This window comes from Buttiauxella sp. (genome assembly GCF_049686335.1).
Classification (GTDB): Bacteria; Pseudomonadota; Gammaproteobacteria; order Enterobacterales; family Enterobacteriaceae; genus Buttiauxella.
Genome location: NZ_JBAVHX010000009.1, coordinates 230,686 through 288,356 on the forward strand (window position 1 = coordinate 230,686; position 57,671 = coordinate 288,356).

A 57,671-nucleotide genomic window follows, 5' to 3' on the forward strand; every position below is an offset into this window, starting at 1 on the left:
CGTTCATGGGAAAGAATGGCTTTATCATTCGCGTAAACACCAGACCAGTCTGGGCCGCGGTGACGCATCAGGCGAGATAACTCGAGCGCTTTCTTGCGCAGTTCGACCGCGTCGGTCTTGATATCCAGAACACCAAAAATAGAACACATAGAACACTCTCCGTAATGCTTCTTTGAGCCATTAAATTGTTTAGTTGCATTGCATGACTATGAAAATGCGCAATCATTGATGGGAATGCAAGACCTTTAGTCTTTTAGCGGGAAATAGTTCAGTTGTGATTGTTGATTATTGAAAAATGATGAGGGAATAGACGGAATAATTATCGGATCGGCAATGACAGGGATATATCGTTAAATGAAGAGTGCGGATTGGTCGGGTGGATTAGCGAAAGCGTCATCCACCGTTTTCAGTATTAATTAAATGATATCGATTTCAGCAACCGACGGGTAAATCCACGAAGGGCGGAATGGCATCGCATCGATGTCATTAAGTGTGGAAACTCCGGATAGCACCAGAATAGTTTCTAAACCTGCCTGGAATCCGGCAAGGATATCGGTACGCAGGTTATCACCAACAATGACAGTATGCTCGGAATGCGCCTGCATCTTGTTCAGCGCGGCACGGATAATCCACGGGCTTGGCTTGCCGACACAGAAAGGTTTGCGACCGGAAATTTTCTCAATCCCTGCACAAAGCGCACCGCAAGCAGGATAGTAACCGCGACCGTGCGTGTCAGGATTGGTGGCAATAAAGCGTGCACCGTTAGCCACGAAATAGGCGGCTTTGTGCATCATTTCCCAGTTATAAGAACGTGTTTCGCCAACGATAACAAAGTCAGGATTAATGTCGGTAATGGTGAAACCAGCTTTGTAGAGCTCATGAATCAACGCACCTTCACCGACAACATAGGCTTTTTTCCCTTCCTGGCGACGCAGGAAATCGGCAGTTGCCATTGCTGAGGTATAAAAAACACTGTCAGGGACATCGATACCCGCAGACGCAAAACGGTTAGCCAAATCCTGGCCTGTTTGCGACGGGTAATTGGTCAGCAGGACCAGCGGAAGGCCCTTTTCCATGATGCGGGCTAAGAATTCATTAGCACCTGGTACGGCGACGTTGTCGTGCATTAGCACGCCGTCGATATCACAAATTACATTCTGAATGGTCATTGACTACTCTGGCTCACATTTCAGGAAGGCGTAACTATAGCGTAAAAAGGTATGCGGCTGGATTAACTTTCCAGCAAACGCTGCAGCAGAACACCATTTAGCATCGAGCGTTTGACTAAGGCAAAGGCGCCAATGGCTGAACGATCATCAAGTTTAGAGCGTACGACAGGCAGGTTTTTGCGAAACGCTTTCAATACCTGAGTGTTGATACAGCCTTCAATAGCGGGAAGAAGGATTTTCTCAGCTTCAATGATTTCGCCAGCAATCACCACTTTTTGCGGGTTGAAAAGGTTAATCGCGATAGCAATCGCTTTGCCTAAATGACGTCCCACATGTTCAATCACTTCACAGGCCAGTGGATCGCCTTTGTTAGCCGCTTTGCAGATAGCGGTAATATCGCAATCTTCAAGCGTCAGGCGGCTGTTGTAACCCTGTTCTAGCAGGTGGCGCACACGATGTTCGATAGCGGCGTTAGCGGCAATCGTTTCCAGGCAACCGAAGTTGCCGCAGTGGCAGCGTTCGCCTAAAGGATCAACTTGAATATGGCCAATCTCACCCACGTTACCGTTACGGCCGATAAAAATTCGTCCGTTCGATAAAATTCCTGCACCCGTACCACGGTGAACACGCACCAAAATGGAGTCATCACAATCATGTGTTGCACCAAAGTAGTGCTCGGCAAGCGCGAGGCTACGGATATCGTGACCAACGTAACAAGTCACTTTGAACTGTTTTTCAAGGCTATCGACCAGCGACCAGTCATTAACCTGGATATGTGGCATATAGCGAATCACGCCGCTTTCAGGATCGACCAGACCCGGCAGGATCACTGAGATAGCGATAAGCTCGCGCATTTTGCGCAGGTTTTGTTCGATAAATTGAGCAATAGCCGCGAGCAACGCATGTTCCAGCGTTTCCTGGGTACGTTCAGGAAGGGCGTAATGTTCTTCGGCAATAGGTTTTGCGCTGAGATCAAATAGCGTGATGGTGGCGTCATGGCGACCCAGACGAACACCAATAGCGTGGAAATTTCGCGTTTCAGTAATAATGGAGATAGCGCGGCGGCCTCCGGTGGAGGCCTGTTGATCGACTTCTTTGATCAGTCCGCGCTCAATGAGCTGGCGAGTGATTTTCGTGACGCTGGCTGGTGCAAGCTGGCTTTGCTCGGCAATCTGAATGCGAGAGATTGGCCCATGTTGGTCAATCAGGCGATATACCGCCGCGCTATTCAGCTGTTTTACCAGATCGACATTACCAATTTGAGCCTGTCCGCCAGTCGTCATGCCTTAATTACTCAGTTACGACCTCGTTACCATTAACAAAGGTCTTGGTGATTTTAAAATCGCGGGTAAAGGCCGTCAGGTTGGCGACTTTCCCTGCTTCGATAGTACCTAATTGCTGCTCAACACCCATCGCACGGGCAGGGTAGAGAGTCGCCATACGCAAGACTTCATCTAAGGCGATGCCAGCATGCTCGACCAGGTTACGCACCCCTTCAATCATCGTCAGGGCAGAACCACTCAGCGTACCATTCTCATCTACACATAAACCGTCGCGGTAGTATATTGTTTTTCCTGCGAAAATGAACTCATCGATATTTGCGCCCGCCGGAGCGGTGGCATCGGTGACCAGGCAAAGCTTATCGCCCTTAACCTTTTTCGCGGTACGAATATTGGCATAGTCCACATGTAAACCATCGGCAATGATACCGCAGTAAACATCTGGCTCATCAAAAATTGCACCTGCAAGACCCGGTTCGCGGCCAGTAATGTATGGCATCGCGTTGAAAAGATGGGTTGCGAAGGTGATACCAGCGCGGAAACCAATCTTGGCTTCTTTTACGGTGGCATTGGAGTGGCCGGCAGAAACAATAATGCCAGCAGCGACCAGTTTGCTAATCACCTCAGGCTCAACCATTTCTGGTGCCAGCGTGACTTTGGTGATCACATCTGCGTTCTGGCAAAGGAAATCCACCAGTTCGGCGTCAGGTTTACGCACGTAATTCGGGTTGTGCGTCCCTTTTTTCACCATGTTTAACCATGGGCCTTCAAGATGCAGACCGAGCGCCTGGTGCTGATACTTCTCCAGGTATTCGCGCATCACTTTCACGCCCTGCTTCATCAGCTCATCGTCGCTGGTGATAAGCGTCGGCAGATAGCTGGTGCAGCCAGAACGCTCATTGGCTTTCTGCATGATTTCCAGCGTTTCAACAGTGACCGCATCGGCGGAATCGTTGAACTGCACACCGCCACAGCCATTGAGCTGCACATCAATAAAACCGGGGGCGATGATTGCTCCGCCCACATCGCGAGTCTCAATACCCGCTGGGAGATCTGAACGTGGACAAACACGTTCAATCAGGCCGTCCGCGATAATAACCGCGTGATCATCAAGAATTTCATGGCCGGTATAAATCCGCCCGTGAGTTAGTGCAAACATAGTTACCCCCGGTAATGACGATTACTTAAAGATCTTTGATATTTTCTGCTTCGAGCTCATTGAAGTACTTCAGCGTCTTCACTTTGAGCTCCATGGTGGATGGCTCATCACAAACCACGACTGCTTTAGGATGCAGTTGCAGACAACTAATGGTCCACATGTGATTCACGTTACCTTCCACAGCCGCTTGCAGCGCTTGCGCTTTCAAATGGCCGAGCACCAAAATCATCACTTCTTCTGCATCGAGCAGGGTGCCAACGCCAACAGTCAACGCGTATTTTGGCACTTGAGACACATCGCCATCAAAGAAACGGGAGTTTGCAACACGGGTGTCATGAGTCAGCGTTTTGATACGAGTACGAGAAGCCAGTGAAGAGGCTGGTTCGTTGAACGCGATATGACCATCGTTGCCTACGCCACCCATAAACAGGTGAATTTTGCCGTATGAACGAATTTTCTCTTCATAACGACGGCACTCTGCGTCAACATCCTCGGCGTTACCATTCAGCAGGTTAATGTTTTCTGCTGGGATATCAACATGATCAAAGAAATTGCGGTGCATGAACGTATGATAGCTTTCCGGATGCTCTTTTGGCAGGCCAACGTATTCATCCATATTAAAGGTGACGACGTTTTTAAAGCTAACCTGGCCCGCTTTGTGCATCTCTACCAGCGCTTTATACGCTTCAAGAGGAGTGCCGCCGGTTGGCAGGCCCAGCACGAACGGGCGATCCGCTGTCGGATTAAACGCATTGATACGCTTAACGATATGGCGTGCTGCCCATTTGCCTACTTGGGCTGGGGTAGCCAGGGGAATCAGTCTCATCATTCACCTCATAAGTTAATAGAAAATTACTTTAGCCAGATTGATAGTCCGAACCCTTTAAGGGTAACCCAGTTTCAAACCGGCCATCACGGGATCAATTTGTCTTGATTTTTCGGATGATAAAATAAGTTTTAGTCGATAGCTAGCCAGAGGGGAGTGCAATAACAATATTTGGTGATTCTAATCACAAAAAAAGGGTGTTTAATTTGCGATACGAATTAATTTTTCACACACTCAGAAGGTTGGTGAATCATCACCATGCTTTCAAGGTTGTTACACAATAATAAAACTGCTTTGAACGAGCCTTAACGGGGTCTCATAGGGGGAAGTAACGTGAGTATTCTAGGTTATATGCAAAAGGTTGGCCGTGCGCTTATGGTGCCGGTCGCCACACTACCAGCCGCAGCCATTTTAATGGGTGTTGGTTACTGGATTGACCCAGTTAGCTGGGGTGGTGATAGCGCATTAGCTGCGTTGTTCATCAAATCTGGTGCTGCAATTATTGACCACATGGGGGTTCTGTTTGCCATTGGTGTGGCTTATGGGATGTCCAAAGATAAAGATGGTGCTGCTGCACTAACCGGTTTTGTCGGTTTCCTGGTGTTGACGACGCTTTGTTCGCCAGCCGCTGTTTCAATGATCAAGCATATTCCGCTGGATCAGGTCCCGATGGCTTTCAGCAAAATTGAAAACCAATTCGTGGGCATCATGGTCGGTATTATTTCCGCAGAGTTGTACAACCGTTTCAGCAGTGTCGAACTGCCAAAAGCGTTGTCCTTCTTCAGCGGTCGTCGCCTGGTTCCGATTATTACCTCCTTTGTGATGATTGCTGTTGCCTTCATCATGATGTTCATCTGGCCAATCGTATTTAGTGGTCTGGTGAACTTCGGTGAGCACATTCAGAAAATGGGTTCTATCGGCGCAGGTGTGTATGCGTTCTTTAACCGTTTGCTGATTCCAGTCGGTCTGCACCACGCGCTGAACTCCGTGTTCTGGTTCGATGTTGCCGGTATTAACGACATTCCTAAGTTCCTGGGCGGTGCTAAATCAATCGCTGAAGGTACCGGTATTGTTGGTATCACGGGCCGTTACCAGGCTGGCTTCTTCCCAATTATGATGTTCGGTCTTCCAGGTGCTGCACTGGCAATCTACCATTGCGCGCGTCCTGAAAATAAAGCCAAAGTACTGGGTATCATGATGGCGGGTGCATTTGCTGCCTTCTTTACTGGTATCACCGAACCGTTGGAATTCTCCTTCATGTTCGTGGCTCCAGTTCTGTATCTGATTCACGCAGTGCTGACGGGTATCTCCGTATTCATCGCGGCAAGCATGCATTGGATTGCTGGTTTCGGCTTCAGTGCTGGTCTTGTGGACCTGGTGCTTTCCACTAAAAACCCACTGGCGACTCACTGGTACATGTTGATCCCACAAGGTCTCGTGTTCTTCGTGATTTACTACGTTGTGTTCCGTTTCACTATCAATAAATTCAACCTGTTAACTCCGGGTCGTGAACTGGCGGTTGCTGGTGATGAAACTGATGGTCAGGACGTAAATGTAAGCGGCGATACCAACCAGGACGTTTCTGCGCTGGCTCGTCAATACATTGCAGCAGTAGGCGGTTCAGCGAACTTGACCGGTATTGATGCATGTATCACTCGTCTGCGTCTGAATGTGAAAGACTCTTCACTGGTTAATGAAGCGTTGGCAAAACGTCTGGGTGCAACCGGTGTTATCCGTCTGAACAAAACCAGCGTGCAAATCATCGTAGGCTTCGTGGCTGAGAAAATTGCTAACTCAATGAAAACGGTTGGTGATGTGCCAGCTGCCGCGCCTGTTGCTAGTGCTGCTGCGCCAGCGGCTGTTGCTGCGACCAAACCACAGGCTGTACCAAATGCAGTGACTATCGCCGCGCTGGTTTCCCCAGTCACCGGTGATGTTGTTGCCCTGGAACAGGTTCCTGATGAAGCCTTTGCCAGCAAAGCGGTAGGTGATGGTGTTGCTGTTAAGCCAACTGAGAAAACAGTTGTCGCGCCAGCTGCCGGTACTATCGTAAAAATCTTTAATACCAACCACGCGTTCTGTCTGGAAACCGAAAAGGGTGCCGAGATCGTTGTCCACATGGGCATTGATACCGTCGCACTGAACGGCCAGGGCTTTACCCGTCTGGTAGAAGAGGGGGCTGAAGTGGTTGCAGGCCAGCCGATTCTGGAAATGGATCTTGATTTCCTGAACGCTAATGCTCGCTCCATGATTAGCCCGGTAGTTTGCAGCAACATTGACGACTACAGCGGTCTGGTTATCCAGGCACAAGGTTCAGTGGTCGCAGGGCAAACTCCTCTGTACGAAATTAAAGGCAAATAATCGCTCCTGAGTCATAGATTGTGCCTTTAGCGGCTGGTGAGTTATTCTCCAGCCGCTTTTTTATTGCCGCCTTTCCCGCATTCCTCACTCGCAGCGCACCTGTAAGCCCCTTATTTATGCAACTAAAGGTTGTTTCCGACGCCTGCTTATTAGATCATATGCCGTTAACGAAAGTTTATGCACTGAGGAACCCGCGATGAGTGAGGCTGAAGCCCGCCCAACTAACTTTATTCGCCAGATTATTGATGAAGATTTGGCCAATGGTAAGCACAACAGCATTTGCACCCGTTTCCCGCCAGAGCCAAACGGCTATCTGCATATCGGTCATGCAAAATCTATCTGCCTGAACTTTGGTATCGCTCAAGATTATCAAGGCCAGTGCAACCTGCGTTTCGATGACACTAACCCGGTAAAAGAAGACATCGAATACGTAGAGTCAATTAAGCAAGATGTTGAATGGCTTGGTTTTCATTGGTCTGGCAACGTTCGTTACTCTTCCGACTATTTTGATCAACTGTTCAACTATGCGGTTGAGCTGATCAATAAAGGTCTGGCGTATGTTGATGAACTGACTCCAGAGCAGATCCGTGAATATCGTGGCTCATTGACCGCACCTGGGAAAAACAGCCCATTCCGTGATCGTACCGTTGAAGAAAACCTCGCGCTGTTCGAGAAAATGCGTAACGGTGAATTTGCCGAAGGCACCGCGTGCCTGCGTGCGAAAATCGACATGGCATCGCCGTTTATCGTCATGCGCGATCCGGTTATTTATCGCATCAAGTTTGCCGAACATCACCAGACCGGCAACAAGTGGTGCATCTACCCGATGTACGACTTCACGCACTGCATTTCCGATGCGCTGGAAGGCATTACGCATTCGTTGTGTACGCTGGAATTCCAGGACAACCGTCGTCTGTACGACTGGGTGTTGGATAACATCACCATTCCTGCGCATCCGCGTCAGTACGAGTTCTCACGCCTGAATCTCGAATACTCCATCATGTCCAAGCGTAAGCTGAACCTGCTGGTGACTGAGAAGGTTGTAGAAGGCTGGGATGACCCACGTATGCCGACCATTTCTGGTCTGCGTCGTCGTGGTTACACTGCGGCGTCCATTCGTGAGTTCTGTAAGCGTATTGGTGTGACCAAGCAAGATAACACCGTCGAAATGGCGTCTTTGGAATCTTGTATTCGTGATGATCTGAACGAGAACGCCCCGCGTGCGATGGCTGTACTCGATCCGGTAAAAGTTATCATTGAAAACTTCCCGCAGGGCGAAGTTGAAATGGTGACCATGCCGAACCATCCGAACAAGCCAGAGATGGGTAGCCGTCAGGTACCGTTCAGCCGTGAGATATATATCGATCGTGCTGATTTCCGCGAAGAAGCGAATAAACAGTACAAGCGTCTGGTGCTCGGCAAAGAAGTGCGTCTGCGTAATGCTTATGTGATTAAAGCCGACCGCGTTGAGAAAGATGAAGCCGGGAATATCACCGTGCTGCATTGCTCCTACGATCCGGAAACCTTAAGCAAAGACCCAGCTGATGGCCGTAAAGTGAAAGGCGTTATTCATTGGGTTAGCGCAGAACACGCTTTACCTGTTGAGATTCGTCTTTATGACCGTCTGTTCAGCGTAGCGAACCCTGGTAGCGCGGAAGATTTCTTTGCCACGATTAACCTAGAGTCTCTGGTTATTAAGCAAGGTTTCGTGGAACCGAGTCTGCAAAATGCGGAAAAAGGTAAAGCGTATCAGTTCGAGCGTGAAGGTTATTTCTGCCTCGATAGCCGTTATGCAACTGCTGAAAAACTGGTATTTAACCGTACCGTTGGCTTGCGTGACACCTGGGCTAAAATAGGCGAATAACAAAAAATCGTCTTATATAAACGCCGCTATCAGCGGCGTTTTTTTTCGCCTGATCATTATCTGTTAATCCCTTTCATCATATTCGCGATGCGAATTAATGCTATTTAGCGCCCGTCCTGTATTCTTTCTTTTGGTCAACCTGAGAGCATAATAAATTCTTCATTTAATTATGTGAGCGCTCTCATATAGAGCTTTGTGTAAAAATAGTCGTCATTATCAGCACAAACAACTTTGCCTGCCATTTGTTACAAATGCTCATAAATTATGTGCTCTCTGTCATAATATCGGAATGAACTCTTACAAAAGCATTGATAATTCGCGTCGCGAAAAATAGTCTTGTGGGGAGCAGTAATGCGGGAAAATATTGATAACCGCTTTAGCCGTTAGGCATTTTTACTTTTTTTCGCGATGTGACGTCTTTTAACGTCCAGCGACTATTTATACGTCAAAGAGGAATATTATATGCGTACGTTTAGTGGCAAACGTAGTGCGCTGGCGCTTGCAATCGCTGGTGTCACGGCTCTTTCAGGACTGATTGTCATCCCTCAGGCAAGTGCAGCAGGTTTTATTGATGACTCAACTCTGACCGGTGGTGTTTATTACTGGCAGCGTGAGCGTGACCGTAAAGACGTCAACACCAATAAATACGAAACGAACCTTGCGCACGCAACCTGGAACGCAAACCTGGACTTCCAGTCTGGTTATGCCGCAGACATGTTTGGTCTGGATGTCGCAGCCTTTACTGCTATTGAAATGGCAGAAAATGGCAACAGCGGCCACCCTAACGAAATCGCATTTTCCTCTTCGAATAAAGCTTACGATGAAGATTATTCCGGCGATAAGAGTGGGATTAGTCTTTATAAAGCTGCAGCTAAATTCAAATACGGCCCTGTCTGGGCTCGCGCTGGTTACATTCAGCCAACGGGACAATCTCTGCTAGCACCACACTGGAGCTTCATGCCTGGTACGTATCAGGGTGCTGAAGCCGGTGCAAACTTTGATTATGGCGATTCCGGTGCTCTGAGCTTCTCGTACATGTGGACCAACGAGTACAAAGCGCCATGGCATCTGGAAATGGACAAGTTCTATCAGAATGATAAGAACACCAACGTCGATTATCTGCACTCACTGGGCGCGAAATATGACTTCAAAAATGATCTGATCCTCGAAGCGGCATTCGGTCAGGCGGAAGGGTATATCGACCAGTACTTCACTAAAGCGAGCTACAAATTTGATATTGCTGGTAGCCCACTGAGTACCAGCTACCAGTTCTACGGTTCACGCGATAAAGTCTCTGACGGCAGCGTCAACGATCTTTATGACGGCACAGCGTGGTTACAAGCACTGACCTTCGGCTACAAAGTGGGTCAGGTTGACCTGCGTCTTGAAGGAACCATGGTTAAAGCAGATGGACAGCAGGGTTACTTCCTGCAACGTATGACCCCAACTTACGCATCCTCAAACGGTCGTCTTGATGTGTGGTGGGACAACCGTTCTGACTTCAACGCCAACGGCGAGAAAGCAGTCTTCGCCGGTGCCATGTATGACCTGAGCAACTGGGATCTTGCTGGCTGGGCGGTAGGGGCATCTTATGTTTATGCATGGGATGCTAAACCAAGCTCTAAACCAACGACTGACGGTTACTACGATGCCGACAGCCGCCTGAAAGAATCTGCGTACAGCCTTGATGCGTTGTACACCATTCAGGATGGCCGTGCGAAAGGTACGCTCTTCAAACTGCACTTCACTCAGTACGACAACCACTCCGATATCCCAAGCTGGGGCGGTGGTTACGGCAACATCTTCCAGGATGAGTATGACGTGAAATTTATCGTCATCGCACCGTTCACTATTTTCTGATTTGATTCCGGGCGGTAACACGCCCGGTTTTGTTAAGGATATCGAGCATGAAAAAAATCATTTTGGTCACATTGATGGCTCTAGGTTTGAGCGCCTGCGCACAGCCAAAAGCGGCACCAGAAGATTCAAAACTAAAACAGGCTTATAGCGCCTGTATCAATACCGCTGAAGGGAATCCGGATAAAATTCAGGCCTGTCAGAGCGTGCTGAATGTGTTGGCTCAGGAGAAAGAACACCACGAGTTCGCACAGAAAGAGACCGTTCGCACCCTGGATTACCAGAATTGCATCCAGGCAACGCGCACCGGTAATGACCAGGCCGTCAAAGCGAAATGCGATAAAATCTGGCAAGAGATTCGCGCTAACAATAAGTAATGGTCGAATTCAGCCAATAAAAAAACCGGTGAGTTTCTTCACCGGTTTTTTTATATCTGACCACCAGGTTAGCGTGGCCAAATGTGCGGATTATTTTTCGCTGATTTCGTGTGCATTTTCGTCGGTACGGCAATCACCTTCAGCGCAGTGACCATACAGATACAGGCTGTGGTTGGTCAGACGAATACCATGGCGTGATGCGATTTCACGCTGACGAGATTCGATTGAATCATCGCTGAATTCAATAACTTTGCCGCAATCCAGGCAAATCAGATGGTCGTGGTGATGCTGCTGTGTCAGCTCGAATACGGATTTGCCGCCTTCGAAGTTATGACGAGTGACAATGCCTGCATCATCAAACTGGTTTAGTACACGATAAACTGTGGCGAGACCAATCTCTTCGCCCATATCAATCAGACGTTTATATAAGTCTTCCGCACTGACATGGTGGTTCACCGGACCCTGCAACACTTCAAGGATTTTTAATCGCGGAAGCGTGACTTTCAGGCCGGCCTTCTTCAATGCGGTATTATTGTCAGTCATGCGGAAATTGTCCTGTTGCTTAACGGATCGCTCGGACTCAGGGTGAGCGTTAAGATGAATGCGTCTCATTATAGAACTGCCAATTCTAAATGGAAACCGCAAGTATTATGCATAATCAAGCTAAAAAATGGCGTCTGAGTCGCGATTTATTTGCCTTGTTAGCTATTTAGTCAGGAGGTCATTGTACAGGGACAAACTGAAAAGTTAAAAATTTGTAGCGATTATTTTAATCGGAATAATCTATCAATGTGACGCAACCCAATGGTTGCGTCACATGTAGCATCAAGCGTTGAGGATATCAGCCAGGTTCAGTTCTTCAGAAACCTGTTTTACCCACTGTTGCACACGTTGTGCAGTCAGTTCAGGTTGACGGTCTTCATCGATAGCCAGACCCACAAAGTGATCGTCATCAGCAAGACCCTTAGACGCCTCAAAATGGTAGCCAGCAGTTGGCCAGTGACCCACAATTGCAGCACCGCGCGGCTCAATAATGTCGCGGATAGTGCCTAATGCGTCACAGAAGTATTCTGCGTAGTCTTCCTGGTCGCCACAGCCGAACAGGGCTACCAGTTTGCCATTGAAATCAACTTCTTCCAGAGTCGGGAAGAAATCATCCCAGTCGCATTGCGCTTCACCGTAATACCACGTTGGAATGCCGAGAAGCAGAATATCGAAGCCTTCCAGGTCTTCTTTGCTGCTCTTAGCAATGTCATGCACCTCAGCAACGTCTTTACCGAGCTGTTTTTGAATCATCTTCGCGATATTTTCGGTGTTACCAGTGTCGCTGCCGAAAAAAATGCCTACGATTGCCATGAGTAAAATAACCTCTTGAAACTTAATGGTATGGTGGCTGCTATTTGGCCACAGATAGGGCAATCATAGCAGAACACATTGCGGGGCGGAAACTGCTATCACCCTGATGTGCACAGACTGCAACATCGTCAGCCGGGCAACAGCATTAAAACTAACTGAGATGCTGCTTCAGTTGCGCGAGAAGAATCTCTTCAATCAACTCACTACGACTGATATTGCGTGCTTCAGCCAGATGATTAAGTGCATCAACTGCATCGTTATTGAGCTTCAACTCCACTCGCTTCAGGCCGCGTACTTTGTCGCGCTTGAGCTGGTTGCGTTTGTTGATACGCAATTGCTCATCACGCGTCAGCGGATTGGTTTTTGGTCGCCCGGGGCGACGCTCGTCCGCGAACAGATCTAATGTAGTACGGTCCGTTTGTTCTTTTGCCATGATTAAACTACTGACAGGGAATTCAGGTGGCACGGAGCGGGGTGCTCTGGCGCATTTTAGCGCGCAATCATACATCAGCATGGCTTGCGCGCCAACGCGTTAGCCGTATCTAATGGCCAGTCGGTCTGTTTTTAATCAGTTTGCCGCTGTTGGATCGATAAAACGATGGATTGCGCGCAAAACAGCATCAGGTTTTTCGGCATGAACCCAGTGTCCTGCACCGGCAACCACATGAGCGCGAGCTTGCGGAAACTGTGCAAGCAGGGTTTCGCGGTGCGATTCGTCAACATAAGGAGACGCGCCACCCCGGATAAACAGAGCGGGCTCGTTCCATGTCGGGATAGTTTGCCAGCCGACAATATTCTCGTACTGCTCCCACAAAACCGGAACATTAAACTTCCATTCACCGTCGGCAAACGATTTCAGCAAGAAGTGGATAACGCCCTCTTCATTAAGGTACTCACGCATGACGGTTGCCGCCTGCTGGCGAGTTTTCACTTCTGCGGCGCTCACGGCATTAATAGCCGCAAAAATCTCATCATGGCGACGAACCTGATAATCCACCGGCGCGATGTCAATCAGCACCAATTTATCAATACGCTCAGGCGCAATAGCGGTTAACGCCATCGCCACTTTTCCGCCCATGGAATGGCCGATAATTATCGCTTTCTCAAAGCCATATTCATCGAGCGTTTCAACCACATCCTTGGCCATCGCGGCATAGTTCATCTCAGGACTGCGTGGGGATAATCCATGATTGCGAAGATCAATTTGCAGCAAGTCATGATCTTGCCCAAGGTCGCGGGCCAGCACGCCCAGATTATCAAGGCTACCAAAAAGACCGTGGATCAGGACGATGGGGGAATTACTAGTCGATTGTTGCGCAGTTTGCAGGCGAGCATTCAATTTCATGGCAAAGTTCTTTTTTTTTACTTCGTTTGGTTAGGGTATCATAACGGCATTCTGCCGCAGAGCCGCAAACATTCAGTCTAGTCTGACTTTGTGGTGTGACAAAAGTTTGGCGCTACCCGAGGTTGGGATTTGTGCGAATATGTACTTATAATTCCAACAACTTGAATTCAGAAAAGATACCGCACCGGATTAAGATGAAAACAATTGAAGTTGATGACGAGCTCTATCGCTACATTGCCAGCCACACGCAGCACATTGGTGAAAGCGCGTCCGATATTTTACGGCGCATGCTGAAATTTAGCGCCGGTCAAACTCCTGCTACACCAGTAACTACCGGCCAGACAGCATCTGTTGCTGCTACCCCGGAAGCCAAACCCGTAAACAAATCACGCGATCGTGTTCGTGCGGTTCGTGAATTGTTGCTTTCCGATGAATATGCGGAGCAAAAGAAAGCGGTTAATCGTTTCATGATGGTGCTTTCTACTCTGTATACCCTCGATGCACATGCCTTTGGTGAAGCGACCGAGTCGCTGCATGGTCGTACGCGTGTCTATTTTGCAGGTAACGAGCAAACGCTGCTGCAAAATGGCAACCAGACCAAACCAAAACATGTTCCAGGCACACCGTACTGGGTCATTACCAACACCAATACAGGCCGTAAATGCAGCATGATCGAACACATCATGCAGTCAATGCAGTTCCCGGCGGAATTGATTGAAAAGGTTTGCGGCACAATCTAACACCTCGCGTCAGAAGGAAAGGCTAATGGCTAACCACCCTCGTGCAGGACAACCGGCACAACAGAGCGATTTGATTAACGTAGCCCAACTGACGGCCCAGTATTACGTGCTGAAGCCAGAAGTAGGGAATAGCGAACACGCGGTGAAGTTCGGAACCTCCGGTCACCGTGGGAGTGCGGCACGTCATAGCTTTAACGAACCTCACATTCTGGCCATTGCTCAGGCGATTGCCGAAGATCGTGCAAAAAACGGAATTACCGGGCCGTGCTACGTTGGTAAAGACACCCACGCGTTGTCCGAACCGGCGTTTATCTCGGTGCTGGAAGTGCTGGCTGCGAACGGTGTGGACGTCATTGTGCAGCAGGCAAATGGCTACACGCCAACGCCTGCAATTTCGCATGCCATTCTGACGCATAACAAAAATGGTGGCGCACAGGCAGATGGTATCGTCATCACGCCTTCGCACAACCCGCCTGATGATGGTGGTATCAAATACAACCCGCCAAATGGTGGCCCGGCTGATACCAACGTCACCAAAGTCGTCGAAGACCGCGCTAACGCATTGTTAGCCGCTGGCCTGAAAGACGTGAAACGCATTTCTCTTGATCAGGCGTGGAAAAGCGGCCACGTGCAAGAACAAGATCTGGTGCAGCCATTTATCGAAGGGCTGGTGGATATCGTCGATATGGCCGCCATCCAAAAAGCTGGCCTCAAACTGGGTGTTGATCCACTCGGTGGTTCCGGTATCGAATACTGGCAGCGCATCGCAAAACACTACAATCTGGATCTGACAATTGTTAACGATCATGTCGATCAAACTTTCCGCTTTATGCATCTCGATAAAGACGGCGCTATCCGTATGGATTGCTCGTCTGAATGCGCGATGGAAGGTTTGCTGGCACTGCGTGACAAATTCGACCTGGCTTTCGCCAATGACCCGGATTACGACCGCCACGGTATCGTCACGCCAGCAGGCCTGATGAACCCGAACCATTATCTGGCCGTTGCGATCAACTACCTGTTCCAGCATCGCCCGCAGTGGGGCAAAGATGTGGCAGTCGGTAAAACGCTGGTGTCATCGGCAATGATTGACCGTGTCGTCAATGATTTGGGCCGTAAACTGGTAGAAGTACCCGTCGGTTTCAAATGGTTTGTTGATGGCTTGTTCGATGGCAGCTTCGGTTTTGGTGGCGAAGAGAGTGCAGGGGCATCGTTCCTGCGTTTCGACGGCACGCCGTGGTCCACGGATAAAGACGGCATCATCATGTGCCTGCTGGCGGCGGAAATTACTGCCGTAACCGGCAAAAACCCGCAGCAGCATTATGACGAACTGGCTGCCCGTTTCGGTGCGCCAAGCTACAACCGTCTGCAAGCGTCCGCGACGTCTGCGCAGAAAGCCGCCTTGTCTAAACTTTCTCCGGAAATGGTAAGCGCCAGCACTCTGGCAGGCGACCCGATTACCGCACGCTTAACGGCAGCTCCGGGTAACGGTGCTTCTATCGGCGGCCTGAAAGTGATGACCGACAACGGCTGGTTTGCGGCACGTCCTTCCGGTACGGAAGATGCGTACAAGATTTACTGTGAAAGTTTCTTAGGTGCAGAGCATCGCCTGCAAATTGAAAAAGAAGCGGTAGAAATTGTCAGCGAAGTGCTGAAAAACGCGAAGTAAGCAATTGATTTAAAAAGGGCGCCGCAAGGCGCCTTTTTTGTATCCTGGATCTACAACATAAACCGATACCCAATCCCGGTTTCGGTCAACAAATGCGTCGGGCGTGCCGGATCGTTTTCTAGCTTCTGACGTAAATGCCCCATATAAATGCGCAAATAGTGACTGTGTTCCACAGCATTTGGCCCCCAAACCTGATTGAGTAACTGGCGTTGGGTCAGCACTTTCCCGTGGTTATTCAAAAGCGTTGCGAGCAGGCGAAACTCGATCGGCGTGAGATGGATTTCAGCGCCATCGCGGGTAATGCGGCGGGTGGCGAGGTCAATGGTGATGTTTGAAAACTGATAAACCGGATCCGGCTGCGCAAGGCTTGCATGGCGACGTAAGACCACACGCAGTCGCGCCTGCAACTCACCAATGCCAAACGGTTTGCTGAGATAGTCGTCAGCACCCGCATCAAGGGCGTCGATCTTCACTTGTTCATCACTACGCGCCGAGAGCACCACAATCGGCGTCTGGCTCCACTGGCGGAAGTCGCGAATAAAATCAATGCCATCACCGTCGGGTAATCCGAGGTCGAGGATCACCAAATCGGGTTTTCGCGTGGCGGCTTCCAGCAAACCTCGCTGCAAGGTTTCGGCTTCGTGGACGCGTAACGACTCAGCCTCCAGCGCAGTGCGCAGGAAGCGGCGGATCTCTTTTTCATCTTCAACAATCAAAACTGATATCACAACGCCTCGTTCATCTCAGCCAGCTCAGGCGGTGGCGGTAGGGGTAAAATAACATGGAAACTCGCGCCACCTTCCGGGCGATTAACCGCAAAAATCTTCCCATCGTGCACTTCGACAATCGCCTGGCAAATTGCCAGACCCAGACCCACGCCCGGGATCGCCGACTCTTTATTGCCGCGGGAAAACTTATCAAAGATTAGCTGCTCTTTGCCAGCCGGAATACCCGGCCCATCATCCCACACTTCAAGATCCAGTTTATCAGCCAATGCTTGCGCACGAATGCCGATGTTTGACTGGAAGCCTGCATATTTCCCGGCATTTTCCAGCAAATTGATCAACACGCGCTCAAACAGCGGGCCATCAACATGAATAAGCATTAACGGATCAGGCAAAGAAAGCGCGATATGCCGCCCGCCTAAACCCGGCTCCAGCATCTTCAAAGCACTACCCACCACTTCCTCAAGCGTTAACCACTCTTTGCGCAGATTGAACCCGCCAGACTGAATACGCGCCATATCCAGTAAATTGTTCACCAGACGCGTGGTATTGAGAACGTGCTGGCGAATATCGTTGGCTTGTGGCGCGTGTTTCGACCCTTCAGATGCCAAATCCAGCGTCAGGATTTCTGCCTGGCCAAACAGCACGGTCAACGGGGTACGCAAATCGTGTGACAGCGCCGCGAGCAATGAGTTACGTACTTGCTCGCGTTCGCTCGACAGACGGGCCTGCTCTTCACTGGCAGTTAGCAATAACCGGTCCAGAGCGGTGGCGGCTAATAGCGTGAATGTTTCCAGCAAACGTTGTTGTTCCGGGATCATCAACTGGCGCAAATTACCCGGCTCGACAATTAACAGCCCAAGCGTTCTTTCCGCCGTTTTGAGCGGCAGAATTTGATACGGCACGCCAGGCAGCGTATCGGTGCCTGCACCGGCGGGTTGGCCTTTATCAAAGCTCCAGCGGGCGATGGCTTCATCCCAGTTCTGCGGTTCACCACGCGCATTGACGCGCTCTAACACGCCATGTTCGTCAGGCAACAATAGCTGGGCGCGGGCATGGAAACTGTTATTGATAAACAGTTCGCTGGTGGTGGCAATATCCTGCGGAGTGCGTTCGGCGGCGAGGGCTTTCGACATCTCATACAGGTGACGGGTACGCTGCTCGCGGTAACGGGCAATCCGCGCCTGATAACGCACACCGGCGGTGAGATTACCGATAACCAGACCAACGGTAAGCATCACCGCGAAGGTTAACAAATACTGGATATCGGAGACGGCCAGCGTGCCATGGGGCGCAATAAAAAACAGATCAAAGCTCAGTACGCTTATAACCGTCGCCAGCACCGACGGCCAGCGTCCATAAAACAGCGCCACAATGACGACGCCAAGTAAGTAAAGCATCACCAGATTGGCGGCATCAAAGGCCATTAACCATTGATTTGCGATAAAGGTGGTCAGGGCGCAAAGTGCAATCGCCACAGCGCAGCCGCGCATCTGCACACGCCACTTTTCCGTGAAACTGCGGGTGTCGGGCGTCGAAGGGGAGGCAACAGAAGGCTTGTCGTCTAGCGCGACGATCACCAAATCCAGGTCCGGAGCGCGGCGGGCAAGGCGGTCAGCAAAAGATTCCCGGCTCCAGAAGCGTCGGGTCGTCCGTCGGCCAATGATAATCTTCCCGAGGTTGTGTTCCCGGGCGTAACGCAAAATCGCTTTATCTTCTGCCGGATCGGCAAGCGTGGTGGTTTCTGCTCCCAGCTCCTGAGCCAGGCGTAACGACGCCAAAATTGCGCGGCGCTGATGTTCGGGTAAGCGGTGCAACTGCGGGGTTTCGACATAAACCGCATGCCAGACGCTGCCTAATTTCGCCGCCAGTCTGGCAGCCGTACGCACCAGTTTTTCATTGCCAGAACTATGGCCGATACACAGCAAAATTGCATCTCGCGTATGCCAGACTTTTTCCTCGCCCTGGCTGTCGCGCCACGCCCGCATTTGATCGTCAACGCGGTCGGCGGTGCGGCGTAACGCCAGTTCGCGCAGGGCAATCAAATTCCCTTTACGGAAAAAGTGTTCAATGGCGCGTTCGGCCTGGCCGGAGATATACACTTTGCCTTCATGCAGGCGCTGGCGTAAATCGTCAGGCGGCAAGTCGACCAACACAATTTCATCTGCGGCATCAAAAATAGGGTCTGGCACCGTTTCCCGCACCTGAATACCCGTCACGCCTCCAACGATGTCATTCAGGCTTTCAAGATGCTGTACGTTAACGGTAGTAAAAACGTCGATCCCGGCGTCGAGCAACTCTTCCACATCTTGCCAGCGCTTAGGGTGGCGTGAGCCTGGCGCGTTGCTGTGGGCCAGTTCATCCATCAGGATCAGTGCAGGATTACGCGCCAGAGCTGCGTCCAGGTCAAATTCCTGAACCCAGCGCCCACGATGATGGATACGTTTAGCAGGCAGCGGAACGAGCCTGTCCAGTAGAGCGGCAGTCTCTTTGCGACCGTGAGTCTCCACCACGCCAATCAGGATATCCAGCCCTTGCGCCCGCAGCCGCTGCGCTTCTTGCAACATGGCGTAGGTTTTCCCCACGCCTGCACAAGCACCGAAGAATATTTTCAGCTTACCGCGCGGGGGGCGATTGACCTGCTCCAGTAACTTATCTGGATTGGGGCGCAGCGGTTCCTGCGTCATAACAACTCCTATCGGACTGAATAATCCCTGGCATTTTGGTGGATGACGCTGACGCTTATCCACCCTACAAAACCACCACAGATCGAGTAGGTCGGATAAGCGCAGCGTCATCCGACAGTGTTCTTTTATGGTGCCTGAAGTGCGTCTAACGCCAGATTAACCAGCAACACATTCACCACCGGTTTACCGATAAAACCGACCACCGGCTTCGTGGTATTTTCTGCCACCAGACGTGCGATTTGTTGCTCGGGCAAATTACGCGCTTTGGCGATGCGGGGGATTTGCCAGGCTGCCGCTTCCGGCGAAATCTGTCCGTCCAGGCCGCTGGCAGAAGCCGTTATCAGGTCCACAGGAACCTCAGGATTGGCCTGCGGATTCGCTGCGCGTAACGCCGTCACTCGCTCGGTGATAACTTTATCTAACTCGGGATTACTACCCGCAAGATTGCTACCGCCAGAGGCCATTGGATTATATGGGGTTTCTGCCGTAGCAGAAGGGCGGCCTTGCAAATACTTTGGCTGGGTAAAGTTTTGCCCAATCAGGCTCGATCCACGCACGACGTTGCTATCAAAGATTAACGAACCGTTGGCTTGCGTCGGGAACCACCACTGGCCTAAAAGTGTGGTCACCAATGGGTAAAGTCCACCGGTAATCAGGGTCAGCAGAATCAGTAACAGTATAGCGGGACGTAAGGTAGTCATTTGTTTTTCCTCTTAAACCAGGCCGCAAACGGTCAGCAATAAATCGATAGCTTTGATGCCAATAAACGGCACGATTAAACCACCCAGACCGTAAATCCACAGATTGCGACGTAACATGGCGGCGGCACTTAGCGGCTTGTAGCTCACACCACGTAAGGCCAGCGGAATGAGAAAGATGATGATCAAGGCGTTAAAAATCACCGCGCTTAAAATGGCTGAGGAAGGTGAGTGCAGGTGCATCACGTTCAGCGCGTTAAGCTGCGGATAAGTCGCGGCAAATGCGGCGGGAATGATCGCGAAATACTTCGCCACGTCGTTGGCGATACTGAATGTGGTCAGCGAGCCACGGGTCATCAGCATCTGTTTACCAATGTGCACCACTTCAATCAGTTTGGTGGGGTTAGAGTCCAGGTCCACCATGTTGCCGGCCTCTTTTGCCGCCTGGGTACCGGAGTTCATGGCCACCGCCACATCCGCCTGTGCCAGAGCAGGGGCGTCGTTGGTGCCATCGCCCGTCATTGCCACTAAACGGCCCTCCGCTTGATACTGGCGAATCAACGCCAGCTTGGCTTCTGGTGTGGCTTCGGAGAGGAAGTCATCAACGCCTGCTTCGGCGGCAATGGCTGCGGCAGTCAGACGGTTATCACCGGTAATCATCACGGTTTTAATGCCCATCTGGCGTAACTGCGCAAAACGTTCTTTAATGCCGCCTTTGACGATATCTTTCAGCGCAATCACACCGAGTACATTTGCCCCTTCGGCGACCACCAGTGGCGTACCGCCAGAACGAGCAACCCCTTCCACCAGCGTATCAACCTGTGGTGGGAAATGGCCGCCGTTGGCTTCAACATGGCGACGAATCGCATCAACCGAACCTTTGCGGATCATACGGTCCTGAATGTTGATACCGCTCATGCGAGTTTGTGCGGTAAACGGCACAAAAGTGGCATGCAGGTTTTGTACATCGCGCTCGCGCAGGTTAAAGCGCTGTTTGGCCAGAATGACAATACTGCGCCCTTCGGGTGTTTCATCAGCCAGTGATGAAAGCTGAGCGGCATCCGCGAGAGTTTTTTCTTCTATACCGGGAGCGGGCAGGAAATCAGACGCCTGACGGTTACCCAGCGTGATGGTGCCGGTTTTATCCAGCAGCAACACATCGACATCCCCCGCCGCTTCAACCGCACGTCCACTGGTGGCGATGACATTTGCACCCAGCATGCGGCTCATCCCCGCCACACCAATCGCGGAAAGTAACCCGCCGATAGTGGTTGGAATCAAACAGACCAGCAGAGCAATCAGCACCGTGACGCTGACCGCCACGCCGCCATACTGCGAGAACGGCCAGAGCGTGGCGGTTGCCAGTAAAAAGACAATCGTCAGTGCCACCAGTAAAATCGTCAGCGCGATTTCGTTGGGGGTTTTGCGGCGTTGTGCGCTTTCCACCATCGCAATCATACGGTCGAGAAAAGTTTCCCCTGGGTTCACGCTGCACTGAATCACCAGCCAGTCAGAAAGAATGCGTGTGCCACCCGTGACGGATGCGAAGTCACCGCCAGATTCACGAATCACCGGTGCGGATTCACCGGTGATGGCACTTTCATCCACCGACGCGCCGCCTTCCAGCACTTCGCCATCGCATGGGATGATGTCGCCTGCTTCAACCAGCACGATGTCGCCTTTACGCAAGTCGGCAGCAGGGACGTGGTCTATTTGCGCATCGTGGTGCGGGGCGCGCAATTTGCGGGCAAAACTGGTTTTCTTCACCCCTTTCAGGCTATTGGCCTGGGCTTTACTGCGGCCTTCTGCCAGCGCTTCGGCAAAGTTGGCAAACAGCACGGTAAACCACAACCAGACACCGATCGCGGCGGTAAACGGCGCGTCGCCCTGAAGTTTTCCACTGAACATGGCAATCGCCAGAACGGTGGTCATCACGCTGCCCACCCAAACGATAAACATTACCGGGTTACGCCACTGCACTTGCGGCGTCAGTTTTTTAAAGGAATCAATTAGCGCCTGACGAATCAGCGATGGTTCAAATAACGCCTGTTGCTTGCGACTCATGGAAGCCTCTTAATTACAAATTCACTAACGAAAGGTGTTCCGCAACCGGGCCTAATGCGAGGGCGGGAATAAAGGTCAGTGCACCCACTAACAACACGGTGCCAATCAGCAGGCCGATAAACAGCGGGCCGTGAGTCGGTAAGGTGCCGACGCCTGCGGACTGCGGTTTTTTGCCCACAAGCGAACCGGCAATCGCCATCACCGGCACAATCACGGCGAAGCGACCTAACCACATGCACACCGCCAGAAGAATGTTCCAGAAAGGCGTATTAGCACTTAAACCGGCAAACGCGCTGCCGTTGTTGTTAGCGGCAGACGATACGGCGTACAGCACTTCACTAAAGCCGTGGATGCCGGGGTTTAACATGCCCGCACGTCCGGCGTCGGTCATCATGGCCAGCGCAGTACCGAGCAGCACCAGCGCAGGCGTCACCAGGATTGCCATCGCGGTCATTTTCATCTCCGCCACGTCGATTTTCTTACCCAGGTATTCTGGCGTGCGGCCAATCATCAATCCGGCGATAAACACCGTCAGCAATACGAACAGCAACATGCCGTACAGGCCAGAGCCGACACCACCGAACACCACTTCGCCAATCTGCATCAGCCACATCGGGATCATGCCGCCCAGCGCCGTAAAGGAGTCATGCATCGCGTTGACCGCCCCACAAGACGCGGCGGTAGTTACCACCGAGAACAGGCTGGTGGCGAGAATACCGAAGCGGCTCTCTTTACCTTCCATATTGATATTGCTGTCAGCACCGAGCAGGGTGAAATGCGTATTACCCTGGGTTTCGGCCCACATCACCACCACCACACAGATGACAAAAATCACCGCCATCGCCCATAAAATGGCGCGTCCCTGGCGACGGTCACCGACGGCTTCACCAAACGCAAAACATAGCGCCGCAGGGATCAAGAAGATCGCCAGCATCTGCACAAAGTTGGTCAGCGCCGTTGGGTTCTCAAACGGATGCGAGGAGTTAGCGTTAAAGAAACCGCCGCCGTTGGTGCCCAACATTTTGATCGCTTCCTGGGAGGCAACCGGGCCCATCGGTAACATATGATGGACACCTTCAAGTGAGGTGAACGGCTGATACGCGGCAACGTTCTGCAAGGTTCCCTGGCTGATAAAGAACAGCGCAATCAGCAGTGAAATGGGCAGCAGGATGTAGAGTGTGATGCGGGTTAAATCGACCCATGCGTTCCCTAAAGTGGTGGCACTTTGGCGAGAGAAGGCGCGGATCAGCGCAAACACCACCGCAATCCCTGTTGCTGCTGACAGGAAGTTTTGCACCGTCAGGCCAACCATCTGGCTGAAATAACTCAGCGTGGTTTCACCGCTGTAAGACTGCCAGTTGGTATTGGCGACAAAACTGACTGCCGTATTGAGCGCCAGATGCCAGGACAGGCCAGGCAATTGCTGCGGGTTGAGCGGCAGGTTTCCCTGGGTCATTAAGATGATAAAAAGCGCCACTAAGCCCAGCACGTTAAACGCAAGAATTGAGCCCAGATAATGCTTCCAGTTCATCTCGCTTGTGGCATCACTCCCCAGCACTTTCCACAATAGCGAATCCATTTTCCCGAGCACCGGCAGCGATTCGCCTTCTATCAAGCGAGCCAGTACGCTGCCCAACGGTTTTGCCAGAACGAAAAGCACCAGCAAGAAGCTGGCAATTAAAAGAAATCCGGACGCGGCCATCAGAATGCCTCCGCATTAATCAGCGCATAAATCAGATATCCCAACAGCAAAAACACCAGCACCACACCCGCTATTACGCCTGCACTCACAATCCACCTCAGCAGTTATTAGGAATTACAGAGAGTGTGAAGTTTTGGGTGCAAAGATGTCGTAAAAGTCAGAGGGCGGGGTGTAAAAAAAGTATAAAAATTCGCAAAACCATTAATTAACTAATGATTAGTATTTATTTAACCTTTTCGTAACTTAATTACACGATGGAATGTAAAGAAGTGGCAAAAAGTGACTTTAAGTGGTCGGAGGAGTAGTAAACTTTCATCCAATGCGATACTATTTTCGCCAGATGACAAGTTCTATTTTCCCGGTGTTTGCTACCGGTCACACATTAAGGGAGGCATTATGACTTTATATAAAGATTACCCACTGCATCAGGTCTTCCTGCGTCGCACTTTTGTTGTTGTAGCGGGTGTCCTGGCGCTGCCAGTGATGCTGTTCTGGAAAGATCGCGCCCGTTTTTACAGCTACCTGCACCGCGTGTGGTCCAAAACCAGTGAGAAACCGGTCTGGTTGGCTCAAGCCGAAGCCGCTTCCGGTGATTTTTACTGAGTTTGCTGAAATTGAAAAAGAAACCGCCACTTGCTGGCGGTTTTTTTATGCGTGAAAATAACGGCTCAAGCATTGTTAGAGGGCAGAACATGTTGATTTGGCAAGACCTACACCATTCTGAATTGAGCGTGAGCGATCTCTACACGCTTCTGGCGCTGCGCAACGCGGTATTTGTTGTCGAGCAAAACTGCCCATATCAAGACATTGATGGCGATGATTTAGTCGGCGAAAACCGCCACATTCTCGGCTGGCGGGACGGCAAACTGATGGCTTATGCGCGCATCCTGAAAAGTGAAAGCGAATATGAGCCGGTGGTGATTGGTCGTGTGATTATCGACCCAAGCGTGCGCGGCGAAAAACTGGGCTATCAGTTGATGGAACAGGCAATGGCCAGCTGTGAGAAATACTGGCCGGAAGAAGCGGTCTATTTAGGTGCGCAGGCACATTTACAGTCGTTTTATGCACGTTTCGGTTTTAAACCTGTCACCGATGTCTACGACGAAGACGGAATTGCTCATATTGGTATGGCAAATCGTTAATCGCTGGGCGAAAAGTATGAGTATTGTCTATAGTTAGCGGACGAGTATTTTTTAAACACGGAGAACAGTGATGCAACCGTACGAATCTCGTCTTGATGATGATTTATCTCTACTGAGCGATACGCTGGAAGAAGTGCTGCGATCCTCTGGTGACCCTGCTGACCAAAAGTATATCGAGCTGAAAGAACGCGCCGAACAGGCGTTAAGTGACGTCAAAGCTCGGGTCAGTAATGCTTCTGACAATTACTACTATCGTGCGAAAAAAGCCGTCTATCTCGCTGATGATTATGTCCATGACAAACCATGGCAAGGCATTGGTGTCGGTGCGGCCGCAGGCTTAGTCTTAGGGCTATTGTTAGCCCGACGCTAGTCAAAAATCGGCACATATATTCACTGTGTGCCGGTTAAAGAAAATCTTACCCATTGGGTGGGATTTTTTTTTGCCGCCATGACCACGTATAATCAGGGGTTTTCAGGGAAGGTGAGGTAAACGTGAATTCAGTTGCTGTCGCGCTGCAACAGTTGCAGCTTGCTTTGAACGCAGAATTTGCGGATACGCCAGGCTTACAGCAAATATCAATTGCCGTAACCCTCAGTGACGCCTTAGATGCTCTCGCATGGTTAACCACCCAGCGTCTTTACCCTCAATTTTACTGGCAACAGCGCAATGGCGATGACGAAATCGCCGCACTTGGCCTGGTGCGTCAGTTCAATACCTTAGAAGCAGCAAGAACATTTCTTGATGATAATGCCAACCAGCCAGCGGTTCGTATCACTGGCGTGAATGCATTCGACCCTGCCAACAGTTTTTTATTTCTCCCAAGGCTTGAGTGGCGACGTAACGGGGGCGATGCGCAGCTCCATCTGCATCTTTACAGCGAAACATCCTTAAAGGATGACGCGCGTGCAGCACAAGCCTTCCTTGAAAAACTTCTGCCTGCCAAACAGTTGCCGTTACAGCATCTGAATTGCGTGGGGGAACAACATATCCCCGAGCAGCCTGAATGGATCTCGCTGATTGGCAGCGCCTTAACCGCGATTGAGCAACACGAACTCGACAAAGTGGTACTGGCGAGAGCCACCGATCTGCAATTTACGGCGGCGGTTTCTGCGGCTGGATTTATGGCGGCCAGCCGTCGGGTCAATCTCAATTGCTACCATTTTTTAATCGTATTTGATGCCAGCCATGCGTTCCTCGGCTCAAGCCCAGAGCGCTTGTGGCGACGCATCGATACGGCTCTGCGCACCGAGGCGTTAGCCGGAACCGTAGCCAATCATCCTGACGATCACCGTGCCTGGTCTCTGGGCCAGTGGTTGCTCAAAGATGATAAAAACCAGCGTGAAAATATGCTGGTGGTTGAAGACATCTGCCAGCGTCTGCACAAAACGGTGGGGGCGATAGACGTACTGCCGCCGCAAATTGTGCGGCTGCGCAAAGTACAACATTTACGCCGTTGCATCTGGACCGAACTGGCGCAACCTGACGATGTGGCCTGCCTTGCGATGTTGCAGCCTACAGCCGCGGTAGCAGGTTTGCCGCGAGATGTCGCGCGAGAGTTTATCGCCAGAAATGAACCGTTTGAGCGTGAATGGTACGCAGGATCAGCCGGATATTTGTCACAACGCCAGTCAGAGTTCTGCGTCGCGCTACGCTCGGCAAAAGTCACCAATAATATTGTCCGTTTATATGCTGGAGCCGGCATAGTTGCCGGTTCTGACCCCGCAGAAGAATGGCAAGAAATAGAAAATAAAGCCGCCGGGTTGCGAACGTTGCTGACGAAAACAACGTTTTGAGTCCCGGTTTAGGTAGTCATATCAAAATAATCGTTCCAGCAATAATTATAATGAGTCAGCAAAATTGACTCAGGACTTAAAAATGTCGATAAGCTCATTTAACCGCCGTTGGGCTACGGTAATTCTTGAAGCGCTAACCCGTCACGGTGTCCGCCATGTGTGCGTGGCGCCTGGTTCGCGTTCTACTCCGCTTACCCTTGGTGCGGCCGAAAATCGGGCTTTCATCTGTCATACGCACTTTGACGAACGTGGCCTTGGCCATCTGGCACTTGGCCTGGCTAAAGCCAGCCAGGCTCCGGTTGCCATCATCGTCACCTCCGGAACTGCCGTCGCCAATCTCTATCCCGCGATTATTGAAGCGGGTTTGACGGGCGAAAAGCTGGTGGTATTAACCGCCGATCGTCCACCTGAGCTTATCGATTGCGGTGCCAATCAGGCAATTCGCCAGCCTGGCATTTTCAGCTCCCATCCGACTGAGTCGATTAACTTACCGCGCCCGACCCAGGATATACCTGCGCGCTGGCTGGTTTCGACCATTGATAACGCGCTTGGTCAACTAATGGGTGGCGCGGTTCACATCAATTGCCCCTTTGCTGAGCCGCTATACGGCGAGCCGGATGAAACCGGCATGAGCTGGCAACAGGCGCTGGGGGACTGGTGGAAAAGTGATAAACCCTGGCTGCGAATGGGCTGTGCCCAGGAAGTCATAAAACAGCGCGACTGGTTCTTCTGGCGGCAAAAACGCGGCGTAGTGGTTGCCGGACGTTTGAATGCCGATGAGGGGAAACAGGTTGCCGCCTGGGCGAAAACATTAGGCTGGCCGCTGATTGGCGATGTTTTATCGCAAACCGGGCAGCCGCTGCCCGGTGCGGATTTGTGGTTGAGCAACAGCCAGGCCGTCACCGAACTTGCCGAAGCGCAAATTATTATTCAGTTTGGCAGCAGCCTGACCGGAAAACGCGTCCTGCAATGGCAGGCAACCTGCGAGCCGGAAGAGTACTGGCTGGTGGATAACCTGCCAAACCGGCTTGACCCGGCGAATCATCGTGGTCGCCGTTTATCCTGTGACATCACTCAATGGCTGGAACTTCATCCAGCAGAAAAACGCATTGCATGGGATGAGAAGTTAACCACGCTGGCAAAAATTGCCCAACAGGTGGTGAAGAAGGGCACCACTGAATTTGGTGAGGCACAAATCGCCGCTCGATTACCTGAATTGTTGCCGGATGGCGGGCAGCTGTTTGTCGGCAACAGTCTGGTAGTTCGGCTGGTGGACTCTTTTGCCCAACTGCCTGCGGGTTATCCGGTCTACAGCAATCGTGGCGCAAGCGGTATAGACGGATTACTGTCGACTGCGGCGGGTGTACAACGTGCCACCGCGCGCTCCACACTGACGATCGTGGGTGATCTTTCCGCATTATACGATCTCAATTCGCTGGCGTTACTACGCCAGGTTTCCGCGCCGTTTGTTTTGCTGATCGTAAATAATAATGGCGGGCAAATTTTCTCGTTATTGCCAACGCCTGCGGCGGAGCGCGAACGCTTTTATTGCATGCCGCAGAACGTCAATTTTGCCCACGCGGCGGCGATGTTTAACCTTAGTTATCACAACCCGACAAGCTGGGATGAATTGCAGAATGCGGTTAACAGCGCCTGGTCGCGCCCGCAAACCACTATCATCGAGGCGACCGTGGCTGAAACTGACGGCGCACAAACCTTGCAGAATTTACTGGCGCAGGTCAGCCAGGCATGATCCTGCATGCGGTTTATCGTGAAGGGCGCGATGCCCGTTTACCGTGTCTGGTCTGGCTGCATGGTTTCTTAGGTTGCCAGCGTGAGTGGGAAGCGGTGAGCGAGCAATTTCTCGACTGGCCGCAACTGCGTATCGATTTACCCGGTCACGGGAATTCTGCTGAGATTACCGCGAGCGACTTTCACCAGGTCGACCAGCTACTGCGAAAAACCCTTGTTAGTTACAACATCCTAAAATACTGGCTGATCGGCTATTCCCTTGGCGGTCGTGTGGCGATGGTCCATGCTTGTCAGGGGGAGAATTCCGGTTTATGCGGCTTAGTGATCGAAGGTAGCCATCCAGGCCTTGCGGATGAAAACACCCGTCGAGAAAGACAGGCCAGTGACAAGCTTTGGGCGCAACGTTTACGCACTGAGGCGCTAAAAGATGTGCTCAATGACTGGTATCAGCAACCGGTATTTAAGTCGCTAAACGATTCGCAACGCGCGGCACTTATCGCCTTACGTTGCCAGAATAATGCCGCAAGCCTTGCGGCTATGCTTGAAGCGACATCCCTTGGCAATCAGCCTGATTTACGCACGGCCCTTGTGCACATGCCCCAGCCTTTTTTCTATATTTGCGGTGAGTGGGACGAAAAATTTCGCGCCGTGGCGAACAGCCTGGCACTGACACCGCATCTTATTACTGCCGCAGGCCACAATGCGCATCGGGAAAATCCCGTGGCTTTCAGCGCTTGCCTGCTCAACTTATTACGAAAACCTGGCGAGGATACACCATGATTTACCCAGATGAACAAATGCTCTATGCCCCAATTGAATGGCAGGATTGCTCGGAAGGTTACACTGATATCCGTTATCACAAGTCTGCCGATGGCATCGCTAAAATCACCATCAACCGCCCTGAAGTGCGCAACGCATTCCGCCCGTTGACCGTCAAAGAGATGATCAACGCGCTGGCTGATGCCCGTTATGACGACAATATCGGCACCATCATCCTGACTGGCGAAGGTGAAAAAGCCTTCTGCGCAGGCGGCGACCAAAAAGTACGTGGTGATTACGGCGGTTACCAGGACGCAAGCGGGACGCATCACCTGAACGTGCTCGATTTCCAGCGCCAGATCCGTACCTGTCCAAAACCTGTTGTTGCGATGGTGGCTGGTTTCTCCATCGGTGGCGGCCACGTTTTGCATATGATGTGCGATCTGACGATTGCAGCGGAAAATGCCGTCTTCGGCCAGACCGGGCCGAAAGTGGGTTCATTCGACGGCGGTTGGGGCGCATCTTACATGGCGCGTATTGTCGGCCAGAAAAAAGCGCGTGAAATCTGGTTCCTGTGCCGTCAGTACGATGCGAAAGAAGCACTGGATATGGGCCTGGTTAACACCGTGGTGCCGAATGCCGATCTGGAAAAAGAGACCGTGCGTTGGTGTCGTGAAATGCTACAGAACAGCCCAATGGCGCTGCGTTGCCTGAAAGCGGCGCTGAATGCTGACTGCGATGGTCAGGCGGGTCTGCAAGAACTGGCGGGTAACGCCACCATGTTGTTCTACATGACCGAAGAAGGTCAGGAAGGCCGCAACGCGTTCAACCAAAAACGTCAGCCGGACTTCAGCAAATTTAAACGGAATCCGTAATGCGTCAGGTCGAACTCTGGCGCTTTCAGGTGCCGATGGATACGGGAGTGGTACTACGCGACAGGCGCCTGAAAACCCGCGACGGGTTGCTGGTGCGTCTGACCGATGGCGACAAACAAGGCTTTGGCGAAATCTCGCCATTGCCGGGTTTTAGTGCTGAAACTGTCGATGAAGCCCAGACCGTAGCGCTGCGCTGGTTGCCAGTCTGGCAGGCGGGCGACGACTGTGAATTACCAGAAATGCCCTCGGTGGCATTTGGCCTGAGTTGCGCGCTGGCAGAAATCAGCGGTGAATTACCACAAGCGGCGGAATACCGCGCTGCACCGTTGTGTACCGGAGACCCGGACGAGTTGTTTGCCATGCTCGAAGCCATCCCTGGTGAGAAAATCGCCAAGGTTAAAGTCGGGTTATACGAAGCCGTGCGTGACGGAATGGTGGTCAATTTATTGCTCGAAGCCATCCCCGATTTACGTTTGCGTCTCGATGCAAACCGTGGCTGGACGCCGCTTAAAGCCCAGCAGTTCGCCAGATACGTCAATCCAGATTACCGCCCGCGTATCGCGTTTATCGAAGAGCCATGTAAAACCCGCGAGCAGTCACGCGAATTTGCCCGCGAAACGGGTATCGCCATTGCGTGGGATGAAAGTCTGCGTGAGCCTGATTTTGAGTTTGTTGCTGAACCCGGCGTGACGGCGCTGATTATCAAGCCAACGCTGACGGGCAGTCTGGCAAAAGTCCGCCAGCAGGTTGAACAGGCGCATGCGCTGGGATTGACAGCAGTTATCAGTTCCTCTATTGAATCAAGCCTCGGTTTGACACAACTGGCGAGGATTGCCGCGTGGTTAACGCCACAAACGCTCCCGGGGCTGGATACCTTGTCGTTGATGCAGGCACAACTGGTGCGCGAATGGCCAGACAGCCCATTACCCTGCTGGCGGCTTGATACCTTAGAGCGAGTGTTATGACTTTCCTGGATTTCCCCTGGCAACATTGGGCACAACTTCGCGGCAGTGATGCCGCGTTAACCTTAGGCAATGAAACCCTAAACTGGCGGGAATTGTGTCAGCGCGTTGATGCGCTGGCGGATGGTTTCCAGCAGCAAGGTGTACGAGATGGGCAAGGCGTCGCACTGCGCGCCAAAAATTGCCCGGAAATGGTTTTATCGTTCCTCGCGCTGCTGCAATGTGGTGCGCGTGTTTTGCCGCTCAATCCGCAATTACCCGAGTCGCTGTTAGTACAACTCCTCCCTGATTTGACGATTAGCCACGCGCTGGCTTTTAGCTCGTCGCTTTGCGTTGCCAACATTAACCCGTTAACGATGAATGAAGGCGCTCGCTTTCAGGTTGAATGGCAGCCGTCACGTTATGCGTCAATGACGTTAACCTCTGGCTCAACCGGTCTACCGAAAGCGGCTGTTCATACTGCTGATGCCCATCTTGCCAGTGCGGCCGGTGTGCTAGCGGTGATGGATTATAGTTCGCACGACAGTTGGTTGCTGTCACTGCCGCTGTTCCACGTTTCAGGCCAGGGCATTTTGTGGCGCTGGTTACTGAAGGGGGGTTGCATGGTAGTGCGGGATTTACATCCCTTGAGCGAGGCGCTGCAAGGCTGCTCTCACGCATCGCTTGTGCCGACGCAACTGTGGCGCCTGTTGGAGCAATCACCGCCGCGTGATTTGCGCGAAGTGCTGTTAGGCGGTGCCGCGATCCCCGTTGAACTCACACAAGCCGCGCTCGCTAAAGGCATCAATTGCTGGTGCGGTTATGGCATGACGGAGCTTGCGTCGACGGTATGCGCTAAACGTGCTGATGGGCTTCCCGATGTGGGCGAGGCGTTGCCGGGACGTGAGGTGAAAATCGTTGATGAAGAGGTGTGGATCCGCGCCAGCAGCCTCGCTTCTGGTTACTGGAAAGCGGGTGCAGTCCAGCCATTAGTGAATGCTCAGGGCTGGTTTGCCACTCGCGATCGTGGCATTTTGAACGAGCATCGCCTGACGATTATTGGCCGCCTCGACAATCTGTTTTTCAGCGGCGGGGAAGGGATACAGCCTGAAGAAGTTGAGAGCGTTATTGTGCAGCATCCGGCCGTGAAACAGGTATTTGTGGTGCCGATGGATGACGCCGAATTTGGCCAGCGCCCGGTTGCGGTGGTGGACGCCGATGATGATGTTGATTTATCGCTGCTGGCGCAATGGCTGCAAGGTAAAGTGGCGCGTTTTCAGCAACCGGTGCGCTGGTTACGGTTACCGGACGAAATTAAACAAGGCGGAATTAAGATTTCGCGTGTGCAATTGAGCGCATGGGTGAAAAGGTATTTCTGATTTTTATTATTTTCTTACAAACGAACGACGAAAAGCGTTGCCAACACGTTGCTTAGATATCCTGTGGCTGTAAAATCGGCCTCTTTTCAGGGACATCCCTTTTTTGCTTAGGATTGAAAGCATGAACAAATTATTAATGGTTGGCGCTGCCGGTTTGGCACTGATTTCTGCATCTGCAAGTGCAATTAGTATCAGTGGCCAGGCGGGTGAAAAATACACCAACGTCGCGGTTGGCTTTGGTCAGGATTCTGCTGGCCTGACAATGAACGGCAACTACGCGCATAACGATGACGATGGCGATACTGCGGGCCTGGGTTTAGGTCTGAATCTGCCATTAGGCCCGTTCATGGGTACCGTCGGTGGCCGTGCGGTTTACCTGAACCCGAAAGATGGCGATGAAGGTTATGCGCTGGCCGTCGGTGGTGGTTTGAGCTGGACAATTTTCGACAGCTTCTCCGTGTTTGGTGACTACTACTACTCTCCAGATTCCCTCTCAAGCGGCGTAAAAAATTACCAGGAAGCGAGCGCTGGCGCACGCTGGACGATCATCCGCCCAATTACTGTTGAAGCAGGTTATCGTTATATCGGCCTGGAGAACAAAGATGGTCAGCGTGATAATTCGATTGCTGATGGGCCGTACGTGGGCGTAAGCGCCAGCTTCTAAATCCTCTTCGTCTTTCATGCTGCAGGGGCGTTGGCTGCGTTCACTCACCCGAATCACTTAGTTGACTAAGCTCATCGGGATTCGTTCACTTGCCGCCTTCCTGCAACATGAAATCCTTTGAGGATCATTGTTTTTGATACACAACTTAGGCCGCAGCAATGCGGCCTCTTTATTTCTGCCAATCCATTTCCATCACGCTTGAGTTATAGTGAATCGTTCCCTTCCCGCGGAGTAAAACGATGATAAAAGTGGAAATGCTGTCTACCGGCGACGAAGTGCTGCACGGTCAAATTATTGATACCAATGCAGCCTGGCTCGCGGATTACTTTTTTAACCAGGGTTTACCGATGTCGCGCCGTAATACGGTGGGCGACAGTCTTGAAGATTTAATCGCGGTGCTCAAAGAGCGCAGCGAGCAGGCAGATATTCTGATTGTGAATGGTGGCCTGGGGCCAACCAGCGATGATCTTAGCGCTCTTGCCGCCGCGACTGCCGCAGGCGTGGAGCTTATCATGCATCAGGAATGGCTCGAGCATATGGAGCGATTCTTTGCCGAGCGCGGGCGTGAAATGGCCCCGAGCAACCGTAAGCAAGCGTTGATTCCTGCGACCAGTGAAATGGTCGATAACCCTGTGGGCACCGCCTGTGGCTTTGCTCTGCAACTTAATCGCTGCCTGATGTTTTTCACTCCGGGCGTCCCTTCTGAATTTAAGGTGATGGTCGACCAACAAATCATGCCGCGTTTGCGTGAGCGTTTTGAGTTGCCAGAACCGCCGGTGTGCCTGCGATTGACCACGTTCGGACGTTCCGAAAGCGAACTCGCCCAGAGCCTTGAACCCATCCCGTTACCGGAAGGCGCTGTGATGGGCTATCGCTCATCCATGCCAATTATCGAGCTGAAACTCACCGGGCCGGCAAGCCAGCGTCAGGCGATGGAAGCGGTCTGGCCGCAAGTGCAACGTGTGGCAGGTGAAAGCGCGATTTTTGAAGGAACCACAGGGCTGCCGGCACAACTTGCAGAACGCCTGAGAGCACAGTCGCTGAATATCGCGGTCAGTGAGCAATTCACCGCCGGATTATTGTGTCTGCAACTTTCGAGTGCGGATGCGCCGTTGGGCAACAGCGAAGTGCTTTCAGCGCGCCCTGAAACGCTGGTGCAAGTGGCGGAGCGCGCCAAAAGCTTCGCGCTGCAAGTAGGAAGTACCCTCGCGTTGGTGGTAGGAAGCCTGGAAGACGAAAGTCTTAACTTCGCCCTCCACACACCAGACGGCACTTACGCGTTGCAGGTAAAGTTCAGCGTCACTCGCCACGCATTGCGCACCCGTCAGGAAGTCTGCGCAATGATGGCATTAAACATGCTACGCCGCTGGCTTAACGCTTGGGATGTTGCCGCCGAGCATGGCTGGGTTAATGTTGTTACCCGTCATACTTCAAGTTAACTCTTTGTTGGCTACGTTCACGCGCCCTAATCACTTACTTATGTAAGCTCATAGGGACGCGTTCTCTTGCCGCCGCGATTTAACTCGAATTATTTAGGGTATATTACCCTTCATACTTCAGGCTAACGCTTTATAGGCAAAAGTATTAAGGCTGTTTTAAGCGAGTGCCCGGGCTAACAGCGTAATCGGGTGCTCGCATTTTTTACTGGTGGACATCTCAATCTGCCATTTGCACGTCTCACAATCTGTCACCACTAAATCGACTCCACTTTCTTCAATTTGCTGAAATAACGGCGCACCGATACGTTGCGATGTTGGGTAGTTTTCCTTTTTAAATCCATAGGTTCCGGCAATCCCGCAGCACTGGGATTCGAGCATCACCAGTTCCACTCCCGGCAAGCGGCGCAGCAGATCGAGCGTGTACAGCGACCAGCCCATTTTCTCCATATGGCACGGTGTGTGATAAGCAATGCGTAGCGGTAACGCTTTCATTTTTAACTCGCGTCCATCTTCCAGTTGCTTCCAGATAAACCGTGTCGCCAGTTCGATATGGTCGCGCATGGGGCGAGTGTCGACGTCCAGAACATGTGGATATTCGTCGCGCAAAGTAAATGTGCAGGTGGATGAGGTGGCGATTACCGGCAACCCTTGTTCCAGAACCGCTTTACTTAAAGACGCCGCGTTAATGGCCGCCTGTTTTTTGGCTTTATCAATAAAACCATTCGCAATCAACGGCACGCCACAGCATTTTTCTCGCTCCAGCAATTGCACGCCAAAGCCCATAGCATTCATCACGCGCACTAAATCCTTGCCAAGCTGGGAGTGGTTGTAATTGACATAACAGCCATGGAAAAAAGCGACTTGCTCAGTAAACGCTTTTTGCGACCCGGCATTCTTGCGATACCAGCCTCGAAATGTGCCGGAGGAATATTTAGGTAATTCACGATGGCTGTCGATGCCGAGGGTTTTATCGAGCAAGTTTCTCACCGGCTTGAGTGATGTCGCAGTATTGACCAACGGGGCAAACGGGGTCGACAGCGAGCCCATCAAGTCGGTATGGCTGAGGATTGCATCTCTCAAGTTGAACGCTTTTTTACCGTGGCGGGCTTTTGCGCGCTGGATGATATCGCCAATTTTCACATCAGACGGGCAGGCCACTTCGCAGCGTTTGCAGTTAGTACAGTATTTCAGCGCATCATCGTAAAGTGCCGCATCTTTCAAACGCAGGCGTTCGCCATCCGGGCCAGATTGCTTAGGGCCGGGATAATCGGGATTGACCCGGCTTACCGGACAAACGGTGGTGCACACGGTGCATTTAATGCAATTTTCAAAACTGGTTTCATCGAGCAGGCTCATGCGTGGCCTCCCTGATTATCAATGATCTGCTGGGCGACATGAAGCGCGCCCGTCATTGAAACGCCCGCGCCGCAACCTTGTTGAATCGGGTCGAATCCGGCGAGTATCGAACCAATGGCGTACAGGTTTTCGATGCGCTGCCCAAACAGCCGTGGCTGAAAATGTTCATCAACGATGACGCCGGCCTGTAAATAAGGTTGCGGGCTGAAAAAGTCCTCTTTGCACCACGCTTCTCGCCGCTCGGGTGCGCGAATATCGAGGCCTAAAATCGGTTCCCGTATGCCACTAAATTTCGCTTCCAGGCCGTTGCTGAAAAAACTGCCGCTGGCAAGGATCACGTTTTCTGACCGCAGCGGGACTTCGGCATGATTGCGCGTAAAAATCGCACTGACTTTACGATGCGCTATTTGCGTTCTCAGTACCGCATCGCCCGGCATCATTATCCCGCCAAGTTGCTGGAAGCGACGGCGTAATTGTTGCGACATTCTGCTACCGAGAACCGATGGTGGAAGAGTGGGCAACAAACGCAGCGGGCAGGGCAACTGGCGGCTAATAGCCTGCCAGGCCTGCGAGTCTTCGCTCCCGAGACAGGCCGGTAAAAACAGCGCGTCAGTGTTAATCGCCAGCGCTTTGAGTTCCTCAATCAGCAAACGTTGTTGCTCAGGCATATCCAGAACCCGGGCAATGTTGGCGGCACGAAATTCGCTGGGGTTATTTCGCAACGTGTCGAGAGCAGGGAGCGTTAACTCGGCGGTTTGTACTTCGATACTGATTTGCGCCAGAGAACCGGCGACCAGCTCCGGCTGGAAATCCAGAAATCCCGCAATGCCCACGACGGTAACTCGCTTCCATCTCAGTGGGGCGGTGGGAATTTCCTCGGGGCTAAGCCAGGTGGCACGTTGCGTTCCCAGTGGAGTAATTCGCTGGTGGTTTTGCTGATAGCTGCCTTGCAGATTGAGCTGACAGCGTGCAAGTAGCGCCTCACTTTGAGCGGCGAAACGGCGGACGTTTTCCGCTCCCATCAAACTGTATGGATGCCCGGGTGCCTGTTGTTTCAAGGCTTCCAGTGCATCTAAAGGCGATGTTACGGGGCTGCCGTCCGGGAGTTCCGCCAGCAAATCCAGCGAGCCAGATGAAAAATGCAGAGCATTCTGGCCACGGCTGATGATGGCACAACGCAGGCCTTCTTCTGCGAGGCGGATCCCGCAAACCAGCCCGGCTAAGCCACCGCCAATAATCAGACTATCGAATCTCATTGTGATGTTCCCTTTTTTAAACCGCACAATCCCTGATAAACCCAGGCGGTAAATTCGCTCTCGCGCAATGCATCATCCCAGGCGATGGGGCGAATGCCTTTCCAGCGTTCGTTGAGGAACACAGAGAGTTGATCAAGTGATTGAGCCGGCGTCGCGGTGCCAAATCGCTGTAATAACCCCGCCGCGCGACAGGCGCATAACTCACCCTGGCAAGTGCCCATCCCCACACGGGTACGACGACGTAAATCCCCAAGATTGCTGACGGACAGATGGTTCACCGCGTAATGAACTTCACCCGCTGTCACCGCTTCACACTCGCATACCAGGCTGTTATTCAGACGATCCCCTGCCAGCAGTTTCCCGGCACGATCGCCATGTCGCCACACCGCGGAACGTCGAATCGTTGGCGGTAGCGAAATAACTTTGCGTAGCGTCTCTTCCGGTGAGCTTTCTGAACCCGGGAGTGGCGTGGAAGCGGTGGTGCAGGTTTGGCTATTACCCAGTTTTTCGCATACCGCGTTCGTCGCCCATTCCGCCATCAGGCGATAGGTCATCAGTTTGCCGCCTGTGATAGTGATGAAACCTTCCATCCCATCGCGCGTTGCGTGATCCAGCAGTACGATCCCACGGCTGACGTTGCGCCCGTTCGGATCGTCGTCGCTGGCCACCAGCGGGCGGACTCCAGCGTAAGCACGCAGAATGCGGGTTGCGGCGAGTTTAGGTGACAGTTTCGAGCCTTCACGGATCAGGATATCGACCTCGTGCGGCGTGACGCGCATATTGTCGATTTGGTCATAGTCGATAGATGTTGAGGTGGTACCAATCAGCGAAATGGTATCACCGGGCACCAAAATATCGGCGTCAGCAGGTTTGCGGCAACGGTTGATCACCATGTTATTGATGCGATGGCCGAGGATCAGCAGCGAACCTTTTGCCGGCAGCATTCTTACTCTCAAATCCGCATATTCCGCGATGCGCTGCCCCCAGATCCCGGCTGCGTTCACCACCACATTTGCGTATAAATCGTGATGTTGTCGGGTCTGGTGGTTGTAAGCACGCACCCCACACACTCTGTAACCCTGACGAATCAGGCCGGTGACTTCCTGGCCGGTCAGAATTTCGGCACCGTGTTCACGGGCGTCCAGCATATTGGCGGCAGTCAGGCGGAAAGGGTCAACGGTGCCATCTGGCACACGCACAGCACCGATAAGCTCAGGGTTTGCAGCAGGTTCCAGGCGTAGCGCTTCTTTGGGCTCGAGCCTTTCGGCGTCAATTCCTGCGTTCTGACAGGCAGTAATAAAGGTCGATTGTAATGACAGGTCATCTTCGGGAAGGGTGATAAACAGGCCGTCGGAGCGTTCAATGCAATGGCGGGCAATGCGTTTTAGGATGCGGTTTTCTTCAATACATTCTCTGGCAGATTCGCTGTCTGTCATGGCGTAACGTGCGCCGCTATGAAGCAGACCATGATTGCGGCCAGTCGCGCCGGTGGCGATATCATATCTCTCCAGTAGCAGAGTCTGTAAGCCACGCCGGGCGCAGTCCCGGGCAATTCCTGCACCCGTCGCACCTCCGCCAATAATAATCACATCCCACTCTTTGCGTCCCGTCGCCATGCTCTTCTCCTGGAAAGACTCTCATGCGGACTATTCAGCCACAGATCGAGATGGAAATGTTTGATATCGAGCAAATTCGAAAATAAAACGAAAATAAAGTGTGACGACATGCACCCTTTCGATAGTTTGTAATAAAAATGTAATATGTTGTGGTGTGTTTCACACTAACCTGGCGGGATAATCCTTAACATGCGCTCGCAAAAGAACATTGCTTGATAAAAAACCTGCCACGGAGGCATTTATGCTGAGCATTTTCAAACCAAGTCCACACCAGCCAAGGCTGAAAAGTGAGCACATCGACCCGACGTATCGTCGTCTGCGCTGGCAGATATTCATGGGCATTTTCTTCGGTTACGCCGCTTACTACCTGGTACGTAAAAACTTTACTCTGGCGATGCCGTATCTGGTGGAGCAGGGCTTCTCGCGCGGCGATCTCGGCTTCGCGCTTTCCGGTATATCTATTGCCTACGGCTTCTCGAAATTTATTATGGGGGCGGTTTCTGACCGCTCGAATCCACGTGTTTTCTTACCTGCCGGTTTGATTCTTGCCGCCGCCGTGATGCTGTTTATGGGCTTTGTGCCGTGGGCGACATCCAGTATCGCAGTGATGTTTGTCCTGCTGTTTTTATGCGGTTGGTTCCAGGGAATGGGATGGCCGCCGTGCGGACGCACCATGGTGCACTGGTGGTCTAAAAAAGAGCGTGGGGGAATTGTTTCCATCTGGAACTGCGCGCATAACGTCGGTGGTGGCTTGCCGCCGCTGCTGTTCTTACTCGGGATGGCGTGGTTTAACGACTGGCATGCGGCACTTTATATGCCCGCTTTCGCGGCGATTCTGGTGGCGCTGATTGCTTTTGGATTAATGCGCGATACGCCGCAATCATGCGGTTTGCCGCCAATCGAAGAGTACAAAAATGATTACCCGGACGACTACAACGAAAAGACGGAAGAGGAGCTAACGGCAAAACAGATCTTCATGCAGTACGTTTTCCCCAACCGTCTGCTGTGGTATATCGCCATTGCTAACGTTTTTGTTTATTTGCTGCGTTACGGCATTCTCGACTGGTCGCCAACCTATCTGAAAGAAGTGAAACACTTCGCGCTGGATAAATCCTCCTGGGCCTACTTCCTTTATGAATACGCCGGAATACCTGGCACGCTGCTGTGTGGCTGGATGTCCGACAAGGTGTTCAGGGGCAACCGTGGTGCGACCGGCGTGTTCTTTATGATTCTGGTGACCATTGCAACCGTGGTTTATTGGTTAAACCCGCCAGGAAATCCGGGTGTGGATATGGCGTGCATGATTGTGATCGGCTTCCTGATTTATGGTCCGGTGATGCTGATTGGTTTACATGCGCTGGAACTGGCACCGAAAAAAGCCGCAGGCACCGCAGCGGGCTTCACCGGTCTGTTTGGCTATCTGGGTGGATCGGTCGCCGCAAGCGCGATTGTCGGTTACACCGTAGATTTCTTCGGTTGGGACGGTGGATTTATGGTGATGATCGGCGGCAGCATTATGGCCGTGATTTTGCTGCTGGTGGTGATGGTGGGTGAGAACAAACAACACCATAAAAAACTGACAGGGAAAGCATAATGAAAATCCTGACCAAATCTATCCTGGTGGGGACGGTAATGTTTGCTTCCGCCAGCTCCTTTGCCCAGACGACGGACCAGGTGGTGATAGCCCATCGCGGTGCGAGCGGTTATCTGCCGGAGCACACTCTACCTGCCAAAGCCCTGGCCTATGCTCAAGGGGCTGACTATCTTGAGCAGGATCTGGTGATGACCAAAGACGACAGATTAGTGGTGCTGCATGACCACTATCTTGATCGGGTCACCGACGTTGCGCAGCGCTTCCCGAATCGGGCGCGTAAAGACGGTCGCTACTACGCCATCGATTTTACCCTCGACGAAATCAAGTCGCTGAAATTTACCGAAGGTTTTGATGTGGTAGACGGCAAGCAGGTGCAAACCTTCCCTGGTCGTTTCCCGATGGGGAAGTCTGATTTCCGCGTGCATACCTTTGAAGAGGAGATCGAATTTATTCAGGGGTTGAATCACTCCACAGGGCAAAATATTGGCATTTACCCGGAGATAAAAGCCCCCTGGTTCCATCATCAGGAAGGAAAGGATATCGCGGTGAAAACGCTTGAGGTGTTGAAGCGTTACGGCTACACCAGCAAGCAGGATAAGGTCTACCTGCAATGCTTTGATGCCGCTGAACTCAAGCGTATTAAAAACTCGCTTGAGCCGAAGCTGGGTATGAATCTTAAGCTGGTTCAGTTGATTGCTTATACGGACTGGAACGAAACTCAGGAGAAGCAGGCTGACGGCAAGTGGGTCAACTACAGCTATGACTGGATGTTCAAACCAGGAGCCATGAAGCAGATTGCCGAGTATGCGGACGGTATCGGGCCTGACTATCACATGCTGGTGGCGGAAGGCTCCAGCAAAGGTAATGTTAAGCTAACCGATATGGTTACCCAGGCGCATGTAAACCACCTGACAGTGCACCCTTATACGGTACGAGCGGACGCGTTGCCTGATTACGTCAGTAACGTCGATCAGTTGTTTGACGTGCTGTATAACAAGGCGGGTGTGGACGGGGTGTTCACCGACTTCCCGGACAAGGGCGTGAAATTCTTGCAGCAGTAAGCAGAAGCAGTAAACAAAAGAAAAGGGCCGTTAAACGGCCCTTTTTTACATCTCGATTTCGATATCGCCGTGCGCCTGACAGCAGCAGGGCAGTATTTCACCGGGCTGGATAAAGGCCAGCGGTTCGGTAAGCCACTTCACTTCGCCTGCAATTAAGCGAGTACGGCAGGAGCCGCAATAACCTTCTCGACACTGATATTCCACGGCGACCTGGTGTGATTCCAGTGTCGCCAGCAGGGACGGATGTTCTTCATGGCACAGAAGCTGTGCGCCGCTGATTCGTAGCGTAATGCGGCTCATGGCTTACAGCTGGAAGTTGCTCAGGTCGTCAGCATCGACATTGGAATCAATCTGACCCACCAGGTAAGAACTGACTTCCACTTCTTGCGGTGCCACCTGCACATTGTCAGACACCAGCCAGGCATTAATCCATGGGATTGGGTTGGAACGTGTTTTGAATGGCAGATCCAGACCCACAGCCTGCATGCGGATATTGGTAATGTAATCAACATACTGGCACAGAATGTCTTTGTTCAGGCCGATCATTGAACCGTCGCGGAACAGATAGCTGGCCCACTCTTTTTCTTGCTCAGCGGCCAACACGAACAGGTCATAACATTCCTGGCGGCATTCCTGCGCGATTTCAGCCATTTCAGGATCGTCTTCACCAGAACGCATCAGGTTCAGCATGTGCTGAGTCCCGGTCAGATGCAGCGCTTCGTCACGGGCAATCAGTTTGATGATTTTCGCGTTGCCTTCCATCAGTTCGCGCTCAGCGAAAGCGAAGGAACAGGCGAAGCTGACATAGAAGCGAATCGCTTCCAGCGCGTTGACGCTCATCAGACATAAATAGAGTTGACGCTTCAGCGCACGCAGATTCACGGTCACGGTTTTACCGTTCACGTTGTGCGTACCTTCACCCAGCAAATGCCAGTAGCTGGTCATTTCAATCAATCGGTCGTAGTAACCGGAGATATCTTTCGCGCGCTTCAGGATTTCCTGGTTCGTCACGATATCGTCAAACACAATCGCCGGATCGTTAACGATGTTACGGATGATGTGAGTGTAAGAGCGCGAGTGAATCGTTTCGGAGAACGCCCACGTCTCAACCCAGGTTTCCAGCTCAGGGATGGAAATCAGCGGCAGCAGGGCAACGTTCGGGCTACGGCCCTGAATGGAGTCCAGCAGCGTCTGGTATTTCAGGTTGCTGATGAAGATGTGTTTCTCGTGATCGGGCAGCGCCTGATAGTCGATGCGGTCACGGGAGACGTCCACCTCTTCCGGGCGCCAGAAGAAGGAAAGTTGCTTTTCAATCAGCTTTTCGAAGATGTCATATTTTTGCTGGTCGTAGCGTGCAACGTTAACTGGCTGGCCGAAGAACATCGGTTCAGCGAGTTGATCGTTTTTCGTCTGTGAAAAAGTGGTGTATGCCATTAATGTGAGTCCTGTTGTTCTCGCTTCCCCCTCACCCTGACCCTCTCCATCAAGGGAGAGGGACTAGAAGACGGAGTGGTTTTCCCCCTCTCCTGAGGGAGAGGGGCGGGGTGAGGGCGATTAAAATCAGATTTTACATGCGCCGCTTTCGCAGCCATCGTCCTGGATTGAAGGTGCCAGGTCGTCTTGCGAATCTTCCGCGCCGTCACGGGTGTTCTGATAATAAAGCGTTTTGACACCGAATTTATAGGCGGTGAGCAAATCTTTGAGCAACTGCTGCATCGGCACTTTGCCTGACGGGAAGCGCGTCGGGTCGTAGTTGGTATTGGCAGAGATCGACTGGTCGATAAATTTCTGCATCACACCGACTAACTGCAGGTAACCGTCGTTGTTCGGCAGGTCCCACAGCAACTCATATTTGTCTTTCAGTAATTCATAATCCGGCACAACCTGGCGCAGGATACCGTCTTTCGACGCTTTGATGCTGATATGGCCGCGTGGTGGCTCGATACCATTGGTCGCGTTGGAAATCTGAGACGACGTCTCTGACGGCATCAATGCAGAAAGTGTTGAGTTACGCAGGCCGTGAGTTTTAATCGACTCACGCAGGGCTTCCCAGTCCAGATGCAGCGGCTCGTTGCTGATGACATCCAGGTCTTTCTTGTAGGTGTCGATCGGCAGAATGCCTTGTGCATAGGTGGTTTCGTTGAACCACAGGCAAGGGCCTTGCTCTTTCGCCAGCTCGTTCGAGGCTTTCAGCAGGTAATACTGAATGGCTTCGAAGGTCTTGTGCGTCAGGTTGTTCGCGCTGCCATCGGAGTAACGAACGCCATTTTTCGCCAGGTAGTAAGCGTAGTTAATCACACCCACACCCAGAGTGCGGCGACCCATCGCACCGCGTTTCGCGGCAATGATTGGGTAATCCTGGTAATCCAGCAGGGCATCCAAAGCACGTACCGCCAGAATAGCCAGCTCTTCAAGTTCATCCAGGCTCTCGATAGCGCCCAGGTTAAATGCAGACAACGTACACAGTGCGATTTCACCGTCTTCGTCGTTGATGTCATTCATTGGTTTGGTCGGCAGCGCAATTTCCAGACACAGGTTGGACTGGCGAACGGGCGCGATAGCCGGATCAAACGGGCTGTGGGTGTTGCAGTGGTCAACGTTCTGAATGTAGATACGGCCAGTAGAGGCACGTTCCTGCATCATCAGGGAGAACAGTTCAACCGCTTTTACGCGTTGCTTACGGATGCTGCTGTCTTTTTCGTATTGGGTGTACAGCTGCTCAAACTTTTCCTGATCGGCAAAGAAGGCGTCGTACAGACCTGGAACGTCAGACGGGCTGAACAGGGTGATGTCTTCACCTTTCAACAAACGGGTGTACATCAGTTTGTTGATTTGTACGCCGTAATCCATGTGACGCACGCGGTTGCCTTCAACACCACGGTTGTTTTTCAGTACCAGCAGGCTTTCTACTTCCAGGTGCCACATCGGGTAAAACAAGGTAGCAGCACCGCCACGCACACCGCCCTGAGAGCAGGATTTCACTGCGGTCTGGAAGTGTTTGTAGAACGGAATACAACCGGTATGGAACGCTTCACCGCCACGAATTGGGCTACCCAGCGCACGAATACGACCGGCGTTGATGCCGATGCCCGCACGTTGGGAAACGTATTTCACAATCGCGCTGGAGGTGGCGTTGATGGAGTCCAGGCTGTCGCCACACTCGATCAGTACGCAAGAGCTGAACTGACGAGTTGGGGTGCGCACGCCAGACATAATCGGCGTAGGCAGAGAAATTTTGAAGGTTGAAACCGCATCGTAAAAACGCTTCACGTAGCTCAGACGAGTTTCACGCGGATAACCGGAGAACAGGCACGCCGCCACCAGAATGTAGAGGAACTGCGCGCTCTCGTAGATTTCACCGGTGACACGGTTTTGAACCAGGTACTTACCTTCGAGCTGTTTAACCGCCGCGTAAGAGAAGCTCATGTCGCGATCGTGGTCGAGATAATCGTCCATCTGCTTGAACTCTTCTTCCGTGTAGTCTTCCAGCAGATGTCTATCGTATTTGCCCATCTCAACCATGTTCACAACATGGCTGTACAGTTTTGGTGGCTCGAACTCACCGTAAGCTTTTTTACGCAGATGGAAAACAGCCAGACGCGCAGCCAGATATTGATAATCAGGTGCTTCACGAGAAATCAAATCTGCCGCAGCTTTGATGATGGTTTCATGAATGTCAGAGGTTTTAATGCCGTCATAAAACTGGATGTGCGAACGCAGTTCAACTTGCGATACGGATACGTTATTCAGGCCTTCAGCGGCCCAATCCAGAACTCGGTGGATTTTATCCAGATCGATGCGCTCAGTGCGACCGTCACGTTTTGTAACCAGCAGACTCTGATTCATGTGAGTTTGTACCTGTCCGTGAAATGAAAAATGCCCCGTTTATCCACAGCTGGCCACTTGTGGCTAACCTTGTGGATAAATACTATATGTAGGGGGTTATGGATTACTTGATCACTATATGGTGAGTATTCTAGTAACTAATCGGTTGAGAACAAGTATTGATTTCGCGAACGATTTGAGGTTGTGACAGGCCAGATTTCGCTAAGTCCACGTCACGTAAGGCTTGTGACAAATGTCAATGGGATGCAAAAAAAATGATATTTTTGATCGGGCGCTGATTTCTTAAACGTCATCCATAAACACATGGTTTGATATCGAACAATTTCCATAGTTTCTGCTTATCAAAAATCGATTGTCATCGTGTATCAGTAGGTCAGATTGATTCGTCTGACATATGTGTCGAATTGTTAACCGTTTCGCTTGTCAGCGCTAATGTGCCTGCTTTCGCTAAAATGATGCACAATGTTTTGCATTTGTGAAAACAGTGTGTCCGACCTGTGGATGTATTCACGTTGTCAATGTGTTAAGCGGTAATAACTCTGAATGGGAATAAATAATAAATTAATTTTTACTTATTAATTAGCGTAAGTTTAAACGGATATACAAAGTCCAGATTAATAGTTATTACATTTCACAGCGTCATTTTTTTAAATGATGAAGTATGATTTTTTCACAGCTTGTTATTTATGCTCTCAAAGGAAATGAGGGGCATCATTTTCATTTTCTTTGGGGAATATATGAACTTTCGATATAACCGTCTTTTCCTTTTAATCTCTCTTATAATTACCACTAATGCTTTCGCCAGCGGCGGCTGCGAAGGATTCGCTATCACTGAGTCCTGTGATGAGGAGCGCATGGTTGTAAAGGGAGCAACCGATGCGTTCACTGTTGCCGATGATGCGATACTTTCCTTTAAAAACCTGTCGAATTCGACCAGTTCCAGCGGCGGCGCGATTAATCTTTCAGGCGGTGCATCATTAATTATTCAACCTGAAAATAATAATGGAATGACTATTTTTGATGGTAATCATGTCTCCGGGAATAGCAATGGGGGGGCGATATACGCAAAAGAAAACTCTTCTATTAATGTCAGTAATGCTCAATTTACTAATAATACGGCAGACAGTTATGGTGGCGCTATTTATGTTAATGGTAAAAATGACCCTCAACAATTTGATTTAGTCCTGGACAACACGTTGTTCGCTAATAACCTCTCCAGTAACGGACGCGGTGGTGCAATTTATACTTTAAATTCAAATGTATTGATTAGTGACTCAGAGTTTAACAATAACCAGGCGACGACATCATCGAGTAGTTCTGGTGATGGTGGGGCGTTGGATATTACCAGCAGCGTGACCGGTGGATCTTTCAGTGGTGCTGCGATATTGAACAACGTCGAGTTTAGCGACAATAGCGCTGAAGGTTATGGCGGTGCGATTTACACCTCGAGTGTCAGTTCGCCCTATCTGGTGGATATCTCCGTTGATGCAAACTACACCGCTAATGACGGGGTGATGGTTTATGAAGGTAACCAGGCTTACGGTTACGGCAGTTCAGCCAATGCGGCGGCTGGAGGGTTTTTATACGCTGGACATAGCGTTGTGACACTGGGCGTGGCTGAAAACAAAAAAATGATTATTGGCGATCTGAGCAATCCAGGTGCGATGGACTCTATCGCCGGAACCGGTGTGATTATCAAAAATGGCGACGGGGAAGTGGTGCTCAATGCTGACAATAATAGCTTCACCGGTGAGATGAGCGTGGCGGATGGTACGCTGACTATCGGGCGCGATAATTCACTGATGAACATTGGTGATACCCAATGTCAGAACGATCCGGAGAATTGCTATGGCTTGAGCGTGGGCAAAGAAGATACGCCGGAAAATGCGGCCGTTCTGAATGTTGGCAGTACGCAGCAGACATTTGTTAATTCGCTGACGGGTTATAGCAACGCCACATTGAATATTGATGCGGGCGGCAACGTCACGGTAAATAGCGGGAGTTTTGACGGCACCATTCAAGGTGCGGGCGACTTTACCGTGGCTGCCAACGGAAGCTACAGCCTGAACGGTGCCGACTCGATGGCGTTAACTGGCGACATCATTGTTGAAGATAACGCGTTGTTGAGTTTATCCGGTGATGAAAATGATTTGCAGACGCTGGAAGCCGATCCGCAATCTATCGTGCTTGACGGTGGGGTGTTGGATTTGTCGGATATGGCGACGGCTCCGGGTGTGACAAGCGATCCTGCGCTGAACATCTCCGGTACTGGCGGTACCGTTATTGGTAACGGCGATGCGGCGCATTTGACGGGCGGCACGGACATGCAAATCGGCGGTGACTCTGCTGCATCCGATCAAAATGGTGTGTACGCGGTGGTTGATGCAGGCAGCGGGAGTGTCACGCTTGCCGACGATAACCACTATCTGGGAAATACGCAGATTGCCTCCGGAACTTTGCAGGTCAGTAACAATTCTCAACTCGGTGACGCGACCTACAACCGTGAAGTGATTTTCACCGATGCTTCACAGGCGAGCGTGCTGAATGTCACCGATGATGTGAACACCTGGACTGACGAAAGCGGCCATGCGCGCAATTTAGAAATGCGTGCCGATGGGGAAATGCGTGTTGATGACGGCGTGACCACCCAGTGGGGCGGGTTGATGGAAGACACCACTGGCAATGCGGGTGACGTTAACAGCACGTTCAGCAAAACCGGTGGCGGCACACTGGAACTCACCGCTAGCGGTACAACCCATTCTGCGGTGCGTGTCGAACAAGGCACATTGAAAGGCGGTGCGACTGATCTGTTCCCGTATGCATCCTCTTTGTGGGTCGGTAGTGATGCCACGTTTGAAACCGGCGCGGATCAACATATTCAGTCGATAGATACCTCGTCGCAGGGCGATATTGTGATTAGTGACCAGACTTCCCTGACGCTCACCAACCAGGATACCCAGCAAGCGCTGGATGCTTCGCTGTTTAGCGGCGACGGTACGCTGGTAAATGAGACGGAGGGGTTGACGCTGAACGGCACGCTCAACACCAATCTCACCACTGAAAGCGAAACCAATCTGGCGGGTGTTACGGTGAACGGTAATGTTACCAACACTAGCGGAAGCATCAGCATGGCCAATGGATATGCGGGTGATACGTTGACCGTTAACGGCGATTACACCGGCGGTGGCACGTTAGTGATGGACACTGAATTTGACGGTGATGACTCGGCAACGGATGAGCTGGTGTTAAATGGCAATACTTCTGGCACCACCACGGTGCAGTTTAATCCGATAACGGGTGTCGGCCAGCCAACCCAGACTGGCATTAAAGTGGTTGATTTCGCGGCGGATTCAACACAGTTTTCCAACAATGCCCAATTTACTATGGCAGGTGACGGCTATATAAATATGGGCGCGTATGACTATACGTTGGTGAAGGACAATCAGGACTGGTATTTACGCTCTGAAGTGGTGAAGCCACAACCGACTCCAGCGCCAGAACCGACTCCAGCGCCAGAACCGACTCCAGCCCCGGAACCGGCTCCAGCGCCGGAACCGACTCCAGCGCCGGAACCGACTCCAGCCCCGGAACCGACTCCAGCGCCGGAACCGACTCCAGCGCCTGAACCGACTCCAGCGCCGGAACCGACTCCAGCGCCAGAGCCGACACCAACCCCAGCTCCGCAGCCGGTACTCAATCCGAAAACCGGCGGCTATTTCAATAACATTCACAGCGCTAATGATGCCTTTGTGATGCGTTTAACCGATCATGCGGGCGGCCAGGATCAACAGAAATTACATTTACGCATGTTGAGCAACCGTACCACCTCAACGTTTGCCGATCAGCTTGATCAAAGCGAAGACCTGAACGTAGTGCAACTTAGCGGCACGCTGATGGATAAGGCAGTGGGAAATGATAGTGAGTGGTTACTGGGGGCAGTGGCGGGTTACAGCAATAACAGCGGCGACAGCCATTCAAGCCTGACCGGACGCAAAGCGGATAACGACAGCCAGGGCTACAGCGTGGGGCTGACTTCAACCTGGTATCAACACGGTGCGGGTAACGGCGGAGCCTATATAGACAGTTGGGCGCAGTATGTGTGGTTCGATAACCATGTGAGCGAAAAAGACAGCGGCGACGATAACTACCGTTCGTCGGGGTTCCTGGCATCGGTAGAAGCGGGTTACAACTGGCAGGCAATCAACAGCGACACGCTGCGCTGGGAGATTGAACCGCAGGCACAACTGGTTTATCAGGGCGTACAACAGGACAATTTTACTGCTGCCAATCATTCGCAGGTTGAACAGCAATCACCACAGAACATTCAGAGCCGATTGGGGTTACACAACCAACTGACATTTGGGAAAACCCGTGAGATCTCACCGTTTGTTGACCTGAACTATATCCATAACAGCGAAAAAACCACCATGAGTATTGATGGCGTCAATTTTAGCGATAACACGGCAAAAAACGTGGGTGAAGTTAGCATCGGGTTGACCAGCAAATTGAGCAAAAACGCCAGCCTGTGGGGTAAATTCACCGGGCAGAAAGGGTCGGAGGGTTACCAACAGATGTCGGGAAGCGTGGGCTTTAGCCTGACGTGGTAAACAAGGCGTTAAGGTGGCTGTTGTAGGGTGGATAAGCGATAGCGTCATCCACCACTTGCGCCTGTTTTATCGGATGACGCTGCGCTTAGCCGACCGACACCAGATTGGGTTTTGTAGGGTGGATAAACGACAGCGTCTTCCGACCTACACCAGATTGGATTTTGTAGGGTGGATAAGCGACAGCGTCATCCACCAGGGCGTGTTATTCGGCACAAACCGTATGCAGCATATAGTTCACGTCAACGCCCGGTGCCAGTTTGAAGGTATTCGTCAGAGGATTGAAATGTAACCCGGTCATGTGACGTTCACGTAACTGAGTTTCATCGACCCATGCCAGTAATTCAGCGGGCTTGATGAATTTTTTCACGTCATGTGTGCCTTTTGGCACCATGCGCAAAATGTATTCCGCGCCAACCACCGCCATCAGCCATGATTTGCCGTTACGGTTAAGCGTAGAGAAGAAAACGTGGCCGCCGGGTTTCACGAGTTTTGCACAGGCGTGAACCACTGATTTCGGATCAGGTACATGCTCAAGCATCTCCATACAGGTGACGACGTCATACTTGCCAGCAAATTTATCCGCGTGTTGTTCAACGGTTTCCTGAACGTAATCCACCTGAATGCCGCTTTCGAGCGCATGAAGTTTAGCGACCTGTAGCGGTTCGAAACCCATATCGAGACCGGTCACGGTTGCGCCTTCGCGCGCCATGCTTTCTGCCAAAATACCGCCACCGCAACCGACATCAAGCACCGTTTTACCAAACAACCCACCCGAACGCTGATTGATATAACCCAAACGCAGCGGGTTGATGCGGTGCAGCGGTTTAAATTCGCCTTCTAAATCCCACCAGCGCGAGGCAACGGCTTCAAATTTAGCGATCTCATCATGGTCGACGTTGTGGATGACCGGTTGGTTTTCGGCATTCATAGGGCTACTCACTGTTTGCTTGTTTCGTGGCGGGAGTATATCAGCCAACGTCTGTGAATAAAGCATTCTGCAAATGTGTTCTGGTTTCCCCACTGAGCGCCGCTTGTGTTATAATTTGCGACCTTTGAATCCGGGACACAGTAGAGGGATAGCGGATACATGAGCGACCTTGCCAGAGAAATTACACCGGTCAACATTGAGGAAGAGCTTAAGAGCTCGTATCTGGATTACGCGATGTCGGTTATTGTCGGCCGCGCACTGCCAGATGTCCGCGATGGACTCAAGCCGGTACACCGTCGCGTACTTTACGCCATGAACGTATTGGGCAATGACTGGAACAAAGCATACAAAAAATCCGCCCGTGTTGTTGGTGACGTAATCGGTAAATACCACCCTCATGGTGATACTGCTGTTTATGACACCATCGTACGTATGGCGCAGCCATTCTCTTTGCGTTACATGCTGGTCGACGGCCAGGGTAACTTCGGTTCAGTAGACGGCGACTCCGCCGCAGCGATGCGTTATACGGAAATCCGTATGTCGAAAATCGCCCATGAACTTATGGCCGACCTGGAAAAGGATACGGTAGATTTCGTCGATAACTACGACGGCACCGAACGTATTCCAGATGTTATGCCAACCAAGATCCCTAACCTGTTGGTTAACGGTTCTTCCGGTATTGCCGTGGGCATGGCGACGAATATTCCGCCACACAACATTACCGAAGTCATCAACGGCTGCCTTGCTTTCATCGAAGACGAAGACATCTCCGTTGAAGGGCTGATGGAATTCATCCCAGGCCCGGATTTCCCGACTGCTGCCATCATCAATGGTCGCCGTGGTATTGAAGAAGCGTACCGCACCGGTCGTGGCAAAATTTATATCCGCGCCCGCGCGGAAGTTGAAGCGGACGCCAAAACCGGCCGTGAGACAATCATCGTTCATGAAATTCCATACCAGGTGAACAAAGCTCGCCTGATCGAGAAAATCGCTGAACTGGTGAAAGACAAACGCGTTGAGGGCATCAGCGCTCTGCGTGACGAGTCTGATAAAGACGGGATGCGCATTGTCATCGAAATCAAACGCGATGCAGTGGGCGAAGTGGTTCTGAACAACCTCTATTCCCAGACTCAGCTTCAGACTTCCTTCGGTATCAACATGGTTGCGCTGCACCAGGGCCAGCCGAAGATCATGAACCTGAAAGACATTCTTTCTGCGTTTGTGCGTCACCGTCGTGAAGTGGTTACTCGTCGTACTATTTTCGAACTGCGTAAAGCGCGTGACCGTGCGCACATCCTTGAAGGTCTGGCGATTGCGCTGGCTAACATCGACCCAATCATCGAACTGATTCGTCACTCGCCGAATGCGGCAGAAGCGAAAGCCGGTCTGATCGCGCGTTCATGGGATCTGGGCAACGTCTCCGCCATGCTTGAGCGTGCCGGTGATGACGCCGCGCGTCCTGAGTGGCTGGAGCCAGAGTTCGGTATTCGTGATGGTCAATATTTCCTGACCGAGCAACAAGCTCAGGCGATTCTGGATCTGCGTCTGCAGAAACTGACTGGCCTTGAGCACGAAAAACTGCTCGACGAATACAAAGAGCTGCTGGAGCAGATCGCTGAGTTGCTGCACATTCTGGGCAGCGCTGAACGTCTGATGGAAGTGATCACTGAAGAGCTGGTGGCGATGCGCGATCAGTTCGGCGACAAACGTCGTACTGAGATCACCGCTAATACCTCTGATATCAACATTGAAGACTTGATCAACCGCGAAGATGTGGTTGTGACCCTGTCCCATCAGGGCTATGTGAAGTATCAGCCGCTGACCGACTACGAAGCACAACGTCGTGGTGGTAAAGGTAAGTCAGCTGCACGTATTAAAGAAGAAGATTTCATCGACCGCCTGTTGGTTGCCAATACGCACGATACCATTCTGCTGTTCTCCAGCCGTGGTCGTCTGTACTGGATGAAGGTTTATCAATTGCCGGAAGCGAGCCGTGGTGCGCGCGGCCGTCCAATAGTGAACCTGCTGCCGCTTGAGCCGAACGAACGTATTACTGCCATCCTGCCGGTACGTGAATATGCAGAAGGTGTGAATGTGTTTATGGCGACCGCGAGCGGTACCGTCAAGAAAACTGCGTTGACTGACTTCAGCCGTCCACGTTCAGCGGGCATCATCGCCGTTAATCTGAACGAAGGTGACGAACTGATTGGCGTTGATCTGACTGACGGTAGCAACGAAGCGATGCTGTTCTCCGCTGCGGGTAAAGTGGTGCGCTTCAAAGAAGATGCCGTTCGTACCATGGGCCGTACGGCTACAGGTGTACGCGGTATCAAACTGGCGGGCGAAGACAAAGTCGTTTCCCTGATCATTCCACGCGGTGAAGGTTCAATCCTGACTGTGACGCAGAATGGTTACGGTAAACGTACAGCTGCTGATGAGTATCCGACCAAGTCACGTGCGACTCAGGGCGTTATCTCCATCAAAGTCACCGAGCGCAACGGCAGTGTTGTTGGCGCGGTGCAGGTGGAAGATACCGACCAGATCATGATGATCACCGATGCAGGCACGCTGGTTCGTACCCGTGTTTCTGAGGTGAGTGTCGTTGGCCGTAACACCCAGGGCGTTATCCTTATCCGTACTGCGGAAGATGAAAACGTCGTGGGTCTGCAACGTGTTGCAGAACCGGTTGATGAAGAAGAACTGGACGCAATCGACGGCACCGTCGCTGAGGGTGATGAAGACATCGCACCTGAAGCTGATGTAGATGACAATGCTGCCGATGACGCAGACGACGAAACGGAAGAATAATCCGAATTTTGTTGTTTGAAATCGCTCGTAACGCCCGGTGCATTTATTGCATCGGGCGTTTTTTATTTTAATATCAAGTTAGGCTTGCTTTAACTCATAAAGGTAAAAACAATGGCTATTCCTGAGAAGTATGAAAATGTAGAACGCTGGGCGTTTGGTGATACAGAAAAACAGGCTGATGAACTGGTTAAATTAGTTCTGGATGGCGTCAAAACCGCTACCTGTGCCAATCTGGATGGTGAAGGGATTGCCCAGCCAGGTGACGTGTTTGTCGTGGTAGATGGTAAAAATAAGCCTGTTTGTGCGATTGAACTGACCACCGTAGAAATGACCACTTTCGACCAGGTGAACGAAGCCCATGCTCTGGCAGAAGGGGAAGGCGATCGTACGCTGGCATACTGGCGTAACGAGCATAAGCGCTTCTTTGAAGAGTACGATCTGTTCTCGCCGGATATGACACTGGTGCTGATGCACTTCAAGGTTATCGAAAAGTTCTGATATACCCGTCATCCTGCAACTCGAATGCTAACAGGTATAGTATCGCGATAAACCTTCTTGCTTTGCCGTTGCGGGCTGCCATTTTTGCGGCTACCTTAACGGCATCCAAAGTTTTGCAATTTCCACAACCAGGTTCAATTTGAAATATCTTGTCTCTTTTCGCACAACACTAAAAGTCTCCCGCTACCTGTTCCGGGCTCTGGCTTTATTGCTTTGGCTGTTGATTGCACTCTTTTCCGTGTTCTACATTGTGAACGCGTTACACGATAAAGAGTCTGAAATTCGTCAGGAATTTAATATCAGCTTCGACCAGGCGCAGCGTTACATTCAGCGTACGTCTGATGTGGTGAAAGAGCTCAAGTACATTGCAGAAAATCGTCTTACCGCAACCAATGGCGTAATGCCGGCGATGGATAATGACGATAACAAAATTGACCCGCCCAATTTCATGCCTTTATTCCCGGATTCTGACTGTTCAGCCGTCAGTGTCTCCTGGCGTTCTTCGTTGCAATCTCTGGCGTGGTTCTTACGCTACTGGCGAGATAATTTCTCGGCGGCTTACGATCTCAATCGCGTTTTTTTGATTGGTGGCGATAACCTGTGCATGGCGGATTTCGGCCTGCGTGAAATGCCTCTTGAGCGCGAAAAAGCGCTGAAAAACCTGCATGAACGCATCATGAAATATCGCACCGCCCCGCAGGATGAGCACAGCAACAGCATTTACTGGATTAGTCCTGGGGCACGTCCGGGCGTCGGATACTTCTATACGCTGACCCCGGTTTATCTGGCTAACCGCCTGCAGGCACTGTTAGGTGTCGAGCAGACCATCCGCATGGAAAACTTCCTTTCGCCAGGTTCGATGCCAATTGGCGTCACGATTCTCGATGAAAATAGTCATCCGCTGATCTCACTAACTGGCCCGGAAACGCGTATTCAGCCTGATGAAAAATGGCTTCAGGAACGCTCGTGGTTTGGTTATACCTCGGGCTTTAAGCAATTCATTCTCAAGAAAAACTTACCGCCATCTTCCATGAGCGTGGTGTATTCCGTTCCGGTGGATATGGTTCTTGAGAGCATCCGGATGCTTATCCTCAACGCGGTATTGCTGAACATTCTTGTTGGAGCCGTGCTGTTTACTCTGGCGCGGATGTACGAGAAACGGATATTTATTCCGGCAGAAAATGACGCTCTGCGCCTGGAAGAGCACGAGCAGTTCAACCGTAAAATTGTCGCTTCCGCACCAGTCGGGATCTGTATTCTTCGAACTCAGGACGGGACTAACATTCTGAGTAACGAACTGGCGCACAATTATCTCAACATGCTGACCCACGAAGACCGGCAGCGGCTCACGCAAATTATTTGCGGCCAGCAGGTTAACTTTGTGGATGTGCTGACCAGTAGCCATACCAACCTGCAGATAAGCTTTGTCCATTCCCGTTATCGTAATGAAAACGTCGCGATTTGTGTGCTGGTGGATGTGAGCGCGCGCGTCAAAATGGAAGAGTCGCTGCAGGAAATGGCCCAGGCTTCTGAGCAGGCGAGCCAGTCGAAATCGATGTTCCTCGCGACGGTCAGCCACGAACTGCGCACGCCGCTTTACGGAATTATCGGTAACCTCGATTTGTTGCAAACCAAAGAGCTACCCAAAGGAGTCGATCGCCTGGTGACGGCGATGAACAACTCATCCAGTCTGCTGCTGAAAATCATCAGTGATATTCTCGACTTCTCAAAAATCGAATCCGAGCAGCTGAAAATTGAGCCGCGTGAATTCTCACCCCGTGAAGTGATGAGCCATATTACGGCTAACTATTTACCGCTGGTGGTGCGCAAACAGCTGGGTCTGTACTGCTTTATTGAACCAGATGTGCCGTTAACGCTGCAAGGTGACCCGATGCGCTTACAGCAGGTGATTTCCAACTTGCTCAGTAACGCCATCAAATTCACCGACATTGGCTGCATTGTTCTGCATGTCAGCGTGGAAGGGGATTACCTCTCGTTGCGCGTGCGTGATACCGGCGTGGGCATTCCAGCCAAAGAAGTCACTAAGTTGTTTGATCCCTTCTTCCAGGCAGGTACTGGCGTACAGCATAACTTCCAGGGAACCGGTCTTGGCCTGGCGATCTGTGAAAAGCTTATCAGCATGATGGACGGTGATATTTCGGTTGAAACTGAAGTGGGAATGGGAAGTCAGTTCACGATTCGTATTCCTTTATACAGTGCGCATTACGCGGAGCCTGCTGAGGTAGAAGGGCTGGTGAACAAACGTTGCTGGTTGGCGGTACGCAACGCTTCGCTGAGCAAATTCCTTGAGTCGATACTGGTAAGAAACCACTTCGAAGTGCAGCAGTATCAGGGCCAAACGCCGGGTAACGATGACATATTAATCACCGACGATGAGCTGGAAAAAGCCTGGGAAGGGCGAGCTGCAATTACCTTCTGTCGCCGTCATATCGGTATTCCTATTGAGGCGACGCCGGGTTGCTGGCTCCATAGCCTCGCCGCACCTCATGATTTGCTGTTGCTTCTGGGGCGGATTTACAGCGTGACGGTTAACCTGCCAGGCGTTGATTCAGCTTCACCAGCCCCTTCAGGCAGTAATGAGCGCAATGATGACATGATGATCCTCGTGGTCGACGATCATCCAATCAACCGGCGTTTATTGGCCGATCAGCTGGGATCACTGGGTTATCAGTGTAAAACGGCGAATGACGGTGTCGATGCGTTGAATGTGTTGAGTAAGAATCACATTGATATTGTGCTCAGTGACGTCAACATGCCGAATATGGATGGTTATCGTCTGACACAACGTATTCGTCAGCTTGGTTTGACGCTGCCGGTGGTTGGGGTAACAGCCAATGCGCTGGCTGAAGAGAAACAACGTTGTATTGAATCGGGGATGGATAGTTGCCTGTCGAAACCGGTGACGCTGGATATCCTCAAATCGACAGTCGATCTTTACGCGGCGCGGGTTCGGAGCAGTAGGTAGTCGTCATTCTGCAATAAGGGATTAGAGTTTATACCCGAAGAATTCGCGTGACAGCCAGGCGGCAAGAGAACTCATCCCCAGGAGCTTACTAAAGTAAGTGACTGGGGTGAGTGAGTGCAGCCAACACAGCTGCAACTTGAAGTATGACGGGTAGAAACTAGTCTTTGTCAGCCGGAGACAAGCTCACAGACGACAGATAGTTCAGCAGCGCGATGTCGTTTTCCACACCCAGTTTCATCATTGCTGATTTTTTCTGGCTACTGATAGTTTTGATGCTGCGATTTAATTTGCGAGCGATTTCCGTTACCAGGAAACCTTCTGCGAACAGACGCAGAACTTCGCTCTCTTTTGGTGACAAACGTTTGTCACCGTAACCACCAGCACTGATTTTTTCCAGCAGACGAGACACGCTCTCTGGGGTGAATTTTTTGCCTTTCTGCAATGCGGCCAGCGCTTTTGGTAAGTCAGTTGGCGCACCTTGCTTGAGCACA

Annotated in this window: 46 protein-coding genes (2 of these 46 only partly in view); 23 read left to right on the forward strand and 23 right to left on the reverse strand. The window is 51.5% G+C overall.

Features of this window, described 5'->3' with window-relative positions; all coding sequences use genetic code 11:
• From asnB to nagB, 5 genes are all read right to left on the reverse strand, one after another.
• Positions 1-149, reverse strand: the start of a protein-coding gene (gene asnB, locus WBL83_RS08100; protein ID WP_424588649.1) for an asparagine synthase B. It extends 1,516 nt beyond the left edge of the window; the window shows 149 of its 1,665 coding nt (coding positions 1-149); its start codon is at positions 147-149; the stop codon falls past the left edge of the window.
• A 267-nt stretch (positions 150-416) separates the two neighbouring features.
• The gene (locus WBL83_RS08105) at positions 417-1,169 is read right to left on the reverse strand and encodes an HAD-IIA family hydrolase (protein ID WP_424588650.1); all 753 of its coding nucleotides are present in this window, start codon (positions 1,167-1,169) and stop codon (positions 417-419) included.
• A 62-nt stretch (positions 1,170-1,231) separates the two neighbouring features.
• Positions 1,232-2,452, reverse strand: a complete 1,221-nt coding sequence (gene nagC, locus WBL83_RS08110; protein WP_424588651.1) for a DNA-binding transcriptional regulator NagC — start codon at positions 2,450-2,452, stop codon at positions 1,232-1,234.
• A 7-nt stretch (positions 2,453-2,459) separates the two neighbouring features.
• A complete protein-coding gene (gene nagA, locus WBL83_RS08115) occupies positions 2,460-3,608 on the reverse strand; it encodes an N-acetylglucosamine-6-phosphate deacetylase (RefSeq protein ID WP_424588652.1) in 1,149 nt (382 codons plus the stop codon).
• A 25-nt stretch (positions 3,609-3,633) separates the two neighbouring features.
• Complete coding sequence (gene nagB / locus WBL83_RS08120) at positions 3,634-4,434, reverse strand: glucosamine-6-phosphate deaminase (protein WP_183271433.1); 801 nt, start codon at positions 4,432-4,434, stop codon at positions 3,634-3,636.
• A gap of 333 nt (positions 4,435-4,767) precedes the next feature.
• On the opposite strand from nagB, the gene nagE reads away from it, so the two are divergent.
• From nagE to chiQ, 4 genes are all read left to right on the forward strand, one after another.
• Positions 4,768-6,795, forward strand: a complete 2,028-nt coding sequence (gene nagE, locus WBL83_RS08125; RefSeq protein ID WP_424588653.1) for an N-acetylglucosamine-specific PTS transporter subunit IIBC — start codon at positions 4,768-4,770, stop codon at positions 6,793-6,795.
• 196 nt (positions 6,796-6,991) lie between these two features.
• The gene (glnS, locus tag WBL83_RS08130) at positions 6,992-8,659 is read left to right on the forward strand and encodes a glutamine--tRNA ligase (protein ID WP_424588654.1); all 1,668 of its coding nucleotides are present in this window, start codon (positions 6,992-6,994) and stop codon (positions 8,657-8,659) included.
• Between the two features lie 462 nt (positions 8,660-9,121).
• Entirely contained in the window at positions 9,122-10,519 is a 1,398-nt protein-coding gene (gene chiP, locus WBL83_RS08135) for a chitoporin ChiP (RefSeq protein WP_424588655.1), read from the forward strand.
• Between the two features lie 47 nt (positions 10,520-10,566).
• Entirely contained in the window at positions 10,567-10,893 is a 327-nt protein-coding gene (gene chiQ, locus WBL83_RS08140) for a ChiQ/YbfN family lipoprotein (RefSeq protein WP_424588656.1), read from the forward strand.
• Positions 10,894-10,983: 90 nt separating this feature from the next.
• On the opposite strand, the gene fur is transcribed toward chiQ, so the two are convergent.
• From fur to ybfF, 4 genes are all read right to left on the reverse strand, one after another.
• Entirely contained in the window at positions 10,984-11,436 is a 453-nt protein-coding gene (gene fur / locus WBL83_RS08145; RefSeq protein ID WP_064548647.1) for a ferric iron uptake transcriptional regulator, read from the reverse strand.
• 282 nt (positions 11,437-11,718) lie between these two features.
• Positions 11,719-12,249 carry a flavodoxin FldA gene (fldA, locus tag WBL83_RS08150; RefSeq protein WP_424588657.1) on the reverse strand — a complete coding sequence of 177 codons (531 nt, stop codon included), beginning with the start codon at positions 12,247-12,249 and terminating at the stop codon, positions 11,719-11,721.
• 151 nt (positions 12,250-12,400) lie between these two features.
• Positions 12,401-12,682 (reverse strand): LexA regulated protein, encoded by a 282-nt coding sequence (ybfE, locus tag WBL83_RS08155; RefSeq protein WP_121814107.1) that lies wholly within the window; start codon positions 12,680-12,682, stop codon positions 12,401-12,403.
• A gap of 135 nt (positions 12,683-12,817) precedes the next feature.
• A complete protein-coding gene (gene ybfF, locus WBL83_RS08160) occupies positions 12,818-13,594 on the reverse strand; it encodes an esterase (protein ID WP_424588658.1) in 777 nt (258 codons plus the stop codon).
• A 194-nt stretch (positions 13,595-13,788) separates the two neighbouring features.
• Between ybfF and seqA the strand changes: the two genes are divergently transcribed.
• On the forward strand, positions 13,789-14,334 hold the full coding sequence (gene seqA / locus WBL83_RS08165) for a replication initiation negative regulator SeqA (protein WP_424588659.1): 546 nt from the start codon (positions 13,789-13,791) through the stop codon (positions 14,332-14,334).
• Between the two features lie 25 nt (positions 14,335-14,359).
• A complete protein-coding gene (gene pgm / locus WBL83_RS08170) occupies positions 14,360-16,003 on the forward strand; it encodes a phosphoglucomutase (alpha-D-glucose-1,6-bisphosphate-dependent) (protein WP_424588660.1) in 1,644 nt (547 codons plus the stop codon).
• A 50-nt stretch (positions 16,004-16,053) separates the two neighbouring features.
• Here the strand turns inward: pgm and kdpE are convergent, their stop codons facing one another.
• The 6 genes from kdpE to kdpF form a co-directional block, all read right to left on the reverse strand.
• A complete protein-coding gene (kdpE, locus tag WBL83_RS08175) occupies positions 16,054-16,731 on the reverse strand; it encodes a two-component system response regulator KdpE (RefSeq protein WP_424588661.1) in 678 nt (225 codons plus the stop codon).
• Positions 16,728-19,415: a two-component system sensor histidine kinase KdpD gene (gene kdpD, locus WBL83_RS08180; RefSeq protein WP_424588662.1), complete on the reverse strand. Its 2,688-nt coding sequence runs from the start codon at positions 19,413-19,415 to the stop codon at positions 16,728-16,730. The genes kdpE and kdpD overlap by 4 nt, the downstream gene beginning before the upstream one ends.
• Positions 19,416-19,540: 125 nt before the next feature.
• The gene (kdpC, locus tag WBL83_RS08185; RefSeq protein ID WP_424588663.1) at positions 19,541-20,116 is read right to left on the reverse strand and encodes a potassium-transporting ATPase subunit KdpC; all 576 of its coding nucleotides are present in this window, start codon (positions 20,114-20,116) and stop codon (positions 19,541-19,543) included.
• A 12-nt stretch (positions 20,117-20,128) separates the two neighbouring features.
• Positions 20,129-22,177 carry a potassium-transporting ATPase subunit KdpB gene (gene kdpB, locus WBL83_RS08190; protein WP_424588664.1) on the reverse strand — a complete coding sequence of 683 codons (2,049 nt, stop codon included), beginning with the start codon at positions 22,175-22,177 and terminating at the stop codon, positions 20,129-20,131.
• 13 nt (positions 22,178-22,190) lie between these two features.
• Entirely contained in the window at positions 22,191-23,879 is a 1,689-nt protein-coding gene (gene kdpA, locus WBL83_RS08195) for a potassium-transporting ATPase subunit KdpA (protein ID WP_424588665.1), read from the reverse strand.
• Positions 23,879-23,968, reverse strand: a complete 90-nt coding sequence (gene kdpF / locus WBL83_RS08200) for a K(+)-transporting ATPase subunit F (RefSeq protein ID WP_064548628.1) — start codon at positions 23,966-23,968, stop codon at positions 23,879-23,881. The genes kdpA and kdpF overlap by 1 nt, the downstream gene beginning before the upstream one ends.
• A gap of 307 nt (positions 23,969-24,275) precedes the next feature.
• On the opposite strand from kdpF, the gene WBL83_RS08205 reads away from it, so the two are divergent.
• From WBL83_RS08205 to WBL83_RS08255, 11 genes are all read left to right on the forward strand, one after another.
• On the forward strand, positions 24,276-24,482 hold the full coding sequence (locus WBL83_RS08205) for a YbfA family protein (RefSeq protein WP_424588666.1): 207 nt from the start codon (positions 24,276-24,278) through the stop codon (positions 24,480-24,482).
• An 89-nt stretch (positions 24,483-24,571) separates the two neighbouring features.
• Positions 24,572-25,021 (forward strand): GNAT family N-acetyltransferase, encoded by a 450-nt coding sequence (locus WBL83_RS08210; RefSeq protein ID WP_424588667.1) that lies wholly within the window; start codon positions 24,572-24,574, stop codon positions 25,019-25,021.
• 70 nt (positions 25,022-25,091) lie between these two features.
• On the forward strand, positions 25,092-25,391 hold the full coding sequence (elaB, locus tag WBL83_RS08215; protein ID WP_424588668.1) for a stress response protein ElaB: 300 nt from the start codon (positions 25,092-25,094) through the stop codon (positions 25,389-25,391).
• Between the two features lie 122 nt (positions 25,392-25,513).
• On the forward strand, positions 25,514-26,815 hold the full coding sequence (gene menF, locus WBL83_RS08220; protein WP_424588669.1) for an isochorismate synthase MenF: 1,302 nt from the start codon (positions 25,514-25,516) through the stop codon (positions 26,813-26,815).
• Positions 26,816-26,897: 82 nt separating this feature from the next.
• The gene (menD, locus tag WBL83_RS08225; RefSeq protein WP_424588670.1) at positions 26,898-28,568 is read left to right on the forward strand and encodes a 2-succinyl-5-enolpyruvyl-6-hydroxy-3-cyclohexene-1-carboxylic-acid synthase; all 1,671 of its coding nucleotides are present in this window, start codon (positions 26,898-26,900) and stop codon (positions 28,566-28,568) included.
• Positions 28,565-29,347 (forward strand): 2-succinyl-6-hydroxy-2,4-cyclohexadiene-1-carboxylate synthase, encoded by a 783-nt coding sequence (menH, locus tag WBL83_RS08230; RefSeq protein ID WP_424588671.1) that lies wholly within the window; start codon positions 28,565-28,567, stop codon positions 29,345-29,347. Before menD ends, menH begins: the two co-directional genes overlap by 4 nt.
• Entirely contained in the window at positions 29,344-30,201 is an 858-nt protein-coding gene (gene menB / locus WBL83_RS08235; protein ID WP_183271095.1) for a 1,4-dihydroxy-2-naphthoyl-CoA synthase, read from the forward strand. Before menH ends, menB begins: the two co-directional genes overlap by 4 nt.
• The gene (menC, locus tag WBL83_RS08240) at positions 30,201-31,166 is read left to right on the forward strand and encodes an o-succinylbenzoate synthase (RefSeq protein ID WP_424588672.1); all 966 of its coding nucleotides are present in this window, start codon (positions 30,201-30,203) and stop codon (positions 31,164-31,166) included. The genes menB and menC overlap by 1 nt, the downstream gene beginning before the upstream one ends.
• A complete protein-coding gene (gene menE / locus WBL83_RS08245; protein WP_424588673.1) occupies positions 31,163-32,521 on the forward strand; it encodes an o-succinylbenzoate--CoA ligase in 1,359 nt (452 codons plus the stop codon). The genes menC and menE overlap by 4 nt, the downstream gene beginning before the upstream one ends.
• A 121-nt stretch (positions 32,522-32,642) precedes the next feature.
• On the forward strand, positions 32,643-33,185 hold the full coding sequence (locus WBL83_RS08250; protein WP_424588674.1) for a YfaZ family outer membrane protein: 543 nt from the start codon (positions 32,643-32,645) through the stop codon (positions 33,183-33,185).
• Positions 33,186-33,424: 239 nt separating this feature from the next.
• Positions 33,425-34,624 (forward strand): nicotinamide mononucleotide deamidase-related protein YfaY, encoded by a 1,200-nt coding sequence (locus WBL83_RS08255; RefSeq protein ID WP_424588675.1) that lies wholly within the window; start codon positions 33,425-33,427, stop codon positions 34,622-34,624.
• Between the two features lie 156 nt (positions 34,625-34,780).
• Here WBL83_RS08255 and glpC read toward each other — a convergent pair whose 3' ends face one another.
• Genes glpC through glpA form a run of 3 tightly spaced genes read right to left on the reverse strand, consistent with a single transcriptional unit; the run spans position 34,781 to position 38,852 of the window.
• On the reverse strand, positions 34,781-35,980 hold the full coding sequence (gene glpC, locus WBL83_RS08260) for an anaerobic glycerol-3-phosphate dehydrogenase subunit GlpC (protein ID WP_424588676.1): 1,200 nt from the start codon (positions 35,978-35,980) through the stop codon (positions 34,781-34,783).
• Positions 35,977-37,236: a glycerol-3-phosphate dehydrogenase subunit GlpB gene (gene glpB, locus WBL83_RS08265; protein WP_424588677.1), complete on the reverse strand. Its 1,260-nt coding sequence runs from the start codon at positions 37,234-37,236 to the stop codon at positions 35,977-35,979. Before glpB ends, glpC begins: the two co-directional genes overlap by 4 nt.
• Positions 37,233-38,852, reverse strand: a complete 1,620-nt coding sequence (glpA, locus tag WBL83_RS08270) for an anaerobic glycerol-3-phosphate dehydrogenase subunit A (protein ID WP_424588678.1) — start codon at positions 38,850-38,852, stop codon at positions 37,233-37,235. The genes glpB and glpA overlap by 4 nt, the downstream gene beginning before the upstream one ends.
• A 241-nt stretch (positions 38,853-39,093) precedes the next feature.
• On the opposite strand from glpA, the gene glpT reads away from it, so the two are divergent.
• Both glpT and glpQ read left to right on the forward strand, forming a co-directional pair.
• The gene (glpT, locus tag WBL83_RS08275) at positions 39,094-40,446 is read left to right on the forward strand and encodes a glycerol-3-phosphate transporter (RefSeq protein ID WP_424588679.1); all 1,353 of its coding nucleotides are present in this window, start codon (positions 39,094-39,096) and stop codon (positions 40,444-40,446) included.
• Entirely contained in the window at positions 40,446-41,507 is a 1,062-nt protein-coding gene (gene glpQ, locus WBL83_RS08280; RefSeq protein WP_424588680.1) for a glycerophosphodiester phosphodiesterase, read from the forward strand. Before glpT ends, glpQ begins: the two co-directional genes overlap by 1 nt.
• 45 nt (positions 41,508-41,552) lie before the next feature.
• Here glpQ and yfaE read toward each other — a convergent pair whose 3' ends face one another.
• The 3 genes from yfaE to nrdA all read right to left on the reverse strand — a co-directional run bounded on the left by yfaE (position 41,553) and on the right by nrdA (position 45,353).
• Positions 41,553-41,807, reverse strand: a complete 255-nt coding sequence (yfaE, locus tag WBL83_RS08285) for a class I ribonucleotide reductase maintenance protein YfaE (RefSeq protein ID WP_424588681.1) — start codon at positions 41,805-41,807, stop codon at positions 41,553-41,555.
• A gap of 3 nt (positions 41,808-41,810) precedes the next feature.
• Positions 41,811-42,941, reverse strand: a complete 1,131-nt coding sequence (gene nrdB / locus WBL83_RS08290) for a class Ia ribonucleoside-diphosphate reductase subunit beta (RefSeq protein WP_424588682.1) — start codon at positions 42,939-42,941, stop codon at positions 41,811-41,813.
• 126 nt (positions 42,942-43,067) lie between these two features.
• Entirely contained in the window at positions 43,068-45,353 is a 2,286-nt protein-coding gene (gene nrdA / locus WBL83_RS08295) for a class 1a ribonucleoside-diphosphate reductase subunit alpha (RefSeq protein ID WP_424588683.1), read from the reverse strand.
• A gap of 737 nt (positions 45,354-46,090) precedes the next feature.
• On the opposite strand from nrdA, the gene WBL83_RS08300 reads away from it, so the two are divergent.
• Positions 46,091-49,960, forward strand: coding sequence for an autotransporter outer membrane beta-barrel domain-containing protein (locus WBL83_RS08300; protein ID WP_424588684.1), 3,870 nt, complete (start codon positions 46,091-46,093; stop codon positions 49,958-49,960).
• Between the two features lie 202 nt (positions 49,961-50,162).
• Here WBL83_RS08300 and ubiG read toward each other — a convergent pair whose 3' ends face one another.
• Positions 50,163-50,888: a bifunctional 2-polyprenyl-6-hydroxyphenol methylase/3-demethylubiquinol 3-O-methyltransferase UbiG gene (gene ubiG, locus WBL83_RS08305; protein ID WP_424588685.1), complete on the reverse strand. Its 726-nt coding sequence runs from the start codon at positions 50,886-50,888 to the stop codon at positions 50,163-50,165.
• A 159-nt stretch (positions 50,889-51,047) separates the two neighbouring features.
• Between ubiG and gyrA the strand changes: the two genes are divergently transcribed.
• The 3 genes from gyrA (at position 51,048) to rcsC (ending at position 57,180) form a co-directional block, all read left to right on the forward strand.
• Complete coding sequence (gene gyrA / locus WBL83_RS08310; RefSeq protein WP_424588686.1) at positions 51,048-53,696, forward strand: DNA topoisomerase (ATP-hydrolyzing) subunit A; 2,649 nt, start codon at positions 51,048-51,050, stop codon at positions 53,694-53,696.
• Positions 53,697-53,807: 111 nt separating this feature from the next.
• Positions 53,808-54,194 carry an ASCH domain-containing protein gene (locus tag WBL83_RS08315; RefSeq protein WP_424588687.1) on the forward strand — a complete coding sequence of 129 codons (387 nt, stop codon included), beginning with the start codon at positions 53,808-53,810 and terminating at the stop codon, positions 54,192-54,194.
• Positions 54,195-54,333: 139 nt separating this feature from the next.
• On the forward strand, positions 54,334-57,180 hold the full coding sequence (gene rcsC / locus WBL83_RS08320; RefSeq protein WP_424588688.1) for a two-component system sensor histidine kinase RcsC: 2,847 nt from the start codon (positions 54,334-54,336) through the stop codon (positions 57,178-57,180).
• Between the two features lie 157 nt (positions 57,181-57,337).
• Here rcsC and rcsB read toward each other — a convergent pair whose 3' ends face one another.
• On the reverse strand, positions 57,338-57,671 hold the 3' portion of the coding sequence (gene rcsB / locus WBL83_RS08325) for a response regulator transcription factor RcsB (protein ID WP_424588689.1). Its footprint extends 317 nt past the window's final position; only the last 334 of its 651 coding nucleotides appear in the window; its start codon lies off the right edge, out of view; its stop codon occupies positions 57,338-57,340.

Bases quoted from the DNA above. Each gene is read 5' to 3' on its own strand.
- WBL83_RS08105 (WP_424588650.1), bottom strand. From the start codon at position 1,169: ATGACCATTCAGAATGTAATTTGTGATATCGACGGCGTGCTAATGCAC.
- nagC (WP_424588651.1), bottom strand. From the start codon at position 2,452: ATGACGACTGGCGGACAGGCTCAAATTGGTAATGTCGATCTGGTAAAA.
- nagA (WP_424588652.1), bottom strand. From the start codon at position 3,608: ATGTTTGCACTAACTCACGGGCGGATTTATACCGGCCATGAAATTCTT.
- nagB (WP_183271433.1), bottom strand. From the start codon at position 4,434: ATGAGACTGATTCCCCTGGCTACCCCAGCCCAAGTAGGCAAATGGGCA.
- glnS (WP_424588654.1), top strand. From the start codon at position 6,992: ATGAGTGAGGCTGAAGCCCGCCCAACTAACTTTATTCGCCAGATTATT.
- chiP (WP_424588655.1), top strand. From the start codon at position 9,122: ATGCGTACGTTTAGTGGCAAACGTAGTGCGCTGGCGCTTGCAATCGCT.
- chiQ (WP_424588656.1), top strand. From the start codon at position 10,567: ATGAAAAAAATCATTTTGGTCACATTGATGGCTCTAGGTTTGAGCGCC.
- fur (WP_064548647.1), bottom strand. From the start codon at position 11,436: ATGACTGACAATAATACCGCATTGAAGAAGGCCGGCCTGAAAGTCACG.
- fldA (WP_424588657.1), bottom strand. From the start codon at position 12,249: ATGGCAATCGTAGGCATTTTTTTCGGCAGCGACACTGGTAACACCGAA.
- ybfE (WP_121814107.1), bottom strand. From the start codon at position 12,682: ATGGCAAAAGAACAAACGGACCGTACTACATTAGATCTGTTCGCGGAC.
- ybfF (WP_424588658.1), bottom strand. From the start codon at position 13,594: ATGAAATTGAATGCTCGCCTGCAAACTGCGCAACAATCGACTAGTAAT.
- seqA (WP_424588659.1), top strand. From the start codon at position 13,789: ATGAAAACAATTGAAGTTGATGACGAGCTCTATCGCTACATTGCCAGC.
- pgm (WP_424588660.1), top strand. From the start codon at position 14,360: ATGGCTAACCACCCTCGTGCAGGACAACCGGCACAACAGAGCGATTTG.
- kdpD (WP_424588662.1), bottom strand. From the start codon at position 19,415: ATGACGCAGGAACCGCTGCGCCCCAATCCAGATAAGTTACTGGAGCAG.
- kdpC (WP_424588663.1), bottom strand. From the start codon at position 20,116: ATGACTACCTTACGTCCCGCTATACTGTTACTGATTCTGCTGACCCTG.
- kdpB (WP_424588664.1), bottom strand. From the start codon at position 22,177: ATGAGTCGCAAGCAACAGGCGTTATTTGAACCATCGCTGATTCGTCAG.
- kdpA (WP_424588665.1), bottom strand. From the start codon at position 23,879: ATGGCCGCGTCCGGATTTCTTTTAATTGCCAGCTTCTTGCTGGTGCTT.
- WBL83_RS08205 (WP_424588666.1), top strand. From the start codon at position 24,276: ATGACTTTATATAAAGATTACCCACTGCATCAGGTCTTCCTGCGTCGC.
- WBL83_RS08210 (WP_424588667.1), top strand. From the start codon at position 24,572: ATGTTGATTTGGCAAGACCTACACCATTCTGAATTGAGCGTGAGCGAT.
- elaB (WP_424588668.1), top strand. From the start codon at position 25,092: ATGCAACCGTACGAATCTCGTCTTGATGATGATTTATCTCTACTGAGC.
- menD (WP_424588670.1), top strand. From the start codon at position 26,898: ATGTCGATAAGCTCATTTAACCGCCGTTGGGCTACGGTAATTCTTGAA.
- menH (WP_424588671.1), top strand. From the start codon at position 28,565: ATGATCCTGCATGCGGTTTATCGTGAAGGGCGCGATGCCCGTTTACCG.
- menB (WP_183271095.1), top strand. From the start codon at position 29,344: ATGATTTACCCAGATGAACAAATGCTCTATGCCCCAATTGAATGGCAG.
- menC (WP_424588672.1), top strand. From the start codon at position 30,201: ATGCGTCAGGTCGAACTCTGGCGCTTTCAGGTGCCGATGGATACGGGA.
- menE (WP_424588673.1), top strand. From the start codon at position 31,163: ATGACTTTCCTGGATTTCCCCTGGCAACATTGGGCACAACTTCGCGGC.
- WBL83_RS08250 (WP_424588674.1), top strand. From the start codon at position 32,643: ATGAACAAATTATTAATGGTTGGCGCTGCCGGTTTGGCACTGATTTCT.
- WBL83_RS08255 (WP_424588675.1), top strand. From the start codon at position 33,425: ATGATAAAAGTGGAAATGCTGTCTACCGGCGACGAAGTGCTGCACGGT.
- glpC (WP_424588676.1), bottom strand. From the start codon at position 35,980: ATGAGCCTGCTCGATGAAACCAGTTTTGAAAATTGCATTAAATGCACC.
- glpB (WP_424588677.1), bottom strand. From the start codon at position 37,236: ATGAGATTCGATAGTCTGATTATTGGCGGTGGCTTAGCCGGGCTGGTT.
- glpA (WP_424588678.1), bottom strand. From the start codon at position 38,852: ATGGCGACGGGACGCAAAGAGTGGGATGTGATTATTATTGGCGGAGGT.
- glpT (WP_424588679.1), top strand. From the start codon at position 39,094: ATGCTGAGCATTTTCAAACCAAGTCCACACCAGCCAAGGCTGAAAAGT.
- glpQ (WP_424588680.1), top strand. From the start codon at position 40,446: ATGAAAATCCTGACCAAATCTATCCTGGTGGGGACGGTAATGTTTGCT.
- yfaE (WP_424588681.1), bottom strand. From the start codon at position 41,807: ATGAGCCGCATTACGCTACGAATCAGCGGCGCACAGCTTCTGTGCCAT.
- nrdB (WP_424588682.1), bottom strand. From the start codon at position 42,941: ATGGCATACACCACTTTTTCACAGACGAAAAACGATCAACTCGCTGAA.
- nrdA (WP_424588683.1), bottom strand. From the start codon at position 45,353: ATGAATCAGAGTCTGCTGGTTACAAAACGTGACGGTCGCACTGAGCGC.
- WBL83_RS08300 (WP_424588684.1), top strand. From the start codon at position 46,091: ATGAACTTTCGATATAACCGTCTTTTCCTTTTAATCTCTCTTATAATT.
- ubiG (WP_424588685.1), bottom strand. From the start codon at position 50,888: ATGAATGCCGAAAACCAACCGGTCATCCACAACGTCGACCATGATGAG.
- gyrA (WP_424588686.1), top strand. From the start codon at position 51,048: ATGAGCGACCTTGCCAGAGAAATTACACCGGTCAACATTGAGGAAGAG.
- WBL83_RS08315 (WP_424588687.1), top strand. From the start codon at position 53,808: ATGGCTATTCCTGAGAAGTATGAAAATGTAGAACGCTGGGCGTTTGGT.